General features: G+C 70.7%; 47 protein-coding genes and 1 pseudogene (1 of these 48 cut by a window edge). 25 read left to right on the forward strand and 23 right to left on the reverse strand.

The annotated features are described in order from the left end of the window. Nucleotides 1–129: 129 nt before the first annotated feature. The gene (locus OG714_RS48640) at nucleotides 130–759 is read right to left on the reverse strand and encodes an alpha-ketoglutarate-dependent dioxygenase AlkB (protein WP_406130904.1); all 630 of its coding nucleotides are present in this window, start codon (nucleotides 757–759) and stop codon (nucleotides 130–132) included. A 130-nt stretch (nucleotides 760–889) separates the two neighbouring features. Between OG714_RS48640 and OG714_RS48645 the strand changes: the two genes are divergently transcribed. Together OG714_RS48645 and OG714_RS48650 are read left to right on the forward strand one after the other, a co-directional pair. Further along, entirely contained in the window at nucleotides 890–1,516 is a 627-nt protein-coding gene (locus OG714_RS48645; protein WP_406130905.1) for a TetR/AcrR family transcriptional regulator, read from the forward strand. Nucleotides 1,517–1,562: 46 nt separating this feature from the next. Next, nucleotides 1,563–3,236, forward strand: coding sequence for an FAD-binding dehydrogenase (locus tag OG714_RS48650; RefSeq protein WP_406132199.1), 1,674 nt, complete (start codon nucleotides 1,563–1,565; stop codon nucleotides 3,234–3,236). A gap of 38 nt (nucleotides 3,237–3,274) precedes the next feature. Here OG714_RS48650 and OG714_RS48655 read toward each other — a convergent pair whose 3' ends face one another. The 4 genes from OG714_RS48655 to OG714_RS48670 all read right to left on the reverse strand — a co-directional run bounded on the left by OG714_RS48655 (nucleotide 3,275) and on the right by OG714_RS48670 (nucleotide 6,295). Beyond that, nucleotides 3,275–3,625, reverse strand: coding sequence for a DUF488 domain-containing protein (locus OG714_RS48655; RefSeq protein ID WP_406130906.1), 351 nt, complete (start codon nucleotides 3,623–3,625; stop codon nucleotides 3,275–3,277). A 170-nt stretch (nucleotides 3,626–3,795) separates the two neighbouring features. Further along, nucleotides 3,796–4,752, reverse strand: a complete 957-nt coding sequence (locus tag OG714_RS48660) for a serine protein kinase RIO (protein WP_406130907.1) — start codon at nucleotides 4,750–4,752, stop codon at nucleotides 3,796–3,798. Nucleotides 4,753–5,033: 281 nt separating this feature from the next. Continuing rightward, nucleotides 5,034–5,945, reverse strand: coding sequence for a hypothetical protein (locus OG714_RS48665; RefSeq protein WP_406130908.1), 912 nt, complete (start codon nucleotides 5,943–5,945; stop codon nucleotides 5,034–5,036). A gap of 5 nt (nucleotides 5,946–5,950) precedes the next feature. Continuing rightward, nucleotides 5,951–6,295 carry a hypothetical protein gene (locus OG714_RS48670; RefSeq protein ID WP_406130909.1) on the reverse strand — a complete coding sequence of 115 codons (345 nt, stop codon included), beginning with the start codon at nucleotides 6,293–6,295 and terminating at the stop codon, nucleotides 5,951–5,953. A gap of 43 nt (nucleotides 6,296–6,338) precedes the next feature. On the opposite strand from OG714_RS48670, the gene OG714_RS48675 reads away from it, so the two are divergent. From OG714_RS48675 to OG714_RS48685, 3 genes are all read left to right on the forward strand, one after another. After that, nucleotides 6,339–10,592, forward strand: coding sequence for a CHAT domain-containing tetratricopeptide repeat protein (locus OG714_RS48675; protein ID WP_406130910.1), 4,254 nt, complete (start codon nucleotides 6,339–6,341; stop codon nucleotides 10,590–10,592). Between the two features lie 215 nt (nucleotides 10,593–10,807). Then, nucleotides 10,808–11,461 carry a CatB-related O-acetyltransferase gene (locus OG714_RS48680; protein ID WP_406130911.1) on the forward strand — a complete coding sequence of 218 codons (654 nt, stop codon included), beginning with the start codon at nucleotides 10,808–10,810 and terminating at the stop codon, nucleotides 11,459–11,461. 200 nt (nucleotides 11,462–11,661) lie between these two features. Next, nucleotides 11,662–11,895, forward strand: a complete 234-nt coding sequence (locus OG714_RS48685; RefSeq protein WP_406130912.1) for a hypothetical protein — start codon at nucleotides 11,662–11,664, stop codon at nucleotides 11,893–11,895. On the opposite strand, the gene OG714_RS48690 is transcribed toward OG714_RS48685, so the two are convergent. Beyond that, nucleotides 11,876–12,568, reverse strand: a complete 693-nt coding sequence (locus OG714_RS48690; protein ID WP_406130913.1) for a TetR/AcrR family transcriptional regulator — start codon at nucleotides 12,566–12,568, stop codon at nucleotides 11,876–11,878. The two genes, OG714_RS48685 and OG714_RS48690, sit on opposite strands and share 20 nt — an antisense overlap. Nucleotides 12,569–12,621: 53 nt before the next feature. Here OG714_RS48690 and OG714_RS48695 point away from each other — a divergent pair, with 53 nt between their 5' ends. Continuing rightward, nucleotides 12,622–13,740, forward strand: a complete 1,119-nt coding sequence (locus OG714_RS48695; protein WP_406130914.1) for an FAD-dependent oxidoreductase — start codon at nucleotides 12,622–12,624, stop codon at nucleotides 13,738–13,740. Between the two features lie 168 nt (nucleotides 13,741–13,908). Further along, on the forward strand, nucleotides 13,909–15,879 hold the full coding sequence (locus tag OG714_RS48700) for a potassium transporter Kup (RefSeq protein ID WP_406130915.1): 1,971 nt from the start codon (nucleotides 13,909–13,911) through the stop codon (nucleotides 15,877–15,879). Between the two features lie 275 nt (nucleotides 15,880–16,154). Here OG714_RS48700 and OG714_RS48705 read toward each other — a convergent pair whose 3' ends face one another. Beyond that, the gene (locus tag OG714_RS48705; protein ID WP_406130916.1) at nucleotides 16,155–17,018 is read right to left on the reverse strand and encodes a LysR family transcriptional regulator; all 864 of its coding nucleotides are present in this window, start codon (nucleotides 17,016–17,018) and stop codon (nucleotides 16,155–16,157) included. Between the two features lie 96 nt (nucleotides 17,019–17,114). On the opposite strand from OG714_RS48705, the gene OG714_RS48710 reads away from it, so the two are divergent. After that, nucleotides 17,115–17,861 (forward strand): SDR family oxidoreductase, encoded by a 747-nt coding sequence (locus tag OG714_RS48710; protein ID WP_406130917.1) that lies wholly within the window; start codon nucleotides 17,115–17,117, stop codon nucleotides 17,859–17,861. A 402-nt stretch (nucleotides 17,862–18,263) separates the two neighbouring features. Next, nucleotides 18,264–19,841 (forward strand): annotated as a pseudogene (locus OG714_RS48715) (oleate hydratase). A 326-nt stretch (nucleotides 19,842–20,167) separates the two neighbouring features. On the opposite strand, the gene OG714_RS48720 reads toward OG714_RS48715, so the two are convergent. After that, nucleotides 20,168–21,067, reverse strand: a complete 900-nt coding sequence (locus tag OG714_RS48720; protein ID WP_406130918.1) for a hypothetical protein — start codon at nucleotides 21,065–21,067, stop codon at nucleotides 20,168–20,170. A gap of 169 nt (nucleotides 21,068–21,236) precedes the next feature. Between OG714_RS48720 and OG714_RS48725 the strand changes: the two genes are divergently transcribed. The 5 genes from OG714_RS48725 (at nucleotide 21,237) to OG714_RS48745 (ending at nucleotide 26,378) form a co-directional block, all read left to right on the forward strand. Further along, nucleotides 21,237–21,446, forward strand: coding sequence for a hypothetical protein (locus tag OG714_RS48725; protein WP_406130919.1), 210 nt, complete (start codon nucleotides 21,237–21,239; stop codon nucleotides 21,444–21,446). Nucleotides 21,447–21,622: 176 nt separating this feature from the next. Then, on the forward strand, nucleotides 21,623–23,047 hold the full coding sequence (locus tag OG714_RS48730; protein WP_406130920.1) for a M1 family metallopeptidase: 1,425 nt from the start codon (nucleotides 21,623–21,625) through the stop codon (nucleotides 23,045–23,047). Nucleotides 23,048–23,088: 41 nt separating this feature from the next. Further along, nucleotides 23,089–23,838: a L,D-transpeptidase family protein gene (locus tag OG714_RS48735; RefSeq protein ID WP_406130921.1), complete on the forward strand. Its 750-nt coding sequence runs from the start codon at nucleotides 23,089–23,091 to the stop codon at nucleotides 23,836–23,838. Between the two features lie 18 nt (nucleotides 23,839–23,856). Further along, a complete protein-coding gene (locus OG714_RS48740) occupies nucleotides 23,857–24,555 on the forward strand; it encodes a response regulator (protein ID WP_406130922.1) in 699 nt (232 codons plus the stop codon). Continuing rightward, nucleotides 24,552–26,378, forward strand: coding sequence for a sensor histidine kinase (locus OG714_RS48745; RefSeq protein WP_406130923.1), 1,827 nt, complete (start codon nucleotides 24,552–24,554; stop codon nucleotides 26,376–26,378). Before OG714_RS48740 ends, OG714_RS48745 begins: the two co-directional genes overlap by 4 nt. Nucleotides 26,379–26,420: 42 nt before the next feature. Here OG714_RS48745 and OG714_RS48750 read toward each other — a convergent pair whose 3' ends face one another. After that, a complete protein-coding gene (locus tag OG714_RS48750; protein ID WP_406130924.1) occupies nucleotides 26,421–27,641 on the reverse strand; it encodes a saccharopine dehydrogenase family protein in 1,221 nt (406 codons plus the stop codon). Nucleotides 27,642–27,762: 121 nt separating this feature from the next. Between OG714_RS48750 and OG714_RS48755 the strand changes: the two genes are divergently transcribed. Continuing rightward, nucleotides 27,763–28,470 (forward strand): TetR/AcrR family transcriptional regulator, encoded by a 708-nt coding sequence (locus tag OG714_RS48755; protein WP_406130925.1) that lies wholly within the window; start codon nucleotides 27,763–27,765, stop codon nucleotides 28,468–28,470. 145 nt (nucleotides 28,471–28,615) lie between these two features. Here OG714_RS48755 and OG714_RS48760 read toward each other — a convergent pair whose 3' ends face one another. Next, on the reverse strand, nucleotides 28,616–29,518 hold the full coding sequence (locus OG714_RS48760; RefSeq protein ID WP_406132200.1) for a LysR family transcriptional regulator ArgP: 903 nt from the start codon (nucleotides 29,516–29,518) through the stop codon (nucleotides 28,616–28,618). Nucleotides 29,519–29,586: 68 nt separating this feature from the next. Between OG714_RS48760 and OG714_RS48765 the strand changes: the two genes are divergently transcribed. Together OG714_RS48765 and OG714_RS48770 are read left to right on the forward strand one after the other, a co-directional pair. Further along, nucleotides 29,587–30,198: a LysE/ArgO family amino acid transporter gene (locus OG714_RS48765; RefSeq protein WP_406130926.1), complete on the forward strand. Its 612-nt coding sequence runs from the start codon at nucleotides 29,587–29,589 to the stop codon at nucleotides 30,196–30,198. A gap of 80 nt (nucleotides 30,199–30,278) precedes the next feature. Next, entirely contained in the window at nucleotides 30,279–31,589 is a 1,311-nt protein-coding gene (locus tag OG714_RS48770; protein WP_406130927.1) for an MFS transporter, read from the forward strand. Between the two features lie 2 nt (nucleotides 31,590–31,591). Here the strand turns inward: OG714_RS48770 and OG714_RS48775 are convergent, their stop codons facing one another. The 4 genes from OG714_RS48775 to OG714_RS48790 form a co-directional block, all read right to left on the reverse strand. Further along, complete coding sequence (locus OG714_RS48775) at nucleotides 31,592–32,041, reverse strand: cyclic nucleotide-binding domain-containing protein (RefSeq protein WP_406130928.1); 450 nt, start codon at nucleotides 32,039–32,041, stop codon at nucleotides 31,592–31,594. A 250-nt stretch (nucleotides 32,042–32,291) separates the two neighbouring features. Then, nucleotides 32,292–32,471 carry a hypothetical protein gene (locus OG714_RS48780; protein ID WP_406130929.1) on the reverse strand — a complete coding sequence of 60 codons (180 nt, stop codon included), beginning with the start codon at nucleotides 32,469–32,471 and terminating at the stop codon, nucleotides 32,292–32,294. A 28-nt stretch (nucleotides 32,472–32,499) separates the two neighbouring features. Then, on the reverse strand, nucleotides 32,500–34,749 hold the full coding sequence (locus OG714_RS48785; protein ID WP_406130930.1) for an FUSC family protein: 2,250 nt from the start codon (nucleotides 34,747–34,749) through the stop codon (nucleotides 32,500–32,502). Between the two features lie 47 nt (nucleotides 34,750–34,796). Beyond that, nucleotides 34,797–36,173 carry an NAD(P)/FAD-dependent oxidoreductase gene (locus OG714_RS48790; RefSeq protein ID WP_406130931.1) on the reverse strand — a complete coding sequence of 459 codons (1,377 nt, stop codon included), beginning with the start codon at nucleotides 36,171–36,173 and terminating at the stop codon, nucleotides 34,797–34,799. A 248-nt stretch (nucleotides 36,174–36,421) separates the two neighbouring features. Here OG714_RS48790 and OG714_RS48795 point away from each other — a divergent pair, with 248 nt between their 5' ends. Beyond that, nucleotides 36,422–37,246, forward strand: a complete 825-nt coding sequence (locus OG714_RS48795) for a methyltransferase domain-containing protein (protein ID WP_406130932.1) — start codon at nucleotides 36,422–36,424, stop codon at nucleotides 37,244–37,246. Nucleotides 37,247–37,277: 31 nt separating this feature from the next. Here the strand turns inward: OG714_RS48795 and OG714_RS48800 are convergent, their stop codons facing one another. Continuing rightward, nucleotides 37,278–39,182 (reverse strand): AMP-dependent synthetase/ligase, encoded by a 1,905-nt coding sequence (locus OG714_RS48800; protein ID WP_406130933.1) that lies wholly within the window; start codon nucleotides 39,180–39,182, stop codon nucleotides 37,278–37,280. Nucleotides 39,183–39,349: 167 nt separating this feature from the next. On the opposite strand from OG714_RS48800, the gene OG714_RS48805 reads away from it, so the two are divergent. Next, nucleotides 39,350–40,735, forward strand: a complete 1,386-nt coding sequence (locus OG714_RS48805; RefSeq protein ID WP_406130934.1) for an aminotransferase class V-fold PLP-dependent enzyme — start codon at nucleotides 39,350–39,352, stop codon at nucleotides 40,733–40,735. Nucleotides 40,736–40,758: 23 nt separating this feature from the next. Here the strand turns inward: OG714_RS48805 and OG714_RS48810 are convergent, their stop codons facing one another. The 6 genes from OG714_RS48810 to OG714_RS48835 all read right to left on the reverse strand — a co-directional run bounded on the left by OG714_RS48810 (nucleotide 40,759) and on the right by OG714_RS48835 (nucleotide 50,117). Continuing rightward, nucleotides 40,759–42,432 carry an ATP-binding cassette domain-containing protein gene (locus tag OG714_RS48810; protein WP_406130935.1) on the reverse strand — a complete coding sequence of 558 codons (1,674 nt, stop codon included), beginning with the start codon at nucleotides 42,430–42,432 and terminating at the stop codon, nucleotides 40,759–40,761. 12 nt (nucleotides 42,433–42,444) lie between these two features. Further along, a complete protein-coding gene (gene glgB, locus OG714_RS48815) occupies nucleotides 42,445–44,640 on the reverse strand; it encodes a 1,4-alpha-glucan branching enzyme (RefSeq protein ID WP_406130936.1) in 2,196 nt (731 codons plus the stop codon). Nucleotides 44,641–44,645: 5 nt separating this feature from the next. After that, nucleotides 44,646–46,007: a maltokinase N-terminal cap-like domain-containing protein gene (locus OG714_RS48820; protein WP_406130937.1), complete on the reverse strand. Its 1,362-nt coding sequence runs from the start codon at nucleotides 46,005–46,007 to the stop codon at nucleotides 44,646–44,648. Nucleotides 46,008–46,035: 28 nt separating this feature from the next. Continuing rightward, nucleotides 46,036–47,754, reverse strand: coding sequence for a maltose alpha-D-glucosyltransferase (treS, locus tag OG714_RS48825; RefSeq protein ID WP_406130938.1), 1,719 nt, complete (start codon nucleotides 47,752–47,754; stop codon nucleotides 46,036–46,038). Further along, nucleotides 47,751–49,742 carry an alpha-1,4-glucan--maltose-1-phosphate maltosyltransferase gene (locus OG714_RS48830; RefSeq protein ID WP_406130939.1) on the reverse strand — a complete coding sequence of 664 codons (1,992 nt, stop codon included), beginning with the start codon at nucleotides 49,740–49,742 and terminating at the stop codon, nucleotides 47,751–47,753. Before OG714_RS48830 ends, treS begins: the two co-directional genes overlap by 4 nt. 72 nt (nucleotides 49,743–49,814) lie before the next feature. After that, nucleotides 49,815–50,117 carry a DUF5133 domain-containing protein gene (locus OG714_RS48835; protein ID WP_406130940.1) on the reverse strand — a complete coding sequence of 101 codons (303 nt, stop codon included), beginning with the start codon at nucleotides 50,115–50,117 and terminating at the stop codon, nucleotides 49,815–49,817. Between the two features lie 298 nt (nucleotides 50,118–50,415). Between OG714_RS48835 and OG714_RS48840 the strand changes: the two genes are divergently transcribed. Then, a complete protein-coding gene (locus OG714_RS48840) occupies nucleotides 50,416–50,919 on the forward strand; it encodes a pep a2 (protein WP_406130941.1) in 504 nt (167 codons plus the stop codon). Continuing rightward, nucleotides 50,916–53,081, forward strand: a complete 2,166-nt coding sequence (gene glgX / locus OG714_RS48845; RefSeq protein WP_406130942.1) for a glycogen debranching protein GlgX — start codon at nucleotides 50,916–50,918, stop codon at nucleotides 53,079–53,081. The genes OG714_RS48840 and glgX overlap by 4 nt, the downstream gene beginning before the upstream one ends. Here glgX and OG714_RS48850 read toward each other — a convergent pair. Further along, entirely contained in the window at nucleotides 53,059–53,862 is an 804-nt protein-coding gene (locus OG714_RS48850; protein WP_406130943.1) for a VOC family protein, read from the reverse strand. The genes glgX and OG714_RS48850 overlap by 23 nt on opposite strands. A gap of 143 nt (nucleotides 53,863–54,005) precedes the next feature. Between OG714_RS48850 and OG714_RS48855 the strand changes: the two genes are divergently transcribed. The 4 genes from OG714_RS48855 (at nucleotide 54,006) to OG714_RS48870 (ending at nucleotide 56,873) form a co-directional block, all read left to right on the forward strand. Then, nucleotides 54,006–54,461 (forward strand): MarR family winged helix-turn-helix transcriptional regulator, encoded by a 456-nt coding sequence (locus OG714_RS48855; protein ID WP_406130944.1) that lies wholly within the window; start codon nucleotides 54,006–54,008, stop codon nucleotides 54,459–54,461. After that, a complete protein-coding gene (locus OG714_RS48860; RefSeq protein ID WP_406130945.1) occupies nucleotides 54,458–55,348 on the forward strand; it encodes an ABC transporter ATP-binding protein in 891 nt (296 codons plus the stop codon). Before OG714_RS48855 ends, OG714_RS48860 begins: the two co-directional genes overlap by 4 nt. Then, on the forward strand, nucleotides 55,308–56,168 hold the full coding sequence (locus OG714_RS48865) for an ABC transporter permease (protein WP_406130946.1): 861 nt from the start codon (nucleotides 55,308–55,310) through the stop codon (nucleotides 56,166–56,168). The genes OG714_RS48860 and OG714_RS48865 overlap by 41 nt, the downstream gene beginning before the upstream one ends. 189 nt (nucleotides 56,169–56,357) lie before the next feature. Further along, the gene (locus OG714_RS48870) at nucleotides 56,358–56,873 is read left to right on the forward strand and encodes a hypothetical protein (RefSeq protein ID WP_406130947.1); all 516 of its coding nucleotides are present in this window, start codon (nucleotides 56,358–56,360) and stop codon (nucleotides 56,871–56,873) included. 45 nt (nucleotides 56,874–56,918) lie between these two features. On the opposite strand, the gene hemC is transcribed toward OG714_RS48870, so the two are convergent. Beyond that, nucleotides 56,919–57,671: the 3' portion of a hydroxymethylbilane synthase gene (gene hemC / locus OG714_RS48875; protein WP_406130948.1), read on the reverse strand. It continues 183 nt past the right edge of the window; only the last 753 of its 936 coding nucleotides appear in the window; its start codon lies off the right edge, out of view; its stop codon occupies nucleotides 56,919–56,921.

The following is a 57,671-nucleotide window of genomic DNA, read 5'->3' on the forward strand; positions in this document are numbered from 1 at the left end:
TGAGGTGGTGCCCCGTACGGGAACAGCCAACCAGACGCGTGTGACCTCGGCTCGCGCGGGGGAAGCCGCCTCCGGCGCCGTCCGCCGGGGGCAGCCCCCGCGTGCGTCCGAAGCGGCCGCCTCTCCGCCTCAGCGCACGCCGTGCGGGCGGAACTGCACGCTGATGCGTGGTCCCGCGGCCCGGGTGGTCTTGGGGACGCAGTGCTCCCAGGTCCGCTGACAGGAGCCGCCCATGACGATCAGGTCGCCGTGCCCGAGCGGGCGCCGCACCGACTCGCCGCCGCGCACGGGACGCAGCAGCAGATCGCGGGGCGCGCCCACGGAGAGGATCGCCACCATCGTGTCCTCACGGGCGCCCCGCCCGATCCGGTCGCCGTGCCAGGCGACACTGTCCCGGCCGTCGCGGTAGTAGCAGAGCCCGGACGTGGTGAAGGGCTCGCCCAACTCCCTTGCGTAGTAAGCCGAGAGCGCGTCCCGGGCCTCGGTCAGCACCGGGTGGGGGAGCGCGTCGTCCGCGTCGTAGTAGGCGAGCAGTCGCGGTACGGCGACGACCTGGTCGTACATCTGACGGCGCTCGGCGCGCCACGGCACCTCGGCGGCCAGCTCCTGGAACAGGGCGTCGGCGCCGCCGAGCCACCCGGGCAGCACGTCGATCCAGGCGCCGAGCCCCAGTGTTGTACGGCGGATCCCGTGGAGGGGGCCGAGGCGGAGCTGGTCGGTCTGGTCGAAGAGGGAGCCCTGGAGGTGGTGCGCGGTCATGGAACCAGCGTACTCCTGATTCGAATATCTGTTCCCATCCAGGGGTGGCTCTCTTTGAATCCAGCCCCTTTAGATACATCTGCGTATCGGATACATTCACGTATCGAACCGAGGACACGGAGGTCCGGGCATGGTGGCGGAGGCGACGGCCAAGCGTGTGACCAGGCGCCGGGTCCGTACGCGCGCCAATCTGCTGGACGCCGCGTTCGCCGTCTTCGCGGCGAAGGGGTTCGGGCGGGTCTCCATCGAGGAGGTCTGCGAGGCCGCCGGCTACAGCCGGGGCGCCTTCTACTCGAACTTCGGCAGTCTGGACGAGCTGTTCTTCGCGCTCTACCGGGACCGGGCCGAGCTGATCGCCGACCAGGTGGCCGGCGCGTTCGCGCTCGACGGACCCGACCTCGACGTGCCGGCCGCCGTGGACCGGGTCACCGACGTGCTGCTCCTCGACCTGGACTGGCTGCTGGTCAAGACGGACTTCCTGGTGCACGCGGCCCGGGACCCGGCCGTCGCCCAGACCCTCCTCGACCACCGGGCACGGCTGCGCGGCGCGATCGCCGACCGGCTCACCCGGGCGCGCGGACACACCCAACTGCCCGCCGTACTGGGCGACATCGACGGTGCAGCCCGCGCCGTGATCGCCGCGTACGACGGAGTCACCACCCAACTGCTGCTCGACAAGGACGCCGAGCGGGCGCGCTCCTGGCTCAAGCAGTTGCTCACCGCGCTGCTGACCGACGGCAGCGACACCCCTGCATGACAACCCACTTGTGAATGACCACCCACTTGAGAAGGGCAACGTCGCCATGGATGCGGACGTCATCGTCGTCGGAGCCGGTCTGGCCGGTCTGGTCGCGGCCCATGAACTGACCAGCCGGGGACGCCGGGTCGCGCTCGTCGACCAGGAGAACGCCAACAACCTTGGCGGGCAGGCCTTCTGGTCCTTCGGCGGACTGTTCCTCGTCGACTCGCCGGAACAGCGCCGCCTCGGCATCAAGGACTCCTTCGACCTGGCCTGGAACGACTGGCAGGGCAGCGCCGGCTTCGACCGCGTCGACGACGAGGACTCGTGGGCGGTGCGCTGGGCGCGCGCCTACGTCGAGTTCGCGGCCGGCGAGAAGCGGACCTGGCTGGACGGGCACGGCATCAAACTGCTGCCCACGGTCGGCTGGGCGGAACGCGGCGACCTGCGCGCCCACGGACACGGCAACTCCGTCCCGCGCTTCCACGTCACCTGGGGCACCGGCACCGGAGTCGTCGAACCCTTCGTGAACTACGCCAGGCAGGCCGCCCGCGACGGACTGCTCACCTTCTACTACCGCCACCAGGTCGACGAGTTGGTGGTGGAGGAGGGCGAGGCCCGCGGCGTCCGCGGCACGGTCCTCGCCGAGGACAACGCGGCCCGCGGTGTGTCCTCCAGCCGCGAGGCGATCGGCGAGTTCGAACTCACCGCGCAGGCCGTCGTCGTCACCACCGGGGGCATCGGCGCCAACCACGACATCGTCCGCCAGTACTGGCCCGAGCGCCTCGGCACCCCGCCCGCCGAGATGATCACCGGCGTACCGGCCTACGTCGACGGCCGGATGCTCGACATCAGCGCCGAGGCGGGCGTGCGACTGGTCAACCGCGACCGCATGTGGCACTACACCGAGGGCCTGCAGAACTGGAACCCGGTCTGGCCCGGCCACGGCATCCGCATCCTGCCCGGCCCGTCGTCCCTCTGGTTCGACGCCCTCGGCCGCCGCCTGCCCGACCCGTGCCTGCCGGGCTACGACACCCTCAGCACCCTCAAGTACCTGCGCACCACCGAGGACTTGGCGGACCACGACCACTCCTGGTTCATCCTCACCCGGAAGATCATCGAGAAGGAGTTCGCGCTGTCGGGCTCCGAGCAGAACCCCGACATCACCGCCAAGGACAAGAAGGCGGTCCTGCGCGACCGGCTGCTCGGCAAGGGCGCCCCGGGCCCGGTGGACGCCTTCCTGCGCAAGGGCGCGGACTTCGTGACCGCCGGGAACCTGGAGCAACTGGTCGAGAAGATGAACCAGTTGACCGACAAACCGCTCCTGGACGCGGCCGTGGTGCGCCGTCAGATCGAGGCCCGCGACCTCCAGATGGCCAACCCGTACAGCAAGGACTCCCAGATCCAGGGCATCCGCAACGCCCGCCGCTACATCGGCGACCGCCTGGGCCGCGTCGCCACGCCACACCGCATCCTCGACCCGGCGGCAGGACCCCTGATCGGCGTCAAGCTGCACGTCCTGACCCGCAAGACCCTCGGCGGCATCCAGACCGACCTCGACTCACGGGCGCTGGCCGCCGACGGGAAGCCGATCGGTGGACTGTACGCGGCGGGCGAGGTCGCGGGGTTCGGCGGCGGGGGAGTGCACGGCTACAACGCCCTCGAAGGCACGTTCCTCGGTGGCTGCCTCTTCTCGGGACGCGCGGCGGGCCGCGCTGCGGCGAAGCAGACGGCCTGACCGAGCGGTACTTCTCACGGGCGCTGCGGCCCGTCTCCTCACCCCTTCAGGAGGCGGGCCAGCACCGAGGCGTGACTCTGCTCCGGTGACCTGACCGCCGTCACCAGCGTCACCGGTCCCATACGGACCAAGTTCCGCAAGGTGTGCAGGAGTTGAGCCGCCTCGGGTTCGGCGAGCTCGGCCTCGTAACGGCTGCTGAACTCGTCGAAGGAACCCTCACCCGCGTGGTACCAGCGGCGCAGTTCGGTCGACGGGGTGAGTCCCTTGGGCCACTCGTCGACCCGGGCCGCCTCCTTGGACAGGCCGCGCGGCCACAGCCGGTCGACCATGACACGCACGCCGTCCTCCGGCTCGGGCGGTTCGTAGACACGGCGCACACGAACGGTCACGGGCGGGGCTCCCTCGGCTTGGGTCGGTGCGGTGAGCCTACGTCCGGGTGCGGAGTGCGGCCCGTCCGCCGCTGGATCGTCGGGCGGAACCGCCATGTCGACGACCGGCGCCCATGCGCCGTCGTCGACATGACGGTCGTTGCCCTGTGCGGCGGCACCGGCCGCCCGGTTCAGAAGGCGTGCGCCATCAGTTCCGCGAACAGCGCGTGCTCGTCGACGTCGAGGCCCCGCGAGCGGAACCAGCCGCAGATGTTGGCGCAGTCGCGCTCGAGGAAGCTCATCCCGTTGAGGTTGCCGACCAGGTCGACGATCTGTGGCAGGTCGATGACGACCAGCCGCTCGCCCGCCGCCAGGATGTTGTACGCCGAGAGGTCGCCGTGCACGAGGCCGTTCTGCACCATCGTCGCGAGCGCGTCGGTGAGCTGCTGAAAGTACGACGCCAGCAGCTCGGGGGAGGGCCGGGTCTGGGCGAGCCGGGGCGCGGTCTGGACGGTGCCGTCCTCGTCGACGACGGTGATCCACTCCATCAGGATCTCCGTGCCGTCGATCTGGACCGGGTAGGGCACCGGCAGCCCGAGGTCCCAGAGCCGCACCAGCGCGGCCCATTCGGACACCGCCCACTCACCGGCCGCGACCTGTCGGCCGAAGGTGCTCTTCCGTTTGAGGGCCCGCTCGTCGCGCGAGCGCTTCATCGAGCGGCCCTCGGTGTAGGACGCGGCGCGGTGGAAGCTCCGGTGCTCGGAGGAGCGGTACCGCTTGGCCGCCATGACCACCCCGGCGTCGGGGTCGAGCGGGTCGGCGCGCTCGACGAGGTGGACGTCGGCCTCCTTGCCGGTCTTGAGGACGCCGAGCTCGGTGTCGATCGCGCCCTGCGAGGTCACCACCCAGTCCGGGAGCGGCTCGGGGCCGCGGCTGAGGGGTTCGACGCTGAGCCAGGTCGACCAGCGCTGGCCGTCGGCGAGGTCGTCGTCGTAGGCATGGAAGTCGAACACGAAACGGTCGTCGATGTCGCCCGGTACCGCGTCGCCCGGCGGCGGGACGCTGCGGTAGGGCTCGGTGATGAAGTCGTCAGGAAATGACGGGAGTCGAGAGTGCTGATGGTGTTGCGGAAGGTCGTCGCGAGACATCGCTGGGGGTGCTCCATGAGGTGAGAGGGAAGCGGTCGGCGGGCAGGCCGATGACAGTCGTGTTCACGGTCGCGCCTCCTCTCGTGGAGCACCGGGCAGCTCCCGGTTGCCCGCCCATGGTGAGGGGCGGGTACGGGGAGCGGCAACCGAATTAACTCGGCCCGCGTCGAGCGGCCTCAGCGGTGCCGCGGATTTCCGGCGTGACCCTCTGTCCAAGGCCTCCGACACGCTCCACACGAGTCCGGACCGGAAAGCCTGGCCTAGGGCCTGACGGAGTCCTGCTAGCGGCCCTTGCGCACGAGGTCGGTGATGCGCTCACCCTCGCCGATCCTGAGCGGGCCGGTCCCCTCCGCGGGGTCGCCGACGCCCAGCGCGACCGCCAGCGTCCGGCCGTGCAGGTCGAGGGTGGCCTCGGTGAGGGTGGTGAAATCGGCTACGGCGGAGCGGGCGCGGGCCCACCCGGTCAGGCCGATGCCCGCGGCGATCAGCACGGCCGGCCACCACACCACGGTGAGCAGGAGGTAGGGCAAGGCCCAGGTTCCGGTGGCGACCGCGGCGGCGAACGCCGAGTGCGCGGCGGTGAGTTCGGTACGCACGGGGTCGGGGAGGACCAGCCAGAGCCGGGACCAGCCGTAGGTCAGGTCGAGCCCGTAGCGGTGGTACGCGATCGACTCCACGGCGTGGATCCGGTCGCCCATCCAGGTGGGCCTGCCCGGTTCCGCCATGGCCAGCCGGGTGACACGGTCGGCGACGACGTCGATCCGGTCCTGCTGCTCGCGGGTGCGTGTGCCCGGGCTCGCGGCTTCGAGCGCCCGGCGTTTCTCCAGGAGGAGGTGCCACCGCGCACGCCGACGCGCCGTCCGCGCCGCCGCGACCGCGGCGAACGGGCGGGGCCACTGCCCCAGCCAGACGCGCCGGGTGACTCCGGCCAGCGCCTGCACGACGAAGCCCACACCGGAGGCGGCCGCCAGTACGGCCACGACGAGCAGTGCCTGCGCCCCGCTCGGCAGGTCCCTGACCGTGTCGGCGGTGTGCTCGACCCGTCGGGTCGACAACGCGACGTTCCACGCGTCGGCATGGCCGAGGGTGACGGACAGCCACACCGCGGCGAGGAAGAACGCACCGGGCAGTACGAGCAGACTGAGCCACCGGTCGGCGAGCGTCTTGGCCAACTGCTGGAAGAAACCGCCCACTTGGACTACCCCCGTTCCAGGGGCCGACCCATGACGGCGCAGCGCGGGATCGCGCCCGCCGGGGGCGGTACCGCCGCTCGGTCGCAGGCGCCGTCCGGGCAGCGGAAGGTCTCCTGACGGGCTTTGCCCGGCCCGGCTCCCGGCAGTCCTGACGCGAGGGTGCGCAGGGTCGTCTCACGGTCGGTGTGCAGCAACTGGCCCAGCAGGGCGAGCACCGGACGCCGGGCCCGCGCCTCGGCCACGATCCGTTCCAGCAGCTCCTGACGTTCCGTGGAGTGGAGCCCGGTCTCGCCGATCAGCGCCTCGAACTCCTGGCACAGCGTGGTCAGTGCCGATCGTTCGGCGTCCACCAGGGCTCCTCCTTCCGTCAGTCGGCCGATAGTCTCATGGGCGATGTCCTCCTACCACCAGCCCGATCCGGAGCTGCTGAACCAGCAGGCGGTCGACCTGTTGAACCGGGCCACCAGGGCCGGTGACACGGCACAACTGGGCGCCTGCGTCGCGTTGTTCCAGGGCATCGTCGATCTGACACCGCACCACCATCCACGCCGCGCCACCCGCCTGTACAACCTCGCCGAAACCCATCGGGCCCTGTACGCGCTGACGGGACAGGAGGACGACGCCGCCCGGTCGATCGGCATCGGGCACCAGGCCGTCACCGCCCTCCACTACGGCGACCCCAACTCCGCGCTGATCCTGGGCAACCTCAGCTGCACCCATCTCCTGCGGTTCCAACGGGTCGGGCACCCGGACGACTTGGACGGGGTCGTCGAGTTCGGGGAACGGGCCGTTGGCGTGCCCGGCGCCAACCCGAACATCGCGTTCCACCTGACGACCCTCGGCACGGGCTACTTGCTGCGCTTCCAGAGAACGGGACATCTCTCGGACCTGGACCGTTCCATCGACCGTGATGAGCGGGTGATGGCTGTCGCCCCCGCCGATTCGCCTCACCGGACGACAGCCTTGTCCGATCTCGCCGCGGGCTACCTGCTGCGCTTCGAGCGGACCGGGCACCTCTCGGACCTGGACCGTTCCATCGACGGCGGTGAGCGGTTGATCGTTGTCGCCCCCGCCGGTTTTCCCCACCGGCCGACAACCTTGTCCAATCTCGCCACGGGCTACCTGCTGCGCTTCCAGAGAACCGGGCGCACCTCGGATCTGGACCGTTCCATCGACAGGGGCGAGCAGGTCATGGCCGTCGCCTCCGCCGATTTCCCGCACCGGCCGACCACCCTGACCAACCTCGGCAGCAGCTACCTGCTGCGGTTCGAGCAGACAGGGCACCTCTCGGACCTGGACCGGTCCATCGGCAACGGTGAGCGGGCGCTGGCTGCCACTCCCGCCGACTCCCCGTACCGGCCGACGATCCTGACCAACCTCGCCATGGGCCACCTGCGGCGGTTCCAGGGAACCGGGCACGTCTCGGATCTGGACCGTTCCATTGACTTCGGTGAGCGGGCGATGGCTGTCACCGCCGTCGACTCCCCGCACCGGGCGACCACCCTGACCAACCTCGCCACCTCCTACTGGGCGCGGTTCGGACGGGCGGGCCGTCCGGCGGACGTGGACCGCGCCATCGGCTTCGGCGAACAGGTCGTCGCCGACCCGGGCAACCCGCACCGGGCGACTGCTTTGTCCAACCTCGCCGCCGCCTACGCCGACCGCTTCGAGCGGACGGGGAGCCTCGCCGACCTGGACCGGGCGATCGGCCACTACGAACAGGCGGTGGCCGCCGCCTCGGACAACGCTCCCGACGGTGCCACCTACGTGTCCAACCTCGGCATGGCGTACCACGCGCGGTTCGAACGGCTGGGGGAGCAGGCCGACTTGGACCGGGCGATCGGCCACCTCGATCGTGCCGCCGCCGCGGCGCCCCGGGGGCACCGCGAGTTCGCGACGATCCTGTCCAACCTCGGCATCGTGTACCGGGCGCGGTTCGACCGGCGGGGGGACGTGGCCGACCTGGACCGGTCCGTCGTACATCACGAACAGGCCGTGGCCGCCACGCCCGACGACCACCCGGATCTTGCCCACCGTCTGTCGAACCTGGGCACGGCGTGCGGCGCGCGGTCCGACCGGAAGGGGGATCCCGCCGATCTGCACCGGGCTGTCGAGAGTCTGGAGCGCGCCGTCGCCGCCACACCGCCCGATCACCCCTTCCGGGCGATGGCCCTGTCCAACCTGGCGGCGACCGTGCGCGGGCGGTTCGACCGGCTGGGGGACGTGGCCGACCTGGACCGTGCCATCGCGTTTCACGAAGAGGCCGTGGCCGCCACGCCCGACGACCACCCGAACCTGGCGATGCGCCTGTCCAACCTCAGCGTCGCCCACTGGTCCCGGCTCACCCGTACCGGAGACGTGTCCGACCTGGACGCGGCCATCGACGCCGCGAGACGCGCGGTGGCCGCCACGCCGGACGACCACCCGGACCGTGCGATGCGCCTGAACAACCTCGGCAACGCCCTCAAGCAACGGTTCGAGCACAGCGGCAGCCTTCACGACCTGGAGCGTGCCGTCGCGCATCACGAACAGGCCGTGGCCGCCACGCCCGACGACCATCCGAGCCGGGCCACATGGCTGTCCAACCTTGGAACGGTCTACCAGGCGCGGTTCCTCCGGAGAGGCGGCGCCGACGGCGACAAAGCCATCGACCGCACGCTCCAGGCGCTCGCGGCCACACCCGCCGACCACCCCGACCGACTGCTGCGCCTCTACAACCTCGGGCGGTCCTATCAGGCGCGGTACGAGCGCTCGGGTGATCCGGCCGACCTGGACCGCGCGGTCGACCTGGCGCGGGAGACAGCCGACGCCGTCCCCGCGGGTGATCCGGGACGCGCGCAGCATCTGTTCAACCTCGGCAACACCCACCGGCTGCGGTTCCAGCGGACCGGCGACCCGTCCGACCTCGACCGTGCTGTCGACGCCGCGGAACGGACCGTCGTGGCCACTCCCACCGACCATCCTCGGCGGGCCTCACGCATCTACCTCCTCGCGATCTGTCACACCAGGAGGTGGGACACCGGCAGCACCGTCGACCGGCCGCGGATCGCCCGGCTCGCGGAGGAGGCGCTCGCGGCCACGACGTCGCCCCCGTTGGACCGGCTCCGCGCCTGCTGGGCGGTCGGCCGCCTCGCCTACGTACTGGACGAACCGCACACCGCCCGGCTGCTGTTGGACACGGCGGTGGAGTTGCTGCCGTTGGTCGCGGCACGGGAGACCTCGTCGTCCGACCACGAGTACCGCCTCGGCGCGAACAGCGGACTGGTCGGCGAGACGATCGCCGTACACTGCGCCCTCGACGATCCGGGCGGCGCGGTCCAGGCCGCCGAGCTGGGCCGGTCGATCCTGCTGACGTCCCGGCTGGCGCTGCGGACACCCCTCGGCGATCTCGAAGCCGAGCACCCGGTACTGGCCGGCCGGCTGAGCCGGGTCCGCGATGCCCTCAACGCGCCGGATCCCCCGGCCATGGCCACGCCCGACGGCCAGGACGTCGACCACGTCGACCGGCGGAAACGGCTGTGGGCCGAGCACGACGCCGTACTGGCCGAGATCCGCAGCCTGCCGGGCCTGGACCGGTTCCTGCTCCCGCTGAGGTGGACCCGGCTGCGGCCGACCGCCACCGGTGAGGCGGTCGTCCTGCTCAACGCCGGCCGGCAGCGGTGCGACGCCATCGTCGTCACCGCCGAAGGGCCCCTGCTGCCGGTGCCGCTGCCCGACCTACGGCTGTCCGACGTCGAGGCGTGGGCCGCAGAGCTGATGGACGTCACGCACGACGCCGGTTCGTTCACCGGCGAACTGCGCTGTCAACGCGTGCTGACGAAGCTGCTCGGCCGACTGTGGGACACGACGGTCGAACCGGTCCTCGACGCGATCGACGACCGGCTCCGCCCGGCCGACGGAGTACTGCCCCGCGTGTGGTGGATGCCGACCGGGCCGCTCGCGCTGCTGCCGCTGCACGCGGCCGGACATCCCGGTGGCGCCGGGGCGCTCGACCGGGTGATCTCGTCGTACACGCCCACCCTGCGCACCCTGGCCCGTGCCCAGGGACGCCCGGCCGCGACGGCCCTGCGTCGGCTCACCGTCACCCTCGACCGGACCCCGGGTCTGCCGGACTTGCCGGCCACCGCCGCCGAGGCGGCGATCCTGCACGCCGCCCATCCCGACATGCCGCTGCTCACCAACGAGCGGGCAACGGCCGGTCAGGTGACCGGGGCGCTCCCCAGGGCGAGTTGGGCCCACTTCGCCTGCCACGCGGGCACCGACCCCGACGCGCCGTCCGAGGGCGGGCTGCACCTCCACGACGGTGTGCTCTCCATCGCCGAGATCGGTCGCCTCGACCTCCACGAGGCCGAACTGGCATACCTGTCCGCGTGCTCCACCGGACACGTCGGCAGGCGGCACGCGGACGAGTCCATCCACCTCGCCTCCGCGTTCCAACTGGCCGGCTTCCGCCACGTCGTAGCGAGCCTCTGGCCACTGGCCGACCACGTCGCGGCCGCCGCGGCCGACCACTTCTACCGGCTGATGCCGGACACGGCGTCCGCCGACGACGCGGCGACAGTGCTCCACCGCGTCATACGGCAGCTGCGCACCGAGCACTCCGGCCGACCCCACCTGTGGGCGTCCCTGATCCACAGCGGGCCGTAACCCGAACCGACCCCGAACTCGGCGTCCGCTACGGGGGATTCACCACAGCGCCGGTGAACACCGGGCCGTACGGCGGCTCGTGGGCGACCGGCACATCGCCTGGGCCCTGCCCGTCGACGAGCCCCCCCGACGACACCGTGCCGGCACTGCGCCAGGCGCTCACCCGCTGGTGCGACGCCTGACGTCCCACCACCTCCGAAAGGAAGCGATCACAGATGCCGCCCGTTCCCGCCGACCCGACCCTGCTGCACCCGATGCCGGACCAGCCTCGGGTCGTACTCCTCAAGCCACTGGTGACCTCACCGCTCATCGAGGTCGCGGAGTTCACCTACTACGACGATCCCGACGACCCGACGGCCTTCGAGACCCGCAACGTCCTCTACCACTACGGGCCCGAGAAGCTCGTCATCGGGAAGTTCTGCGCGCTGGGCGAGGGCGTGCGGTTCATCATGAACGGCGCCAACCACCGGATGGACGGCCCCTCGACGTTCCCCTTCCCGATCATGGGCGGTTCCTGGGCCGACCACTTCGACCTCATCACCGGTCTGCCCGGACGGGGCGACACCACGGTGGGCAACGACGTCTGGTTCGGCTACCGGACCATGGTGATGCCCGGCGTCCGCATCGGCCACGGAGCGATCATCGCCTCCGGCTCCGTCGTCGTCGACGACGTCCCCGACTACGGCATCGTCGGCGGCAACCCCGCGCGGCTGCTGCGCCGCCGCTACGACGACGCCGACATCGAGCGCCTCCTCGAACTGGCCTGGTGGGACTGGCCCTTGCCACACCTCACCGAACATCTGCGCACGGTCATGTCCGGCAGCGTCGACGACCTGGAGGCCGTAGCGCCTGATCCCTCCCCGCACTGAGGATCGAGCTGTCCGCATGCCCCGCTCGTCCCCCCCGGCACCTCGCTCATCCACCTCGACGCTGAGGCGCCGCTCGACGGCGACCTGGATCCACTGCGCGGCATCATCGGAGACGCCCGCGTCGTCGCGATCGGCGAACACCCGCATTTCATCGACGAGTTCGCGCTTCTGGGCCGCCGTATCCTGCGGTTCCTCGTCGAATGCTGCTGCCGGCGTTGGCTCCGGTCGCCGACTACCTGCGCCGCGTCGACCCCGAGACCGCGCCGATGGTCGAGAGGGCGATGCGGATCGGCGCATCGTTCGCCGGGGGCTCCGCAGCCGTGACCGCTTCCGCCCAGGCACTCCTGCCCACCGCCGAACAGGACGCCCCCGTCCCCGTCCCCGCCCTCGCTCACCCTCGGCGAGAACTGAGCGTCATGTCGGCGGCCGGGTGAGTTTGGCGGCGACGGCGTCGAGGACCCAGTCCAGGCCGGTCGCGAAGGATGTCTCGGCGTTCACGTCCGTGCCGTCGTGGACGGCCCTGGCCAGCGCCGGGAAGCGGCCCGTGGCCAACATCCTTGTCACGTGCGGGCCGTGGGCGCGCTGCCAGTCGCGCTTGGACAGGCCCGTGGCGCGCTCGGCCCGGAGGTTCGCGATCTCGCGCCTGATCGCGCCGGTGGAGTAGGCACTGACGGTCTCCACGGCACGCATGACGGTGTCGATGTCGGCGAGGCCGTCGAGGGCGGCCAGCGTGGCCTCGGTCACGGCGAGGCCGTTCGGGCCCAGGGTCGGGCGGCCGCCGAGGAGGTCGGCCAGCCACTCGTGACGGAGAACGGCCTGCCTGGTGCGGTGGGCGAGGACGCGCAGCGCCTCCCGCCAGCCACCGGCCTGTTCCTCGGGGAGGATCTCGGCCTGGACCTCGTCCACCATGAGGTCGAACAGCTCCTCCTTGGTGGCGATGTAGCTGTACAGCCGCATCGGGCCGGCGTTCAGCCGGGCCGCGACCTTGCGCAACGACACCGCCTCCAGCCCGCCTTCGTCGGCCAGCGCGACGGCAGCGGCGACGATCCGCTCCCGGTCGAGCGGAACGGGGCGATTCGGCGGCTCCGGCCGGTCCCACACAGTCATGATCACACCGTACCGTTGCGAGGCGGCGTATTGAACCAATACAGTGTATCGACATGAGACATCGCATCGCTGTGGTCGGGGGCGGCCCGGCCGGCCTCACCTTCGCCCGTGTCCTGCACCGCCATGGCCACTCCGTCGCCGTCCTCGAACGCGATCCCGGCCCCGAGGCCCGCCCTCCAGGGGGCACGCTGGACCTGCACGAAGGGCTGGGCCAGCGCGCGCTGGACAAGGCGGGGCTGCTGGCGGAGTTCGGGGCGCTGTCCCGTCCCGAGGGGCAGGCCATGCGCATCCTGGACACGGACGGGACCGTCCTGCGCGACTGGCGACCCCGTCCCGATGAGCGGGCCAATCCCGAGATCGACCGTGGGCAACTCCGTGACCTGCTGCTCGGGCCTCTCGACGTGCGGTGGGGTCGGGGAGTGACGCAGGTGGTGCCGGGGACCCGGGACGGCGCACTGGTCCACTTCGCGGACGGGCGGCAGGAGACGTTCGACCTCGTGATCGGCGCGGACGGAGCCTGGTCCCGGGTCCGCCCGGCGGTCTCGTCGGCGACGCCCCACTACACCGGCGTCACCTCGGTCGAGACCTCCCTCGACGACGTCGACACCCGCCACCCCGATCTCGCCCGGTTGATCGGCGACGGTTCCGTGGCCGTGTACGGCGTGAACCGCTCCCTCGTCGCCCAGCGCAACAGCGGCGGCCACGTCAAGGTGTACGCCAAGTTCCGCGCGCCGCTGGACTGGCACACGAACCGGGATCCCGCCGACGACGAGGCCGTGCGATCGCGCCTGCTGGCCCTGTTCGACGGCTGGGCCGCTCCCGTCCTCGACCTCCTCCGCCACGGCACCGCGTTCGTCCACCGCCCCCTCTACGTCCTGCCCGTGTCCCACACCTGGACCCACGTCCCCGGGGTGACGCTGCTGGGCGACGCCGCCCATCTGATGCCCCCGTTGGGGGCGGGCGCGAACCTCGCAATGCTGGAGGGCGCCGAACTCGCCGAGTCCATCGCCTCCGGCCCCGAAGATCTGGACGAGGCGGTCCGTGCCTTCGAGGTGGAGATGTGGGCACGGGCCGGCAAGTGGGCGCAGATCACGACGGCCGGTCTGGAACGCCTCGTGAGCACGGACCCCGCCGAAGCCCTCGCCCTCTTCGACCAGGTGCAGCCGTCCTGACCGCCGAGCGCGAGCGCACCACCGGCACGAACAGCTCGCGATGCGGTCCGGCGACACGGTTGGAGGCGAAGTGGCGGGCGCCTGCGGGCGATCGCGCCGGTGCATGGGTAGTGTCCGCCCCGACGCACCGGGCCTGCGGTACCGCGGTCCGCCAGAGGGAGGATCAGCATGGCCGATCGCGGGCACGGGGCCGTAGCGGACGAGGGGTCCGCGCCAGGGCCGCCGGAGGCCCGTCGCGGGAGCGTGCGGGAGGCAGTGCGGCTCGCGGTGGTGATCGGTGCTCTCGGCGTCGTCTTCGGTGACATCGGGACCAGCCCGATCTACACCCTTCAGACGGTGTTCAGCCCGAGCGACCCCCACCCTGTCCCGGTCAGCACGCAGAACGTGTACGGGGTGGTGTCGCTGGTCTTCTGGTCGGTGATGGTCATCGTCACGGTCACCTATGTGCTGCTGGCGATGCGTGCCGACAACGAGGGTGAGGGCGGCATCATGGCCCTCATCACGCTGGTGCGGCAATGGAGTTCACAACGGGGTCGGCGAACCGCCGTCGTACTGACCGGACTTGGCATCTTCGGCGCGTCGCTGTTCTTCGGCGACAGCATGATCACCCCGGCGATCTCGGTGCTGTCCGCGGTCGAGGGGCTCAAGGTCGTGGAGCCGTCGCTGGACGACGCGGTCGTACCCATCACCGCGGTGATCATCGTGGTGCTGTTCCTGGTGCAGCGGCGCGGAACCGCCGCGGTGGGCCGGGTGTTCGGGCCGGTCATGATCCTCTGGTTCACGGCCATCGGCGCGTGCGGAGTCGTAGGCATCGCCGATCACCCGGCCATCCTCCGGGCGCTGTGGCCGAGTTACGCGCTGGGCTTCCTCTTCGGTCATTTCGGCACCGCCTTCTTCGCGCTCGCCGCGGTCGTGCTGGCGGTCACCGGCGCGGAGGCGCTCTACGCGGACATGGGGCACTTCGGCCGCCGGGCCATCACGCGCGGCTGGCTGTTCCTCGTCTTCCCCGCCTGCGTCCTGAGCTACTTCGGCCAGGGCGCGCTGATCCTCGACGACCCGGACAACATCAGCAGCCCGTTCTTCCTGCTCGTGCCCCACTGGGGACGCTGGCCGATGGTCCTGCTGGCCACGGCGGCGACGGTGATCGCCTCGCAGGCGGTGATCACCGGCGCGTACTCGGTCGCCTCCCAGGCGGCCCAGCTCGGCTACCTGCCGAGGCTGCGCATCGCGCACACCTCCGAGTCCACCATCGGCCAGATCTACGTCCCCTGGATCAACTGGCTGCTCATGGTCTCGGTCCTCACCCTGGTCTTCGCCTTCCGCAGCTCCGCCGCGCTGGCCTTCGCGTTCGGCATGGCGGTCACCGGCACCATCACCATCACCACCCTGCTGTTCTTCTACGTCGCCCGCGCGAAGTGGGGCACGCCCGTGTGGCTGATCGCCACCGGCGCGACCCTGCTGCTCTCCGTCGACCTGCTGTTCGTGGCGGCCAACCTGACCAAGCTCGTCCACGGCGCGTGGCTGCCGCTGCTGATCGGGCTCACCGCGTTCACCGTCATGACGACCTGGCAGCGCGGCCGCGAAGTCGTCACCGCGGAACGAGCGGACCACGAGGGTTCCCTGCGCGAGTTCGTCGACCAACTCCGCAGCGGGGAAAGGCCGGTGCTCCAGGTCCCCGGCACAGCAGTGTTCCTGAACCGGGGCAAACAGACGGCACCCCTGGCCATGCGGGCCAACGTGGAACACAACCACGTACGGCACGAGCAGGTCGTGATCCTGTCCATCGAGACCCAACCCGTGCCCCGCGTCCCGGCCGACCGGCGGATCGTCGTCGACGGCCTCGGCTACGCCGACGACGGGATCATCCACGTCACCGCCCGGTTCGGCTACATGGAGACACCGGACGTGCCCGCGACACTGGCGATGCTCGAACCGGCCGACACCGAGGGGCCGTTGCTGCTCGACCAGGCGTCCTACTTCCTGTCGACGATCGAGCTCCGGCGCGGCCCGGCACCGACGATGGCCCCCTGGCGCAAACGGCTGTTCATCGCCACCTCCCACATCACGGCCGACGCCGCCGAGCACTTCGGCCTGCCCCGCGACCGGACGATCATCATGGGCTGGCACATCGAGGTGTAGACGCGCCCATCTCCTACGGCCCCTCGATGCGGACGGCGGTCGGTCCTGGTGGATGGTGACCGTCGTCCAGAGGCCTGGCCCTCGTTGATGAGGGACCTAGCTGGTGAAGTCGGTTTGCTGGCGCGGACGTTGGCCGTCCAGGTCGGCGTGCTCGTCGGAACTTCCGCATCGGCAGACGACCGCAGGGACACCTTGCCGCTGCCCTCGCCACCCTGCACCACCAGGTCGCCGGCCTCTCCTTGCGCGAGGTCGCCGGTACGACACCTCGAAGAAGGTCATAGCTGTACGGCCGTGCGGATCAGCCCGGCGAGGGCGAGCGAGCGACTGTGCGCGGGCCAGGCGATGTGGGTGACGACGGGGGGTGCGTCGGTCAGGGGGACGGCGGCGTGCCCGGCCCACAGCCAGGAACGGGCGGAGTCGGGAAATACGGCCATGGTGCGCCCGAGGGCGATCAGTTGGGCCAGTTGCGTCTGGTCGTGGATCTCGGGGCCGAGGCCCGGCGGGTACGTGCCGTCGCGGGGCCAGCGGGCGCGCGGAAGATCGGGGACGTCGTCGACGTCGGCCAGGGACAACGTCTCGCGTGCGGCGAGTGGGTGACCGGCGGGCAGGACGGCGATCTGCCCCTCCGACATCAGCGCCTCGCTGTCGAACCCGGCGAGGGAGTTGTACGGCGCGTGCATGAGCGCCACATCGGCGCGGCCGTCGCGCAGCAGCTCCGGCTGCTCACACATGCCGCACGGCAGCACCTCGATCTCGGCGGCGCGGGGTTCGGCCGCGTAGGCGTCGAGAAGCTTCCGCAGCAGCTCGTGGGAGGCGGCGGCCTTCACCGCCAGCACCAGGCGGTCGCGGGGACCGTCCGGACGGTCGGCGCCACCGGCGCGACGGGTCCGGCGAGCGGCGGCGGTACTCGCGTCGAGGGCCGCACGGCCCTCGTGCAGCAGCACCTCTCCGGCACCGGTCAGGGCGACACCGCGCCGGTTGCGTTCCAACAGACAGACGCCGAGGCGCCGTTCGAGCTGCTGGATCGCCCGGGACAGCGGCGGTTGGGCCATGCCGAGGCGCTCGGCGGCGCGGCCGAAGTGCAGTTCCTCGGCCACGGCCAGGAAGTACCTCAACTCGCGGGTCTCCAAGGCGTCCATGGCCACAGCGTAGCTTCCGGGTGATACCCACCGGGTATGACAGAGCACCGAATCGGTGTTGGCCGCACCGCTCGCCCGCGAGTGACGATCAATGGCATGAGCGAAACGAAGACCGCGAAGACCGCGCTGGTGACCGGCGCGAACAAGGGAATCGGGTACGAGATCGCGGCCGGGCTGGGTGCCCTCGGGTACCGCGTGGGCGTGGGAGCCCGTGAGGAGGTCCGGCGCGAGAGTGCCGTGGAGAAGCTGCGTGCCGCCGGGGTGGACGCGTTCGGGGTGCCGCTGGAGGTGACCGGCGACCGAAGCGTCGCCGATGCCGCGGAACTGGTCGAACGACGGGCCGGGCGCCTGGACGTCCTGGTCAACAACGCCGGTATCTCAGGGGACATGGGGCCGGATTGGGTCCAGGACCCGACCACACTCGACCTCGACCTCGTCCGCACGGTCGTGGAGACCAACGTCATCGGCGTCATCCGGGTGACCAACGCGATGCTGCCGCTCCTGCGGCGCTCGGCCTCGCCCCGCATCGTCAACGTCTCCAGTGCCGTCGCCTCCCTGACCCGGCAGGCGGACCCGGACATCGAGATCGGCCCCGTCATGGCGGCCTACTCGCCCTCGAAGTCGTTCCTCAACGCCGTCACCGTGCAGTACGCCCGGCAGTTGGCCGACACGAACATCCTGATCAACGCCGCCTGTCCGGGCCTGGTCGCGACCGACTTCACCGGCTTCCACGGACCCCGCACCCCCGAGCAGGGCGCGGCCACAGCGATCCGGCTCGCCACACTGCCCGACGGCGGCCCCACCGGCTCGTTCTTCGAGGACGGCGGAGTCATTCCCTGGTAGCCCGCGGTCTGTTGTGATCACGGTGGGGGGTGCGTACCTCCACGGGGCCGTCCATCACCATGCGCAGCACACGGCCACGCCGTCGACACCTCAACCACCCACCTGCGCACACCAGTCGACGTCACGACGAGGTGAGGGTCTGGTCGCCCTGAAGCCTCTCGCATCGGTTGTCAGCGCTTGACCCGGCCACGGAGCGCAAGTGCTGCGAGGGCGAGCAGTGCGGGTTCGAGGTGCCGCGGCGGTCGAGATCCCTTCCGGACTCACAGCTCACTCGTTCGGCCCCGCCCTGCTGCGAGCGCACAGCCCGCGCCCGACGCTGGGGAAGCCGACCGCACGCCGGTGAAGTGCCCGTGCCTCCGCCCGGGCCGCCCGTGGTCGTGGCTTGAAGGAGGGACGGCGTTCATGGCGAAGGCTTACCTGGTGGGCAGCGGTATCGCGGCCTTGTCGGCGGCGGCGTTCCTGATCCGTGAGGGTGGGTTCGTGGGGTCGGACATCCTGCTCCTGGAGGAGCAGGACCGGAAGGGCGGCAGCCTGGACGCGGCCGGTTCGCCCGAGACCGGGTACACGATGCGTGGTGGCCGGATGTTCTAGGTCCACTTCGACTGCACGTACGACCTGTTGGGCTCGATCCCGTCGCTGGACGACCCGTCGAAGTCGGTGACCGAGGACACCTTCGCCTTCCACGAGGACTTCGCCTGGGACGACCACGCCCGGCTCGTCGACGCGGCGGGCAAGGTGGTCGACACACACTCCATGGGCTTCTCCGAGCGTGACCGGCTGGAGCTGGTGAAGTGCGTGGGCACCCCGGAGCGGCTGCTGGACGGCAAGCGCATCACGGACTGCTTCAGCGAGGGCTTCTTCCGCACGAACTTCTGGTGGATGTGGTGCACCACGTTCGCCTTCGAACCGTGGCACAGCGCGATCGAGTTCCGCCGCTATCTCAACCGCTTCGTCCATCTCTTCAAGACCTTCGACTCCATGTCGGGGATCTACCGGACCCGCTTCAACCAGTACGACTCCATCGTGCGCCCCCTGTCGAAGTGGCTGACCGAGCAGGGTGTGACCGTCCAACTCGGCACGCGGGTCACCGACTTGCGGCTGGCCGAAGGGGACGCGCTCACCGTCGAGGCCCTCACCTGGACGCGGGAGGGGCGCACTGAGGAGACGGTGCTCGGGCCCGGTGACCTGGTGCTGGTCACCAACGGCTCGATGACGGCCGACTCGACGCTCGGCTCCACCGACACCGCGCCCGTGCTGGACACGTCCGGCGACGCGGGGTCCTGGCGGCTGTGGGAGATCCTCGCGGCGAAGCAGCCCGGTCGGCCGGGCCGACTGGGGGACCCGTCGGTCTTCAACTCCTCCATCACGGACTCCACTTGGGCGTCCTTCACGGTGACGACGAAGGATCCGACCTTCTTCGAGCTGATGGAGAAGTTCAGCGGCAGCGAGGCCGGCAAGGGCGGCCTGATCACGTTCAAGGACTCCAACTGGCTGCTGACCATCGTCCTCAACCACCAGCCGCACTTCCGCGAGCAGCCGGAGGACACCTTCGTGTGGTGGGGCTACGGCCTCTTCCCGGACAGGGAGGGCGACTTCGTCCGCAAGCCGATGGGTCAGTGCACGGGCCGGGAGATCCTGGACGAGGTCCTGCACCATCTCCGTTTCGAGGAGAGTCCGCAGATCCTCGATCACTCGATCGTGATCCCGGCGCTGATGCCATACATCACCAGTCAGTTCCTGGTCCGCGGCGCGGGAGACCGGCCGCAGGTCGTCCCGGAGGGCTCCACCAACCTGGCCTTCATCGGCCAGTACGCCGAGGTCCCCGACGACGTCGTCTTCACCGTCGAGTACTCGGTACGCACCGCCTGGACCGCCGTAGCCCAACTCCTGGGCCTGGAACGGCAACCACCGCCGGTGTACAAGGGCGGGCACGACCCGAAGGTACTGGTCGAGGCACTCCAGACGATGCACCGGCGCTGAGCCTCTGGGGCTTCACCACCTTCAACTACACCTCCACAGTGGCCAGACGCGCCGTCCCCAGGCTTCCGAGGGATCCGGCCAGCGAACCGGGGCCAACCAGGCCCCGGCAGGCGGAAGTTCGAGCTGGCTGGCCGCATGCAGCCGGGTCAGGGGCCTCCCATGGCCACCCAACTGGGTGGTGGAACCGTCCACGTGAGAGGGCGTTGTCGCCCGAGGTCACGCGGAAGGGTGCCCGGCTGGGAGGAAACCCGCCGGGCACCCTTCCGCGATCACCGTCCCGGTGTTTCGGACCACCGGGCGGACCAACTGGCGGGGTGCCTACCGCCTCATCGCGACGTCAGGCCGGTTATCCGCCACAGGCCGTCGCCGCCGCTGCCGGTGGTGTACGCGTCCCCGGATGCCGCCAGCGAGAAGCTGAAGGCGTTGATCCCGAGGAGGTTGGTGACGTGGGACTGCACCCCGGTGACGGCGTTCACCCGCTTCACCTCGTCGCCGACGAAGAAGTAGACCAGGCCGTCGCCGCCGACGGAGATCGACGTGGGTTCGTAGGTCTCGCCGGCCAGCACACGTGTCGCACCCGTGGCCACGTTCGTCTGCAGAATGCGGCCTTGGCCCATGTCCGCGGTGTAGGCGAGTCCCGCCTTGTCGAAGGCGAGGCCGTAGGAGAAGCCGAGCCCCGTGGCCACCACACGCGCTGTCCCGCCGTCCGGGACGGCGACGATCTCTCCGTTGCCGTCGGTGACATAGGTGGTGGTACCGAAGCGGGCCACGCCGAAGAGCGAGGGCAGGCCGGCGGCCAGGGTACGGCGGCTGCCCGTGGCGAGGGAGACCTGTTGAAGCGTGCCGCCGAAGCTGGTGATGTACGCGTTGCCGTCGGCGACGGCCACTCCCCGGAGGTTGCCCAGCCCGGTGGTGACCGTGTCGAGCGCTCCGGTGGCCAGGTCGAGCTTGAGCAGATCGCCTCCCGAGTACGCCAGATAGACCGCGCCGGCGTTGTCGGGGGCGATGGCGACCGGGGAGCCGGCCGCCGGCGCGATCCGCACGCAGTCCGTGGACGGGCACTTGACGTCCCCCGTCGCGGCAACTGCCGGAGCGGCGAGGGTCATTGACGCGCCCGACGCCAGCAACGCGCCGAGTGCCAGCGCCACGCCCAGCGCGCGCCCGCGTCGGGTGAGCGAGCGGGCGGGACGATCGAGCGGGAGTCGCGTCGCGGTTCCAGATCTCATCATTGAGTCCATCCGTTCCTGTCCGTCGACGATGGGTGCGCCCACGGGATCGCCGCGGGCGCCGCACTGGCTACGTACGGGGGTACGGAGAGGTTCACCGCGGAGGGCCCGGACTTTCTCCGGGCACGCTGGAGCAGATCTACCGCTCGTCCATCGGCGACAAGCCGCTGTGGGCCCCCGGCCGGAGGGGCCCCGGGAGTGCCTGGTCACGAACCACTCCGCCGAGTACCTCCTCAGGCTCACCGACGAGACCGAGACGGCCGTCCTGCGCGCATTGGCGGGCCGCACCCTCGCCGAGGGCCTGGACGAGTTGCGCGCCGTCGACCGGGCCGCCGCTGCTCCCGCTCCGGAACCTCCGCTCCTCGCGCCCAGCCACTAGGCGCTGAACAAATTGCCGGCCAGTAGCTGCACAACACGTTGCCGTCCACTGACTGCTCAACACCTTTCCGGCCACTGGCCGCTCAACAAGTTTGCTGTAACAAGAGGGAATCCGAGGGAGTCGGCGGCCTAGGCTCTGAGGCGGATGATCAACCCCCCTCACCCGTAGGAGCGCATGTGACGCCACCCAGGCAGCAGTCCACAAGACGCACCGCTGTCCTCCGCCGCAGCGCAGTCGTGGCCACCGTCCCCGTCGCCCTCGCGGCCCTGCTCGCGGCCGCCGCGCCCGCGGGCGCGGCGACGATCGGTTCGGCCGGCGCGGGAGACCCGTACTTCCCGCTCTCCGGCAACGGCGGCTACCACGTCGCCCACTACGACCTGACGCTCCGGTACGACCCGACGAGTCGCCACCTGGAGGGCAAGGCGGTCCTCACCGCCCGCGCCACCGAGAAGCTCACCCGCTTCGACCTCGACTTCAAGGGCCTCAAGGTCACCGGTCTCACCGTCGACCGCGCCAAGGCGGACTTCCGCCGCGACGGACAGGAACTCGTCGTCACCCCGCGCCGGGCCGTGCGCAAGGGGCAGCGGTTCCAGGTCGCCGTCACCTACAACGGCATCCCCCAGCAGGTCACCGACCCGGACGGCTCGGCCGACGGCTGGATCGCCACCGACGACGGTGCCTTCGTGGCCGGTGAGCCGCAGGGCGCGATGACGTGGTTCCCGGCGAACAGCCACCCCAAGGACAAGTCGTCGTACGACTTCACGATCACGGTTCCGCAGGGGCGCACCGCGGTCGCCAACGGTGTTCTCCTCGGGCAGAAGACCTCGCACGGGAAGACCACGTTCCGCTGGCACGCGCCGGAGCCGATGGCCGCCTATCTCGCCACGGCGACGGTCGGGAAGTTCAAGGTCGAGCAGTACACCACCCGCGACGGCGTCAAGGTGTACAACGCCGTCGACCCGCGTGAAGCCACCGCCGCCGCGCCCGTGTTGAAGAAGCTGCCCTCCGTCCTGGAGTGGGAGAGCAAGCTGTTCGGGCCGTATCCGTTCCGCTCGGCCGGGTCGATCGTCGACCACGCGCCGGACGTCGGGTACGCGCTGGAGACGCAGGGGCGGCCGATCTACGACTCGGCGCCGGACCTGAGCACCCTGGTGCACGAGAACGCCCACCAGTGGTTCGGGGACTCCGTGTCGCTGACCTCCTGGAAGGACATCTGGCTCAACGAGGGCTTCGCCACCTACGCGGAGTGGCTCTACAGCGAGCAGCACGGCGGCAAGACCGCCCAGCAGAACTTCGACGCCCTGTACGCCCGCAAGGCGAGTGACGACCTGTGGGCGTTCCCGCCCGGAGACCCGGGCAGCGGCGCCAACATCTTCGGCACACCGGTCTACGCCCGCGGAGCCATGGCCCTGCACGAACTGCGCCTGGCCGTCGGCGACAAGACCTTCTTCACGATCCTGCGGGCCTGGGCGAGCGGACACCGCTACGGGCACGGAACCACAGCGCAGTTCATCAGCCTGGCGGAGCGGAAATCGGGCACAAGCCTGGATGTCCTCTTCCACACCTGGCTCTACACGAAAGGCAAGCCGACCCAGCCGTAGGAGCTGACGAGTTCCTCACATGTGTCGGTCATCGTCGACTCATGATCACTCGTATTCCCTCGGTCGCACTGGTCGCCGCATCCGTTCTCCTCACGGGATGCGGCGGCGGTGCGCTGGCGGCGACGGACCACGCGTCCACCCCCTCGCCCGCTGCCTCCTCGTCCGCGCCGTCGCCCTCGTCGGAGGTGTCCGCCGAGGCGGCTCCCCGCCAACTCCCGGGCGTGGGGCCGAAGATGCTGGCGCGAATACCGGCGAGCACCGAGCAGGTCGTCCTGGTGACCGGCCGGGGCGAGGACTCGCCCCGCTCCACCCTCGCCCTGTACGAGCGCACCGACGACGGCTGGGAGCAGACCGCGAGCTGGGCCGCGCACAACGCGCTCAAGGGCTGGTCCAATCACCACATGGCCGGTGACCTGCGCTCGCCGGTCGGTGTCTTTTCGCTCACCGACGCGGGCGGTCTGCTCAAGGACCCCGGCACCAAGCTGTCGTACGACCGAGGGAGGGGCTTCGTGTCGCCCGGCACCGGCTTCGAGGGCGAACCCCTCGCCGGGTCCTTCGACTACGTGATCGCCATCAACTACAACCGGCGGCCCGGCACTTCGCCCCTCGACTGGACCCGCCCCCTCGGCTCCTCGCGCGGCGGCGGCATCTGGATCCACGTCGACCACGGCGGCCCCACCCACGGCTGCGTCAGCATCGCCGAGGACCACATGAAGGAACTCCTGCGCACCCTGGATCCCGCCCGGCACCCCGTCGTCGTCATGGGCGCCGCCGCCGCCCTCGGCCGCTGACCGCCTAGGATCCGCCAGGTGTGCGCACATGTGCTGGTCGCCGAGGACGACGAGATGCAGGCCGAGCTGATACGACGCTCCCTGCTGACGGAAGGGCACACCGCGACCGTGGTCCACGACGGCGCCGCCGCCATCGCGGCGGCCCGCGAACTCAGACCCGACCTCGTGGTGCTCGACCTCATGCTGCCCGTGATCGACGGCTTCGGGGTGTGCCGGGTGCTGCGCGGCGAGGACGACATCCCCGTGCTGATGCTCACCGCCCGCTCCACCGAGGACGACGTCCTGCTCGGTCTCGAACTCGGCGCCGACGACTACATGACCAAGCCGTACAGCCCGCGCGAGCTGATGGCCCGCATCCGCACGGTCCTGCGGCGCAGTGGCCGGGCCAGCGCGGACCGGCAGGAGGACACCGTCGTACGGGCGGCGGGGCTGTCCGTCGACGCGGTACGCCACGAGGTGCGCTGCGACGGAGCGCCCGTCGACTGCACACCGGCGGAGTTCGAGATCCTCCTCGCGATGACCGCCGAGCCCGAACGGGTCTTCTCCCGGCGGCAGTTGCTCCAGTTCACCCGGGGCCTGGACCGGGCTTCCACGGAACGGGCCGTCGACGTGCACATCATGAACCTGCGCCGGAAGATAGAGGCCGACCCGCGCCGGCCGGTCCGGCTGCTGACCGTGTTCGGCGTCGGCTACAAGCTGCGCGGCGGTCGCGCGTGAGGCCCCGGATACCGCTGCGCAAGCGGTTGCTGGTCCGGTTGCTCGTCGCCACCGTGCTGATCGCGCTCTGCTCGGTCGGCGCGACGGCCTGGCTGGCGGTGCAGACCACCACCCGGGCCATCCGGGAGGAACAGGGCCAGGACCTCGCGGACGACATGCGCATCCTCGCGCAGCTCAGCGGATACGCCGCGACGCACCCCGAGTGGAAGGGCGTCGAACCCTCCGTCCGCGCACTGTCGAAGAAGATGGGCCGGCGCATCGCCCTCACGACCTCCGACCGCACCCTCATCGCGGACTCCGCACGGCACGGCACCTCCCTGCCGCCCCGCGCCGCCGCCAGCGTCGACCCCCTGCACACCGACACGTACACGGAACCCGGCGCGCAGCTCAGCGGTCTCGACCCCCGGGTCGTCGGACCGTACCGGCTGACCGCGAAGGAGCGGGTCCGGCTGGCGGGGCTGGCCAAGGAACGGCAGGCGTGCTTCGCCCAGAACGGCATCGACACGACCATCACGGTGACGCCGAGCGGCCGCCCCGTCCTCAACGACGCGGACGGCAACAACGCGAACGGCGACGTGCCCGAGATGTGCGCCGACGGGAAGCTCAACACCCCGACCGCCACCGAGAGCAAGGCGTTGAAGAGCCTGATCGTGAGCGCCCAGCCCTGCATGGCGCGGGACGGCCTGAGCTTCAAGGTCCCGTACTTCGGGGTCGACACCTCCGACAAGAGCCTCGGCTCCCGCTATGTCACGGGCGAGTACAACAAACTGGGTGACGCGGCCGACATACGCAAGGCGCAGGCCTGCACCGACAACGCCCGCCGCGCCCAACTCGCCCCCTACGTCGCGCCGGTGGCCGAACTCTTCCTGGGCGGCGGGGACACCACCGCACCCCGCTTCGACGTCTCCCCGGCGAACAAGGCCAAGGTCGTCGGCGCGGCGGCGGCCGTACTGGCGCTCACGGTCCTGGTGACGGCCGTCGTCGCCACGAGACTCGTACGCCCCCTGCGTGCCCTGACCGAAGCGGCCCAGCAGCCACCGGAGTTGCACGTCCGGGTGCCGGTGAGGACCAGGGACGAGACGGGCATCCTGGCCGAGGCGTTCAACGACCTCACCGAACGCCGGGAACGCATGGAGGCCCAGCGCAAGGCCATGGTCAGCGACATCGCGCACGAACTGCGCAGCCCCCTCACCAACATCCGCGGCTGGCTGGAGGTCACCCGGGACGGCTTCGTCGAGCCCGACCCGGCCCTGCTCGGCTCCCTGCACGAGGAGGCGATGGTCCTCCAGCGGGTCATCGACGACCTCCAGGACCTCGCCGCCGCCGACGCCGGCACTCTGCGCCTGCACCGCGAACCCGTGCGCGTCGAGGACCTCGTCGACCAGGTCGTCGCCGCGTACCGCGTCTCCGCCGACACGGCCGGGGTCGCCCTGACCGGCAAGACGGACAACTCCCTCTGGCTGGAGGCGGATCCGGTCCGCATGCGCCAGGTGCTCGGCAACCTCGTGTCGAACGCGCTGCGGCACACGCCCGCCGACGGCACCGTCACCGTGGCCGCGTGGCGCGACGGCGACGACATCGTCCTGACGGTCGCCGACACCGGCGCCGGCATCGCCCCCGAGGGCCTCCCGCACGTCTTCGAACGCTTCTGGCGCGCCGACCAGTCCCGCAGCCGCCGCACCGGAGGCAGCGGCCTGGGCCTGTCCATCGTCCGCGACCTGGTCGCCGCCCACGACGGCACGGTCGAGGCGGCGAGCGAACCCGGCGCCGGTTCCGTGTTCACGCTGCGGCTGCCCAACTCCGGTGCGCCGGAAGGAGATTGACGTTCACTCAACTCGGCTCGACCCCGGGGGAGTTGATGCCGGTCACTGCTCCCGCAGGCCCCAGGGAGACCCGTACTCCGTCAGCAGGTCCAGGAACGGACCGGCCGGGAACGCCTCCGGCCCCAGTACGCCCGCGCCCGTCCACGCCCCCGTGGCCAGCAACTCCAGCGCGATCACCGGGTTGATCGCGGTCTGCCAGACCACGGCCTGGGAACCGTACTCCGCCATCGACCACTGGTTGTCGACCACGTGGTAGAGATACACGTCGCGCGGCGCCCCGTCCTTCGTGCCGCGCACCCACGTGCCCGCACACGTCTTGCCGTGCATACGGTCGCCCAGCGTCGCGGGGTCGGGCAGGCAGGCGGCGACAACATCCCTCGGCGATACGGCGGTCGGGCCCGAGGCACTCGGCACCGTGACCGGCTCGGTGCGGTCAAGTCCCAGCAGATGCAGGGTCTTGAGGGTCTCGATGAACTCATTGCCGAGCCCGTACTTGAAGGTGACCCGGCGCGCGTCGACCCAGCGCGGCACGAGCAGCACCTCCTCGTGCTCCACGTTCACGCACTCGACCGGGCCGATGCCCTCGGGGAAGTCGAACACCTCGGGCTCGCTGAACGGTTCCGTGGTGAACCAGCCCCGGTCGGCCTCGTAGACCACCGGCGGGTTCAGGCACTCCTCGATCGTGGTCCAGATACTGAAGGAGGGCGCGAAGTCGTAGCCGTCGACGGTGAGGTTCGCCCCGTCGCGGATGCCGATCTCCTCGATCTCGTCGAAGAGTTCGTCGGCCGCGTACCGCGCGAACACGTCCGAGAGCCCCGGCTCCACACCCATCCCGACGAGCGCAAGCGCACCCGCCTTCTCCCACTCCTCCGCCTCCGCGAACTGCGCGTCGCCGAGCTTGACCCCGCACTCCTCGTACGGACGCTCGGGATGCGGCCGGGACAACGACATGGCCATGTCGAGGTAGTCGGCCCCGGCGGCCCGCGCCGCACGGAACAGGGGCAGGACGAAGCGCGGGTCGGTCGCGTTCAGCAGCACATCGCACTCGTGCGCACGCAGCGCCGCCGCGACGGCCGCCTCGTCGCTCGCGTCCAGCCGCTCGGCGCGGAACCGGGCGCCGTCCGCCCCGAGCGCCGCGACCGCGGCCTCCGCCCGGGACAGGTCGTAGTCGGCGACGACCATCGCGTCGAAGAACGGACGCCGGGCCGCGATCCGGGTGACCGCGGTACCCACACCACCGGCTCCCACGAGCAGTACACGCATGGCAAGAACTCCTTCACTGCCGAAATCTCACCGGCGATACAACGCCGGTCGCACGGATAAGGTCAATGGCGTTGGCATAAGAACGCGCATGGACGTACAGGGACACGTAGAGGAGGCCGCGATGCCGAAACCGGTGGTGTCCGAGGAGAAGCGCCGACGGCGCCGCCCCACCAAGAGCGGCACCGTCCTGTCCGAGCGGCTGATCGTCGACACGGCCCTGCGCATGCTGCGCGAACACGGCAGCGCGGGCCTGACCGCCCGCCGCCTGGGCTTGGCCCTGGACGCCGATCCGAGCACGCTCTACCGCTACTTCCGCGGCATGGACGAGCTGACCCTGGCCATCGGTGACGCCCTCGTCGGGCAGGCGCTGCGGGGCTGGGAGCCGACGGGGGAGTGGCGGGCGGACCTGCGCGCGATCGGCCTGCGCATCCACGCCGCGTACGTCGCCCACCCGCAGGCCGCCCAGCTCACCGCGAGCCGGGTCACCGGCCGGGCCAACGAACTGGCCGCGGACGAGGCGGTGTTGGACGTGCTGCGCAGGGCCGGGTTCCCATTGCCGGACACCGTGCGGATCTACCACGCGTTCATCGACCAGACCCTGGCCTTCGCAGCCCTGGACGCCGCGTCCCTCGCCCTGCCGAGCGCGGCTCTCCGCGCCGACGAGGACATGTGGCGCTCGACCTACGCCCGCCTGCCCCGCACCACCCACCCCCGCATCGCCGAGGCGGCCCCGCTCCTGGCGGCCCGCATGGCCGACAGCGCGTATCCGACGGCCCTGGAGATGCTGCTGGACAGCGCGGCCGCCCGACTGAAGGCCACGCGTCCCTGACCCGCACGCACGAGGTCCACCGCGATGCGAAGCGCCCGATAGGGGCGCGGGGAACTGCGCGACCAGCCACGACGGCGCCGCACCGGAACAACGGCACGTAGCGCCCCCGCGGCGGAGCCGCACATCGACACGACCGATGGCACGCTCAGCCTCGCAACGCCTCGTCCGCCGCCTCCACGACCGCCCCCGCCACGGCCGCCAACGCCGGTGAGTCCAGCTTCCACTGCTGCCAGTACAGCGGCACGTCGACCGACCGTTCCGGCGCGAAGTTCACCAGCCGCCCGGCACTCAACAGCGGGGCGGCCTGCATCTCCGGCACCATGCCCCACCCCAACCCCGCTGCGACGGCCTCGACGAAGCCCTCCGAGGTCGGCACGAGATGCCGTACCGCACTCGCACCACCCTGCCCGCGCCGCAGCCGTCGTACGAAGGTGTCCTGGAAGTCGTCGAGCCGGTCGAAGGTGACCACCGGGGCCTCGGCCAGGGCGTCCCGCAGCGGACCGTCGCCCAGATACGTCTCTCTGAACTCCGGGTTCGCGACCGGGAGATAGCGCATCCGCCCCAGCGCCCGCACCGAGCAGCCCGGGACGGCGTCCGGTGACGAGGTCACCGCCGCCATGACCAGGCCCTCGCGGAGCAGGGCCGCCGTGTGGTCCTCGTCCTCGCGGCGGAGTTCGAAGCAGACCCGGAGTTCGCGCGGGACGCGGGTGAGGGCGCCCAGGAACCAGGTGGCCAGCGAGTCGGCGTTCACGGCGATCGACACCCGGATCGCTTCCCCGGCCCCGCTCATCCCCAGCTCGGCGCGCGCGTCCCGTTCCAGGCGGGCCAGTTGGCGGGCGAACCGCACGACCACCTCACCGGACTCGGTCGTCCGGACCGGCTTGGTGCGGAGCAGGAGGACCCGGCCGGTGCGCTGCTCCAGGGCCTTCACGCGCTGGCTGACCGCCGAGGGCGTCACATGCAGGGCGGAGGCCGCCGCGTCGAACGTGCCCTCGTCCACCACCGCGAGCAGCGTGCGTACCTGGTCGAGGGGAAGCTCCGAAACCATCACGAGCGCTAATGTTACGTAAGAATCTTTAGCTGTACTCCTGATGCCGACGTCCCTAGCGTCGAGGCGTGACCAACGCACTGTCCGCCGCCGCCGCGGGATTCGGCACCGGCCTCTCCCTCATCGTCGCCATCGGCGCCCAGAACGCCTTCGTCCTGCGCCAGGGCATCCGCCGCGACGCCGTCCTCGCCGTCGTCGGCATCTGCGCCCTCTCGGACGCGCTCCTCATCGCGCTGGGCGTTGGCGGGGTAGGCGCGGTCGTGGTCGCCTGGCCGGGCGTGCTGAAGGCGGTCGGGCTCGTCGGCGGCGCCTTCCTGCTCTGCTACGGCGTCCTCGCCGCCCGCCGGGTGTTCCGGCCCGCCGCCCTGCACGCCGGGGGCGAGACGGCCGGCTCGCGCCGCCGGGCCGTCCTCACCTGCCTGGCGATGACCTGGCTCAACCCGCACGTGTACCTGGACACCGTGTTCCTGCTCGGCTCCATCGCCGCCGCCCACGGCCCGCTGCGCTGGACCTTCGGACTCGGCGCCGTCTGCGCCAGCCTGTGCTGGTTCACCGCGCTCGGCTTCGGCGCCCGCCTGCTCAGCCGCTTCCTCGCCAAGCCCTCCGCCTGGCGGGTGCTGGACGGCCTGGTCGCCGCGACGATGATCGGCCTCGGCGCAACGCTGGTGGCCGGAGCGTGAGATGGCGGATTCGGCAGCCACAGCAGGTGCTGCGATAGTGAACCCTGGTCGATTAGATGTAGCGAGCAACCAGGAAGCCAGTGGACACGAGCGAGAGCACCGACAGCGGCACGGAACCCGAGTCGCAGAAGGACCGGGAACCGGCGACGGGCCCCCGGCACGGCTGGCGCCGCTGGGCGATGGACACCCGCCCGCTGCGCATCCCCGCCTACCGCCGGCTGTGGTCCTCGACCATCGTCACGGCCGTCGGCAGCCAGCTCACCGCCGTCGCCGTACCCAAGCAGATCTACGACATCACCGGCTCCTCCGCCTGGGTCGGCGCCGCCAGCATGGCCGGCCTGCTGCCGCTCATCGTGTTCGCGCTGTGGGGCGGCTCGCTCGCCGACAGCATGGACCGCCGCAAACTGCTGCTGATCACCAACAGCGGCATCGCCGTGACCTCGGTGCTGTTCTGGGTCCAGGCCGCCACCGGGCTCGAGTCCGTGGGCGCGCTGATGGTGCTGCTCGCCGTGCAGCAGGCCTTCTGGGGTCTCAACGCGCCCGCCCGCAACGCCTCCATCGCCCGCCTGGTCCCCGCCGGGCAGCTGCCCGCCGCCAACGCCCTCGGCTCGACCGTCATGCAGACCGGCCAGGTCGTCGGACCGCTCCTCGCGGGCGCCCTCATCCCGGTCATCGGCCTGCCCGAGCTGTACCTCATCGACGCGCTGGCCCTGTGCGTCACGCTCTGGGCGGTCGTCAAGCTGCCCTCGCTGCCGCCCCTGGACTCCGCGACACCGCGGCGCGCGGGCTGGCGCGAGGTCGCCGCCGGCTTCCGCTACATCTCCCTGCACAAGGTCCTGCTGCTGTCCTTCCTCGCCGACATCATCGCGATGGTCTTCGGCATGCCCCGAGCCCTGTTCCCGCAACTCGCCGCCCAGACCTACGCGCCCTACGGCGAGGGCCTCGCGCTCGGCATGCTGTTCGCGGCGATCCCGATCGGGGCGGTGGTCGGCGGACTGTTCTCCGGCACGTTCTCGCGGGCCCGGCGGCACGGCTGGATGGTGATCGGCGCGGTCGTCGCCTGGGGCGCCGCCATCACCGGGTTCGGGCTGAGCAGCAACCTGTGGATCGGCGTGGTGTTCCTGGCCGCAGCCGGGGTCGCCGACATGGTCTCCATGGTGTTCCGCGGGGCCATCCTGCTGTCCGCCGCCACCGACGAGATGCGCGGCCGTATGCAGGGCGTCTTCACCGTCGTGGTGGCGGGCGGGCCGCGCCTCGCCGACGTGCTGCACGGCACGGCCGGTTCGGCCCTCGGGCCGCGTACGGCGGTCGCCGGCGGCGGCATCCTGGTCATCGTCATCATGCTGACCCTGGCCGCCACGGTCCCGGCGCTGCGCCGCTACCGCATCTGACCTCAGACCGGCCGATGGATCGCGTAGTGCTCCATCAGCTTGCTCCGGGTCAGCTCCAGCCGGTGCGCGAGGATCTCCGCGACGATCCGGACCAGGGAGAGCCCGAGCAGCGGGTCCTCCACGCACAGGGCGAGGACGGCCGCCGCGTCGAACTCGTAGGCCCGCACGGCACTGAACGCCTCCGCGCCGAAGTCCCACTTGTACGGCGGGAACAGCCACGACCAGCCGAGCAGGTCGCCCGCGCCGAGCGTGGCCACGGTGACCCGCTGCTGCGCGGTGACCCGCTGGTCGAGCGAGACGGCGCCGGAGCGGACGACCCAGAAGCGGTCGGCCGTGCCGTCCGCCTCGAAGATCCTGGAGTCCTCGGCGAAGGAGACCTCTTGCGCGAGCTCCATCAGCCGTTCGCGCTGGGTCTGGGGCAGGGCGGTCAGCAGTTTTATCGCTTGGGTCATGGCACAGGGCTCCTCGCCGGCAGCGGATCCGGAATTCTCCCTACGCCCATTTCAGCCTCTGCCGACGTCCCGGGCACCTCGGGGGACGGAATCGGGGCATGAAAAAGCCCTGGCTGGACGGGGGAGACCAGCCAGGGCCGTAAGCGGTGGCGGCGGAGGACCGTACGGTCGACTCCGTGACCACGTATGCATGAACCGTAAACCATCCGCGGGCATTTCGTACCCAACTCAACCGGGCGCGTGACCGGTTTCACTTCGCGGCATGCCGTCCGGGGGCCACGATCTCGTCCAGCACGCGCACAACGACCTCGTAGGCCACTTCCCTCACGGCGTCGCCCTGTTCCGACCACGACTCCACCTCCTGGGCGGCGAAGGCCCGGGCCCGCTGGATGCGCCGCAACAGTTCGTCCGAGTCCACGACATCTGTCATGCCTGTCGCCTACCCAGACGCACCGAGTTCACTGCGCCGGCGCCGCGATCGGTACGTCGAGCGGCCGGGCCAGGCCCACCACGGCCTCGTCGAGGCGCTGGAGATGCCGCAGCACGCGGTCCGTGACCCGCCCGTAGCGCGGGGTCCCCGGCGTCCCGGGCCGCAGCAGGGACGCGATGCTCGGCCCGGTCTCGATCTGTCCGACGCCGTCCCCGTCGGCGACGTACGCGCCGATCACCCCGATGTTGTGCACGATCCGGCGACCCGCCTCACGCAGCCGGGGATCGGCCGCTATCGACGGATGCGTGGGCAGCAGCTCGGCGGTCGCCGCCAGATACCGCGCGTGATAGGCACAGGTCTCCAGCAGCGCGACGACGTACCGCGCCGTGTCCCGGCGCGCCCGCAACGGCGTGATCGGGTGGGTCAGCGGCTGGGTGGAAGCGCTCAGGTCGGCCAGCGCCTGGTCCAAGTCCCGCGCCTTGTCGAGCAGTTCGGCCGGCGCCCCGCCGCTGAGCTGGTCGACGGCGGCCTCGGTGACGTCCGTGAGCCGCGCCAGCACGGTGCCGAGCAGTTCGTTCGTACGGCGGTCCGTGTGCACCGGCAGCACCAGCGCCGCCGCGACCACCCCGCAGGCCGCGCCGAGCGCCGTCTCCTCGACGCGCAGCACCAGCACCGACGCGCTGTAGGTGTGCAGCAGCGTGTAGAGCAGGCCCAGCATCGCGGTGACGAAGAAGGACATCAGGGTGTACGACAGCGGTGCCGTGTAGAACATCGCGAAGATGAACAGCAGCACCAGCGCGAACGCCGTCCACGTGTGATGCCCGACCAGGCCCGCCAGACCGATACCGGCGACCACACCCAGGACCGTGCCCAGCAGGCGCCGGTAGCCCTTGACGAGGATCTCGCCCGTGGACGAGGTGTTGAGGAACACGATCCAGCAGGTCAGCACCGCCCAGTACCAGCGCTGGCTGGACAGGAACTCGCCGCCGACGATGGCCAGCGAGGACCCCACGGCGACCTGCACGGCCGCCCGCGTGGTCGGCCGCCGCAGTCCCGTTCGCTCCGCGTCCTCCCCCTCGGCCTCCTCGCTGCCCGCGATGGCGACGTCCTCCGCGTCCAGCTCCTCGCGCGAGCGGGTCGTCGCGGGCGTGTCCTCCGACTCGTCCTGCGGCCCGTCCACGGCGATCCGCAGGCCCAGCACCGCACGGCCTGCCTCGCCGATGCCCCGGAACACGTCCTGGACGGCGTCCGAGGCGGGCGGCAGGTTCTCCTCCTCGCGATAGCCCAGCAGCCGGTTGCGCACATGGGCGAGGGCGGTGCCCGAGTCGGTGCCCGCCGGCCGCAGGACGAGCAGGCGCAGTGCCTCCAGGTCGCGGCGCAGCGTGTCGGTCGTCTCGTCCCGCTTGGGCAGCCGGTCGCCGGCGGGGACGGGCGCGCCCGGCAGATGCAGGGTCAGCGTGTGGCCGCGCTCGGCGCTGCGCGCGGTCAGCAGCAGGAGCCCGAGCCGCTCGGCGGCGACCTCGGCGTCCGCGATACGGCGCTGCACGAGCCGCGCCACCGTCTCGTCGGAGGTCCCGTCCTCCAGCCGGCCCTGGATCAGCAGCGCCGTCTCGTGCAGCCGCGCGGTGCCCTCCCGTACGTCGACGAGGGCCTTCTCCATGTCGTCGGGACCGGCGTCGAGCAACGCGAGCTGCGCGGTGACGAGCTGGGCGAACCGCGCCCGGAACGCCCGCCGCAGCCGGTCCAGCGTCCCCGTGGGCGTCTCCGGCACCAGCGCGAACCGCACCAGCGCGCTGCACACGAAGGCGACGCCGATCACGCCGTACAGCCGCGGCAGCGCGGAGACGGTCGCGCCGACGAACAGGGACAGGAAGTAGATCTGGAAGCCGATCAGCCCGAGCGCCGTGCCGCGGTCGCCGAACCGGCGGCTGTAGACGGCGCCGAAGATCAGCAGGACGAAGAAGACGTCACCGGCGACCACTCGCGAGTTCAGCAGGGCGCTCAGCGACACCGAGGCGAGGGCGACGGGCAGCCCGAGCGCGAGCGTCACCGCCTGTTGCGCGCGCTGCTTCTCGCGGATGGCGAACGTGGAGACCATCGCCGACATCGCCCCGGCCACCAGATGCGGCACCGAGGCCCGCAGCAGGGAGAGCACGGCCAGCGTGAGCGCGATCGCGGCCACCGTCCGCAGCCCCGCCGTCAGCCGCAGCAGCCCGGGATCGGACGCCGCGACGCGATCCCACACCCGTGCCCACGCCGCCCGTCCCGCTGCCCTCACGCCGCCGTACTCTCCCCAGGTTCACATCAAGATCCGTGCCACCGATGCTACGGCTCCTGGGGCCCGGACCCTTCGACGCGGTCCCGTACCTGCTCCGGCGACAGATACGAGTCGGTGTACTCGAAGTCCTTCAGCGTGGCCGGTTTGCGGGCCTGGAAGCCGGTGCGCACGAAGTCGTCGCCGGCCAGCGCGTTGAGCGTCCAGTTCGTCGCGACGCGGACCTTGGCGACGTTCGTGCGCAGCGCCGACCAGTGATAGCCGCGGGCCACGACCTGGGCGGGAAAACCGCGCAGTTCGATGCCCAGCGGCTTGGACACCGCGTCCTTGCCGCCGAGGTCCACGACGAGTCCGAGGTCCTTGTGGACGTACGGCTTCAGGGGCTGGTTGCGCAGCGTCGCGATCACGTTCTCGGCGACCACCCTGCCCTGCCGCATGGCGTGCTGCGCGGTCGGCGGGCAGATCGCGCCGTCCCCGCCCTTGGCCTCGTCCGGCACCGCGCCCGCGTCACCGAGCGCGAACACCCCGTCGTGACCGGGCAGGTTCATGTCGGAGGTGACCGCGAGCCGCCCCCGCACCGTCTCCGCGCCGAGCGTGGCGATCAGCGGGCTGGCGACCACACCGGCCGTCCAGATCAGCGTGCGGGTCGGCACCACCCGGCCGTCGGTGAAGGTGACCTCCTCCGGGCCCGCCTTGGCGATCGAGACGCCCAGGGAGATGTCGATACCGCGCCGGGTCAGGATCTCCTGCGCGCTCTTGCCGAGCTTGTCGCCCAGCTCGGGCATCAGCTTCGGCGCGATGTCGATGAGGTGCCACTTGATCAGACCCGGGTCGATCCGCGGGTAGCGCTTGACCGCGGCGTGCGTCAGCTTCTGCAGACAGGCGGCCGTCTCGGTGCCGGCGTAACCACCGCCCACCACCACGAACTGGAGCCGCGAGGCCTTCTCCGCCGGGTCGTCGCTCGCGTCCGCGAGGTCGAGCTGCGTGATGACGTGGTCGCGGATGTAGGCGGCCTCCGCGAGGGTCTTCATCCCGAAGGCGTGATCGGTCAGCCCAGGGATGTCGAAGGTGCGGGTGATGCTGCCGGGGGAGAGGACGATGTAGTCGTAGGGCTCGTTCACGATCTCGTCGTTGATCGTGCGGATCACACAGACCTTGGACTTGATGTCCACGCCGATCGCGCCGCCCGGGATGATCCGGGTGCGGTACTTCTTGCTGCGGCGCAGCGAGACGGCGATCGACTGCGGGGTCAGGACGCCGGAGGCGACCTGGGGCAGCAGGGGCAGATACAGCTGGTAGGAGAACGGCGTCACCAGCGTGACGTCGGCCTCCTCCGGGGTCAGTTTCCTCTCCAGGCGGCGAACGCACTCCACTCCTGCGAAGCCTGCGCCAACCACCAGGATCCTCGGTCGTGTCACGGTGTTCATCCCTTCTGCGGCTCCAGGCGGTCTGCCTCGACGCCGTACGCCTGCCCTGGATCGCTGCCTCGCACCACATCGATCCCACCGTGCCGGAAGCCGTTCCGCCAGCTGAGCGCGGCAGGCAGACGTACGCGTGGAGCACCAGCATGCCCCGCCGACGCCCTCCGTACGCCGCGGACGTGTGAACAAATGGCGTACCTGAATGACCTTTGACCGATCCCTCGACGATCGCCGCTGACCGTAGAGTGCACGCCATGTCGCACACTCAGCCCGAGCCGGGGTCAGGCTTCCGCACCCAGAACATCGACGCCGGCAACGTGACGCGGCTGGTGGCCGCGCTCGACATCCAGGAAGCCAATCCGGGCGTGCGACGACTGCGCGCATGGGCGCACGAGGCACTCGCCCCGGGCAGCGGTGAACGCGCCCTCGACATCGGGGCCGGGACCGGTTCCACGACCCGTGAACTGGCCGCGGCGGTCGGCGCGAACGGTTCGGCGCTCGGCGTGGAACCCAACCCGGGGCTGCGCGCGGTCGCCGAGGAACGCGCCGCGTCGGCCGGGAACCCGGCCCGCTTCACGGACGGCGACGCGCTGTCCCTGCCCGTGCCCGACGCCTCCGTGGACGTCGTCTGGTGCGAACGGGTGCTCCAGCACCTCGCGGAACCGGACAAGGCCGTCGCCGAGATGGCCCGTGTGCTGCGCCCCGGCGGGCGCGTGGCGTTGCTCGACACCGACTGGGCGACCACGATCCTGCACCCCGGGGACCCCGAGGTCACGGCCGCGTTCACCTCCGGCGCCCTCACCGGCGCGGCCAACCCCTACTCGGGACGCCGGCTCGTCGGCCAGCTGAGCGCCGCCGGACTCGTCGTCGACGACCGCGGCTCGCAGGCGCTGCTCCAGGACCACCGGTCGGTGGCCTGGCCGCTGATCCGCATGCTCGGCGAGTCCGCGGTGCGCCGCGGCGCACTGACCGAGGCCCAGCGCGACCGCGCCTACGCCGACCTCACCGAGGCCGCCGAGCGGGGCGCGCTGCACATGTCCGTGACGATGTTCGCGGTCGTCGCCCACCGCCCGGAGTGATCGTCGGCCGGAGCGACCTCCGCCCGGTGCCCTAGCGGAACACGTTGTCCGCGTCGTCCCAGCCCGCGAGCTGTTCCTCCGCCGACTGCTGCGGGGCACGCGCGCGTGCCTGGTACATCGCGTCGATCTCGAACGCGTAGTGCCGCACGATCGCGTCCCTGCGCAGCTTCATCGACGGCGTCAGCAGCCCGCCCTTGACGTCGAACGGCTGCGGGAGCACCCGGAACACCCGGATCGACTCGGCGCGTCCCACAGGGCTGTTGGCGGCCGCCACGGCCCGCGTGATCTCCTCCCGCAGCGCGTTCTCCTCCCGCGCCTCCCGGCCCCGCGCGTCGCTCTGCAGCGCGAGCCCGGCTCGCCAGTGCGCCACGAACTCCGGGTCCAGGGTCAGCAGCGCCCCCACACAGGGACGGTCGTCGCCCACGACCACCGCCTGATGGATCAGGGGATGCATCCGCAGCCGGTTCTCCAGCGCGGCCGGCGCGACGCTCTTGCCGCTGCTGGTGATGATGATGTCCTTCTTGCGGCCGGTGATCGTCAGATACCCCTCGGTGTCCAGCCGCCCGATGTCACCGGTGGCCAGCCAGCCCGCGTGCATCGCGGTCCGGGTCGCCCGCTCGTCGTTGATGTAGCCCTGGAACACCGAGGGCCCGTGCACCAGGATCTCGCCGTCCTCCGCGACCCGGATCTCCGTGCCCGGCAGCGCCTGCCCCACCGTGCCGATCTTCTCGCGGCCCAGCGGCTGCATCGTGATCCCGCCCGAGGTCTCCGTCAGCCCGTAGCCGTCGTGCACGAAGATGCCGATACCCGAGTAGAACAAGGACAGTTCACGGTTCAAGGGCGAGCCGCCCGACGTGGCACGGACCACCCGGCCGCCCAGCCCGGCGCGCAGTTTGCGGTACACGGTCCGCTCGAACAGGGCGTGTTGGAGCCGCAGGTCGAAGCTGGGGCCCGAACCCCGGCCGAGTCTCTGGCGCTCCTCGGCCGCGGCGAACTCCCGCGCGGTCGCGGCGGCACGCTCGAACAGGGCGCCCCGGCCGATCTGTTGGGCCGTACGGAGAAAGTTCTTGTAGATCTTCTCGAAGATGGACGGCACCGCGTACAGGTACGTGGGCCGGAAGGTGCGCAGCGCCGACACCAGCGCCGCCTCCGTCATCTCCGGTTCGTGCGCCATCAGCCAGCCGCCGCGCATGCACAGGCCCTGGATCATCAGCCCGTACACGTGCGAGAACGGCAGGAAGGCCAGCACGGCCGGCTGTTCCCCGGGCGCCGCCGCCGTGTGCGACCAGCCCGCGAGCAGCGTGTCGCAGGGGCTGGCGAGACTGCGGTGGCTCAGCGCGCAGCCCATGGGACGGCCCGACGTGCCCGAGGTGTAGGCGATGACCGCGGTCGAGTCCGGCATCACGATCCGGCGCAGCGAGTCCACCGTGGTCTGGGGTATGTACGTGCCCCGCTCCACGATCTGGGCCATCGCCCCGGAGTCCAGCTGCCAGACGTGCCGCAGCAGCGGCAGCGCGGCACACACCGTGCCGACGGTCATGATGCCCTGCTCGTCCTCCACCACCACGGCCACACAGTTGGCGTCCCGCAGGATCCACTCGACCTGCTCCCGCGAGGACGTCGGATGCACCGGCACGACCTCGGCGCCGACCGCCCACAGGGCGTGGCTGAGCACGGTCCACTCGTACCGGGTACGGGCCATGATCGCGACCCGGCTGCCGGGCGAAATCCCGGAGGCGATCAACCCCTTGGCCAGATCGACGACTTCGTCCCGCAGCTCCACGGCCGTCACTTCCTCCCACACCGTGGAGGACGGATCCGGCTTGCGTGCGATCAGCGGAAGGGTGGGATTGAGGACCGCGGTCTCGAAGATGCTGTCGGCGAGGCCGCCGTTGAGGGTGGAGGTGGGGGGTGGAGCGACGGCGAAGTCGCGCATGCGCTGCTCCTGGGTTGTACGGGGCGTGACGCTGCCGATCATTGCTGTTATCGACGGTGCTCGAATGTAGCCCAGGTGTGAGCGTTTGGTGAGGGGAACCGTGAAGTGCCTGGGCGGAGTTTGATGGTTGAGTGGGACCGATCTGGCAAAGCGGGGGGTACGAGTACATGAGCGCGGTGGATCTGGGCGAGTTGAGAGCCCACGACTTCGGCTATCTGGACGCCGAAGGACACACGTATCTCGACTACACGGGCGCCGGGCTCGCCCCGGCCTCCCTGGTCCGGGCCAGCGCCGAGCGCATCACCGGAAGTGTCTTCGGCAACCCGCACTCGGAGAGCCCCGCCTCCCGCGCCTCGGGCGACCTGCTCGCCCACGCCCGTGCCGCGGTGCTCCGGCACTTCCACGCGGATCCGGCCGAGTACACGGTGGTGTTCACCGCGAACGCGACGGCCGCGCTGCATCTGGTCGGCGAGTCCTACCCGTTCGTCCCCGGCAGCCGGCTCGTGATGCTCCTCGACAACCACAACTCCGTGAACGGACTGCGGGAGTACGCGCGAGCGGGCGGCGCGAAGACCGAGTATGTCCCGGTCCACGGCCAGGAGTTGGCGATCGACGAGGAGCGCCTGCGCACCGCGCTCACGGCCCGCCGGCGCCGACGCGGACTCCTCGCCTATCCGGCACAGAGCAACTTCACCGGCGTACGGCACTCCCTGGACTGGATCGCCACGGCCCACGAACACGGCTACGACGTCCTGCTCGACGCCGCCGCGTTCGTGCCGACCAACCCCCTCGACCTGTCCCGGTACCACCCGGACTTCACCGTGGTCAGCTGGTACAAGGTGTTCGGCTACCCCACCGGCATAGGCAGTCTCGTCGTCCGCCGCGACGCCCTCGCCCGGCTGCGCCGGCCCTGGTTCTCCGGCGGCACCATCTACGCCGCGAGCGCCCAGGCGCAGTGGCACGTCCTGGCCGACGGCGAGGCCGCCTTCGAGGACGGCACCGTCAACTTCCTCTCCATACCCGACATCACGGCCGGCCTGGAGTGGATCGACACGATCGGCATGGACCGGATCCACGACCACGTGACCCGCCTGACCGGCCAACTCCTCACGGGCATCGCCGAGTTACGCCACACCGACGGCTCCCCGATGACCCGGGTCTACGGCCCCACCGGCCCCGGCCCCGCACGCGGCGGCACCGTCGCCCTCAACCTCCTCGGCGCGGACGGCCGGGTGATCGACGAACGCGTCGTCTCCCAGGACAGCGCCGAGCACCGCATCTCCCTCCGCTACGGCTGCTTCTGCAACCCGGGCGCCGGGGAAGCCGCCTTCGCGCTGCCCTTGCGCAGCCTGCGCTCGGCGGCCCGCAAACCACTGGGCTCCCTGGAGGACTACCTGGACGTGCTCGGGCTTCCGTCGGCCGGCGCGGTCCGGGTCTCGGTGGGCGTCTCCTCACAACCCAGGGACGTGGAAAGGTTTCTGGAGTTCGTCGCGGACACGTACCGGGACCGGGTGCCGACGGTGGCGGGCCTCGCGGACCGGGCGGGCTGTTGAGTGATCACTGAGGGCGGGGCGCCTCACCGACCCGAGCGCGCCGCGGTCACCCCCTGACGGCACTTGCGCACCAGCACCGCCCAGGTCGCCGCCAGGAACAGCACGGCGAACCCCGCGAGGATCAGCCAGCCGCGTTCCGCCGGGTGCGCGAACGAGTCGCCGTAGGAGCGCAACAGGGGTGGTCCGGCGGGGGAGTTGCCGTCGCGCCACAGGCTTTCCAGGCCGATCGCGCTGCCGAGTGCCTCGAAGGCCCAGCGGTTGGTCATCGCCCAGCTGATCGCCTCTCCGGCGGACGCCATGCGCGGCACCGGCACGAACGCCCCCGAGAACAGCACCTGGGGGAAGCAGAGCAACGGCAGCATCAGGGTGGCCTGCCCCGGGTCCGTGACCGCCGCCGAGGTGAGCAGCCCGAGGGCGAGCGCGGCGGCCGAGGCCAGCACGCTGGTGAGGAACAGCGAGGCGTACGTGTCCCAACCGGCCGCCGGTAGCCGGTCCAGCGCGCGCAGCACCGCCAGCAGCAGCGCGTCCGCCGCCGCCAGCACCGGCAGGACGGTGGTCAGCTTCGAGGCGACATACGGTCCGATCCGGACCCCGGCCAGCCACTCACGGCGCAGCACCGCCAACTCCGTGCAGATCTGCAGCAGTCCGTACGTCAGCCCGAAGAAGAACGCCCCGAACGCGATCCAGAACATGATCATCGCCGTGGACCCCGGATCGGGCGCCGCCGGATCGAACGCGCCCGCCCGGAACAACACCGCGAACATCGCCACGATCATCACCGGCGACCCCGCGAACACGGCGACCGACAGCCGGTTGTGCACCAACAACGCCGTCGTACGACGGGTCAGCAGCGCCCACTGGCGTACGGCGCCGACGCGCGGCGGACGGTGCGCGACAGGCGCCGGTGCCCGCTCCGCACGCGGCACCGGGGCGGCACGCTCGGCGCGTCTCCCTTCCGCCACCGCCGCGTACACGTCCTCCGCCGTCTTTGCACCGAACGCCCCGAGCAGTGCGTCCGGCGCCCCCACGAACGCGACCGCCCCGCCCGGCGACAGGAACACGACCTGATCGCAGCGCGGCAGATCGGCCAGCACGTGGGTGGTGAGGACGACGGTGGTCCCGGAGTCGGCCAGACCGCGCAAGGTCGCCAACAGCGCGGCCCCGGTGACCGGATCGAGCCCGGACGTGGGCTCGTCGAGGAACAGCACCCGGGGCCGGGTCAGCAACTCGGCGGCGATACAGGCCCGTTTGCGCTCCCCGCCGCTCAGCGCCCGCACCGGCGTGTCGGCACGCCGGGCAAGACCGAGGACGTCGAGCACCTCCGTCACCCGCGCCGACACCGTCTCGCCCGGCATCCGCAGCCGTCCCGCGTACTCCAGCGTGCGCCGCAACGGCAGCTCACGGTGGATGACGTCCTCCTGCGGCACGAACCCGAACTCCGGCCCGGGCGCCCCCGGTCGGGCCCCGTCGTGCAGTACGTCCCCCGAGGCCGGGCTCTGGAGTCCCGCGAGGGTCTGCAACAGCACGGTCTTGCCCGCGCCGCTGCTGCCCGCGATGACCGTCAGCCGGCCGGCCCCGACCTCGAAGGACACGTCGTCCAACACCCGCCCGGCGCCCCGCACTTCCTGCGTGACGTCACGCAACTCCAGGTGCAGGCCGGTTGTTCGGGTGGTGTCGGAGTGGATCGGCGTCGGCATGGGAGCAGGATGTCACCCCGGTGTCAGCCACACCGTCGCCAGGGGCGGGAGGGTGAGCCGGACCTGGCCGCCCTCCGGTTTGACCGGGTCGGGGTTCCTGACATCGCTGCCGCCGTAGCGGGCGGTGTCCGTGTTGAGGGTCTCGCGCCAGGCAGCGACATCGTCGGGGACACCGAGACGGTAGTCATGGCGCACGACGGGGGAGAAGTTGCTGACCGCGAGGAGCGGCGAGCCCTCCGCGTCGAACCTCAGGAACGCGAAGACGTTGTCCTCGGCCGCGTCACCCACCACCCATCGGAAGCCGCCGGGGTCGGTGTCGCGCTGCCAGAGGGCGGGGGTCGCGCGGTAGGCGGTGTTGAGGTCGCGGACGAGGTCCTGGATGCCCCGGTGGTCGGGTGCGGCGTCGTAGGCGGGGTCCAGGAGCCACCAGTCGGGGCCGTGGGACTCGGACCATTCGGTGCCCTGGGCGAACTCCTGGCCCATGAAGAGGAGTTGCTTGCCGGGGTGGGCCCACATGAAGGCGAGGTAGGCGCGGTGGTTGGCGCGTTGCTGCCACCAGTCGCCCGGCATCTTCGACACCAACGACCCTTTCCCGTGGACGACTTCGTCGTGGGAGATGGGGAGGACGTAGTTCTCGCTGTAGGCGTAGACCATGGAGAAAGTCATCTCGTGGTGGTGGTGCTTGCGGTGGACGGGCTCGTGCGACATGTAGTCGAGCGAGTCGTGCATCCAGCCCATGTTCCACTTGAACCCGAAGCCAAGACCGCCGGTGTCGGTCGGCCGCGTCACCCCGTCCCAGGCGGTGGACTCCTCGGCGATCGTCACGACACCGGGCACCCTGCGGTACACGGTCGCGTTCATCTCCTGGAGGAAGGCCATCGCGTCCAGGTCCTCGCGCCCGCCATGGACGTTCGGGGTCCACTGGCCCGAGTCGCGCGAATAGTCGAGGTAGAGCATCGAGGCGACCGCGTCCACGCGCAGGCCGTCGATGTGGAACTCCTGGCACCAGTAGACGGCGTTCGCCACAAGGAAGTTGCGCACCTCGGTGCGTCCGAGGTCGAACTCGTACGTCCCCCAGTCCGGATGCTCGGCCCGCCGCTCGTCCCCGGGTTCGTACAGCGGCTCCCCGTCGAACCGGGCCAACGCCCAGTCGTCCTTGGGGAAGTGCGCCGGAACCCAGTCCATGATCACGCCGATACCGGCCTGGTGGAACGCGTCGACGAGGAACTTGAAGTCGTCCGGGGTGCCCAGACGGGAGGTCGGCGCGTAGAAACCGGTGACCTGGTAACCCCACGAGCCACCGAAGGGGTGCTCCGCCACCGGCATGAACTCGACGTGCGTGAAGCCCAGTTCGTTCACGTACGCGGGGAGCTCGACGGCCAGCTGACGGTACGTCAAGCCGGGTCGCCAGGAGGCGAGATGAACCTCGTAGACCGAGAAGGGCGCCTCGTGGACCGGGGTTTCCGTCCGCCGTGCGAGCCAGTCCTCGTCGCCCCACTCGTAGTGCGAGGCCGTCACGATGGACGCCGTGGCGGGCGGCACCTCCGTACGGCGGGCCATCGGGTCTGCCTTGAGGAAGCGTTCGCCGCTCCGGGAGGTGATCTCGAACTTGTAGCGGGCGTCCTCGCCCACCCCGGGCAGGAACAGCTCCCACACGCCCGACGAGCCGAGCGACCGCATCGGGAAGGCCGTACCGTCCCAGGAACTGAAGTCCCCCGCGACGCGCACCCCTTGGGCGTTCGGTGCCCACACGGTGAAGCGGGTGCCGGCCACGTCTCCGTGCGTCATCGGCTCCGCGCCGAGCGCCTTCCACAACTCCTCGTGCCGCCCCTCCTTGATGAGGTGCAGGTCGAGTTCACCGAGGGCGGGCAGGAAGCCGTACGGATCGTGGACCTCGTGCTCGGCGCCCTCCGCGTACGACACCAGCAGCGTGTACGCCGGAAGCGTGTCGAGCGGGAGTACGGCGGAGAAGAGGCCGTCGCCCTCCGAGGTGAGCGGGGTGCGGAAACCGTCGATCACGACGCTCACGGCACGGGCGTACGGACGCAGCGCTCGGAAGACGGTCCCGCCCGGCACCGGATGCGCGCCGAGCAGCGCGTGCGGGTCGTGGTGGGCGCCCGCGAGCAGGCGCGCCCGGTCGGCCGGGTCCAGGGGAACGGTCGTGGACGGACCGCCCGCCTCCTGAGGTGAAGTGTCGCGCAGGGCCACGGAGTTCAGCCTCCTCGGACGGCGAGACGCTCGATCGCCGCCATGGGTACGGGAAGCCAGTCCGGACGGTGTCTGGCCTCGTACAGCACTTCATACACAGCGCGGTCCGTCTCGTACGCGCGCAGCAGGGCGTGCTTGGTGCGGGGGTCCCAGCCGGCCCTGGCCGCGTAGCCCGCGCAGAAGGCCTCCCGGCAGCGACGGGCCCACTCCGGACGCCAGGGGCGGCGCTGCCGGGCCGCGTAGTCGAAGGAGCGCAGCATCCCGGCGATGTCCCGCACCGGGGACTGCGCGCTGCGCCGCTCGGCCAGCGGCTTGGACGGCTCGCCCTCGAAGTCGATGACGAACCAGTCGCGTCCGGCCCGCAGCACCTGCCCGAGATGCAGATCGCCGTGGATGCGCTGGGCGGGCGGCCCGGCATCACGGCCGACCAGCGCGCCGAACGCGGTCCGCAGCCCCGGCACGAACGGCCGTAGCGCGGGTACGGAGTGCGCGGCGGCCTCCAGACGTTCGGTCATCACGGTCGCCGTGTGTTCGTTTCCGGTACCGCTCTCGGACGGAAAAGCCGCGGCCAGCGCGAGATGGACGTCGGCGGTGGCCTGCCCCAACTCATGGGCCTCGGTGGTGAATTCGTCACCGTCGGCGAGTGCGCGCAGTGCGAGCGCCCAGCCGTCGGAGGCGTCCGGCAGGAACGGCTGGAGCACACCGAGCGTCGCGGCCCGGGGCTCCGCCGTCCGGAACCACGCCACCGGCGCCGGGACCCGCTTGCACCCCTGCGCGGCCAGCGCCTCCGGCAGCTCCAGGTCCGGATTGACGCCGGACTGGATACGCCGGAACACCTTCAGAATGAACCGATCGCCATACACCAGCGAGGAGTTGGACTGCTCGGCACCCAGCAGCCGGGACGTGAGCCCGGCGGGCACGGACGCCGACGGGTCCGCCTCGAAGCGCAGGGGACCCGTCGTACCGGGATGCCGCAGCCGCTCCAGCAACAGCTCCGCCGACCGTGGATCCTGTAGCGCGTCGTAGACCGCGAGCCCGGCCAACGGACCTTCCTGCACACGGCCGATGTAGGCCCGGGCGAGCCGCGGCGAGACGTGTTCCCGTACGCCCAGCAGGAGTTGGTAGCAGTCGCCGGGCGGGGGAGTGCCACCCGGCGCGGGGACCCCGGTGTGGGAGGCGTGGACCAGCAGGTGAAGGCAGCCCGGGAAGAGTTCGGTCGTGGACAGCATGTCGAGGTCGGCCACCGGCCGGTCCTTGCCGGCGAACCAGCGCTGCCCGGGCAGCCATTCGCGCAACAGCCCGGCGAGCGTGGCCGGAGGCCTGTCGACGCCGGGACTGCTCAGTCGGAGGGGTGCGGTCTTCGGCATGGTGACGCGTCCTTTCTCCGGCACATCCTCAAAGTCGTCGGCCGATGCGGGAAGCGGCTCGCGGGAGCCTGAACCAGTAGAAGCCGTGCCCCGCGAGCGTCAGCAGATACGGCAGTTCACCGATGGCGGGGAACCGCACCCCGCCGATCAGCTCCACGGGATGTCGGCCGTCGAACTCCCGCAGATCGAGCATGGTGGGCTGCGCGAACCGCGAGAAGTTGTGCACACACAGGACGAGGTCGTCCTCGTACTCCCGCAGGAACGCGATCACCGCCGGGTTCGACGACTGGAGCTCCGTGTACGAGCCGAGACCGAACGCCGGGTTCTGCTTGCGGATCTCGATCATGCGGCGCGTCCAGTGCAGCAGCGAGGAGGGCGACGACATCGAGGCCTCGACGTTGGTGACTTGATAGCCGTAGACCGGGTCCATGATGGCCGGCAGGAAGAGACGGCCCGGGTCGCAGGAGGAGAAACCGGCGTTCCGGTCGGGGGTCCACTGCATGGGGGTGCGGACGGCGTCGCGGTCGCCGAGCCAGATGTTGTCGCCCATGCCGATCTCGTCGCCGTAGTAGAGGATCGGCGAGCCGGGCAGCGAGAGCAGCAGGGCCGTGAAGAGTTCGATCTGGTTGCGGTCGTTGTCCAGCAAGGTCGCGAGGCGCCTGCGGATGCCGATGTTGGCGCGCATGCGGGGGTCCTTCGCGTACTCGGCCCACATGTAGTCGCGTTCCTCGTCGGTGACCATCTCCAGGGTCAGCTCGTCGTGGTTGCGCAGGAAGATGCCCCACTGGCAACCCGAGGGAATCGCGGGGGTCTTGGCGAGAATCTCCGAGACGGGGTAGCGGGACTCGCGGCGCACGGCCATGAAGATGCGGGGCATCACGGGGAAGTGGAACGCCATGTGGCACTCGTCCCCGCCGCTCTGGTAGTCGCCGAAGTAGTCGACGACGTCCTCGGGCCACTGGTTCGCCTCCGCCAGCAGCACGGTGTCCGGATACATCGCGTCGATCTCCCGGCGGACGCGCTTCAGGAAGTCGTGACTGGCGGGCAGGTTCTCGCAGTTGGTGCCCTCGGCCGCATAGAGATAGGGGACGGCATCGAGGCGGAAGCCGTCGATGCCGAGGTCGAGCCAGAAGCGGAGGGCGGCCAGGATCTCTTCCTGCACGGCCGGGTTCTCGTAGTTGAGGTCCGGCTGGTGGGAGAAGAAGCGGTGCCAGAAGTACTGCTTGCGGACGGGGTCGAAGGTCCAGTTGGAGGCTTCGGTGTCGACGAAGATGATGCGGGCGTCGGGGTACTGCTTGTCGTCGTCGGCCCACATGTAGTAGTCGCCGTAGGGCCCGTCGGGGTCCTTGCGGGATTCCTGGAACCACGGGTGCTGGTCGCTGGTGTGGTTCATGACGAAGTCGATGATGACGCGCATGCCGCGTTGGTGGGCGGAGTCGACGAACTCGACGAAGTCGGCGAGGTCGCCGAACTCGGGGAGTACGGCGGTGTAGTCGGAGACGTCGTAACCGCCGTCCCGCAGGGGGGATTTGAAGAACGGGGGTAGCCAGAGGCAGTCGACGCCGAGCCACTGGAGGTAGTCGAGTTTGGCGGTGATGCCCTTGAGGTCACCGACGCCGTCGCCGTTGCTGTCCTGGAAGGAGCGGACCAGGACCTCGTAGAAGACGGCGCGTTTGAACCACTCGGGGTCCCGGTCCTTGGCGGGAGTGTCCTCGAAGGTGTCGTGGACCGGTTCGTTGACAGTCATGAAGCTCTTGACCCTCCGCTCTGAGTGGACCGCCGGACGTGGAGCACGTGCGCGGGAGCCCGGCCGGGTTCGAGACGCACATAGTTGGTCCTGCCCCACTGATAGGACTCACCCGTCAGTTCGTCGTACACCGACATGGATTCGTTTGATTCCAGGCCGAGTTGCGGCATGTCCAACGAGACCGTGGCCTCCTGGGTATGGTGCGGATCCAGGTTGACGACCACCAGAACCGTGTCCACACCCGTGCTCTTGCTGTACGCGATCAGCGCGTCGTTGTCCGTCCGGTGGAAGCGGAGATTCCTGAGCTGGTGCAGCGAGGGGTGACGGCGCCGGATGTCGTTGAGCTTGCCCAGCAATGGCGCGATGCTACGTCCTTCCCGCTCGGCGGACTCCCAGTCCCGCGGGCGGAGTTGGTACTTCTCGGAGTCGAGATACTCCTCGCTGCCCGGCCGGAGAGCGGCGTTCTCACATAGTTCGTAGCCGCTGTAGACACCCCAGGTCGGGGCGAGGGTGGCGGCCAGTACCGCGCGCAGTTCGAAGGCGGGGCGGCCGCCGTCCTGGAGGAACTCGTGCAGGATGTCCGGGGTGTTCACGAAGAAGTTCGGCCGCATGTAGGCAGCCGCCTCGCCCGACAACTCGCTGAGGTATTCGGTGAGTTCTTCCTTCGTGTTGCGCCAGGTGAAGTAGGTGTACGACTGCTGGAAGCCGATCTGCGCGAGGGTGGCCATCATCGCCGGACGCGTGAACGCCTCGGCCAGGAAGATGATGTCCGGGTCGGCGCCGTTGATCTCGGCGATCACCCGTTCCCAGAAGACGACCGGCTTGGTGTGCGGGTTGTCGACGCGGAAGATGCGTACCCCGTGGTCCATCCAGTGCCGCAGCACGCGGACGGTCTCGGTGATCAGGCCGTCCATGTCCCGGTCGAAGGCGATCGGGTAGATGTCCTGGTACTTCTTCGGCGGGTTCTCCGCGTACGCGATCGTGCCGTCCGGGCGGTGGTGGAACCACTCCGGGTGCTTCTCCACCCACGGGTGATCGGGGGAGCACTGGAGCGCGAAGTCGAGCGCGATCTCCATGCCCAGCTCGGCGGCCCGCGCGACGAACGCGTCGAAGTCCTCCAGCGTGCCCAGCTGCGGGTGGATCGCGTCGTGCCCGCCCTCCGGTGAGCCGATCGCCCAGGGGACGCCGACATCCTCACGCCCTGCGGACAGGGTGTTGTTGGGACCCTTGCGGAAGGTGCTCCCGATCGGATGGATCGGCGGCAGGTAGACGACGTCGAAGCCCATCGCCGCGATCCCGTCCAGCCGCTTCGCGGCCGTACGGAACGTGCCGTGGGGCTGGGCCGGAGTGCCCTCGGAACGCGGGAAGAACTCGTACCAGGCGCCGTAGAGAGCCCGCTCCCGCTCGACCACCAGAGAGCGGGGTGCGGAAACCGTCACCAACTCCCGCAGCGGATACCGCTCCAGCACCCCGTCCACCCCCGGCGTCAACGCGGCCACGAAGCGCGTCCCCACCGGCAGCGTGTCGTCGCGCAGCGTCTCCGCGGCGGCCAGCATCGTGGCGCGGGCCGGTCCCTCGGGCATCCCGGTGGCGGCTCGGGCGTACAGCTCCGCGCCCTCCTCCAGCATCAGGCCGACGTCGATGCCGGCCGGGATCTTGATGCGGGCGGCCCGGCGCCAGGTCGCGACGGGGTCGCCCCAGGCTTCCACGACGTAGGACCAACGGCCTGTCGCGGTCGGTGTGACCTCGGCGCCCCAGCGGTCGCTGCCGGGGGCGAGTTCCCGCATCGGGGTCCATGGGCCCGGGCGGCCGTCCGGGTCGTAGAGCACGGCGTTGGCGCCGATCGTGTCGTGGCCCTCGCGGAAGACGGTGGCGGTGACCTGGAACGTCTCGCCGACCACCGCCTTCGCCGGGCGCGCGCCGCTGTCCACGGACGGGCGTACGTCACGTACCGGAATGCGGCCGATGGCTGCCGGGGTCGCGTTCATGGGTCTCACCTCCGCCGTGGTCGAGGCCGGGCTGTTCGCCCGGCCGGGGTCCAAGCTGCGCCGGAAGGGGGACTACCTTCCCGCCGGGGAACGCCGGTCGACCGCGACGGGCGGCCCGCGGTGCACGACGGCCGCCGTACGAGGGCGGGCGTTCTGCTCCTGCTGGTACGTGCTCCGGCTGCCGCGCAGAAAGCGTTCGGCGGCTTCCGCGGCCTCGCGCGCGCAGCGTTTCCCCATCAGCACGCACAGGGTGTAGCCCGAGTCCTCGAAGGTGGCCCGTACCGTCCGGTCGCCCGGCGATGCGAGCATCACGCGTTCCCACGCCCGATAGCGCCGCAGTTGGCGGGCGACTTCGGCCTTGGCGGGTAGCAGCATGGCGCTGTTCACCTTTCGCCTCGGCGGACCGCGGTTCCCGACCGTCGGGTGGCGGCCGTGCACGGAGGGTCATGGCTCCGTCACGGCAGTCGAGGCTTTCACTCATGGTGCACAGGTGATGACCAAGCGTCTTGTTGGTTCTTCAACTACCTCACCCGTCGCTCGTGTTGCACGAATGGCCTAGCGCTCGCACTCTGGAGCTGACTCAGAAGCGATCATTGCTCACGCTTCGTGTTCGGGGCCCCGGCCCCGCAGGGCGAGGGGAAGCGCGAGCTTCGCCGGTAGGGAGCCAACGAAGATGAAGACCGCAGTGCCCTGCTACTACCACCTCGATGTGGACGTCACGCCGGAACGGGTCGGGCAGGTCAGGCGCATCCTGGCCGCCCATCTCCGCCTGTGGGACCTGGAGATCCTCGTGAATCCCGTCTGCCGCGGCGCCGAGCTGCTGCTGCGGGCCATCGACGAGCGCGCCACGGACAAGCACACGTCGATAGAGCTGTGGTGGAACGGCCAGCACCTGATCACCGCCATCGGCGACAACGACCGCGATCTGCGCCCGGACCAGGACCTGCGCGCCTGCCTCGCCCGGATCGCCGCGATGAGCGACGGCTGGGGCTGCTGCGCCACCGACACCGGAAGCAAGGTCATCTGGTTCTCGCAGCGTGCCCGCAGCGGCGAACGCGTGCCCCGGGTCCCGAGGACGCCCGCGCCGCGTCTGCGGGAGATGCTCCAGCTTCCCCGCGAGGTACCGGCCGCCCTGCCGGCCCGCCCGACGCACGGCGTCCTGGAGGACGCCAAGTGACCGCGCGCCCGTCCCGGAAAGGGGTGCCCGTCTGGAACGGGCACCCCTTTCCCTTGGGGGCCGCATACGACGGGACGGGCACCAACTTCGCCTTGTTCAGCGAGGTCGCCGAACGCGTCGACCTCGTCCTCGTCGGCGACGACGGCCGACATCACGACATCCCGCTCACCGAGGCCGACGGCTTCGTCTGGCACTGCTATCTGCCGGGCATCGGACCGGGTCAGCGCTACGGCTATCGGGTGCACGGTCCGTGGGCTCCGGCCGCCGGTCACCGCTGCAACCCGGCGAAACTGCTCCTCGACCCGTACGCCAGGGCGGTGGACGGACAGATCGACAACGACCCCTCGCTGTACGAGCGTTCGGCAGGACCGGCACCGGGTGACAGCGCCGGGCACGGCATGCTCGGCGTGGTCACCGACCCGGCCTTCGACTGGGGCGACGACCGGCCGCCCCGGCGCTCGTACGCCGACACGGTGATCTACGAGGCCCATGTGAAGGGCCTGACCCGCACCCACCCGGAGGTGCCCGAGGAACTCCGCGGGACGTACGCGGGGCTCGCGCACCCGGCCGTCGTCGAGCACCTCGTCCAACTCGGGGTGACCGCCGTCGAGTTGATGCCGGTGCACCAGTTCGTGCAGGACGGGGTGCTCCAGGACCGGGGCCTGTCCAACTACTGGGGCTACAACACCATCGGCTTCTTCGCGCCGCACAACGCCTACGCCGCGCATCGCGAACGCGGGCGCCAGGTCACCGAGTTCAAGTCCATGGTGAAGGCGCTGCACGCCGCCGGGCTCGAAGTCATCCTCGACGTGGTCTACAACCACACCGCCGAGGGCAACGAGAAGGGCCCCACCCTGTCCTTCCGGGGCATCGACAACGCCTCCTACTACCGTCTGGTGGACGGCGATTGGGGCCACTACTACGACACGACGGGCACCGGGAACAGCCTGCTGATGCGGCACCCGTACGTCCTTCAGCTGATCATGGACTCGCTGCGCTACTGGGTCACCGAGATGCACGTCGACGGCTTCCGCTTCGACCTCGCGGCCACGCTGGCCCGGCAGTTCCACGAGGTGGACCGGCTGTCGGCGTTCTTCGACCTGATCCAGCAGGACCCCGTGATCAGCCGCGTCAAGCTCATCGCCGAGCCGTGGGACGTGGGCGAGGGCGGCTACCAGGTGGGCAACTTCCCGCCGCTGTGGTCGGAGTGGAACGGCAAGTACCGGGACGCCGTACGGGACTTCTGGCGGGGCGGCGAGCACACGCTCGGCGAGTTCGCGTCCCGGCTCACCGGCTCCTCCGACCTGTACCAGCACAGCCGGCGCCGACCGCGCGCCAGCGTCAACTTCGTCACCGCGCACGACGGGTTCACCCTGCGCGACCTGGTCTCGTACAACGACAAGCACAACGAGGCCAACGGGGAGGGGAACCGGGACGGTGAGAGCACCAACCGGTCCTGGAACTGCGGGGCCGAGGGGGAGACGGACGACCCCGCCGTTCTTGAACTGCGCGGGCGTCAGCAGCGCAACTTCCTTGCCACACTGCTCCTTTCGCAGGGCATCCCGATGCTCGGCCACGGCGACGAACTGGGCCGCACCCAGGGCGGCAACAACAACGCCTACTGCCAGGACAACGAAGTCTCCTGGATCGACTGGGAGTTGACGGGTGAGCAGCGTGAACTCGCCGACTTCACGCGGTACGTCATCGGGCTGCGCGCCGCACATCCGGTGCTGCGTCGGCGCCGGTTCTTCCGGGGCGAGACCGCCGTGCACGCCGGACAGCCGCTGCCCGACCTGGTGTGGTTCCTGCCCGACGCGCGCGAGATGGCCGACCTCGACTGGCAGCGCTCCGACGCGCACTGCGTGGGCGTGTTCCTCAACGGAGACGCCATCGCCGAGCGCGACCCGCACGGCGGACCCGTCGTCGACGACTCGTTCCTGCTCCTGCTGAACAGCTACTGGGAGCCCGTCGATTTCCGTCTGCCCGACGTCACCTACGGCGAGCGCTGGACGACCCTGATCGACACCGCCGAACCGCAGGGCGCCCCGGACGAGACGGAACACAAGGCCGCCACCGAGATGGCCGTAGAGGCGCGCAGTCTGGTGCTGTTGTCGCGGCCCGCGCGGGAGGGCGGTGGGGTCAGGGGGCGTCGCGCGAAGTGACCGTGAAACGGGCGCCGTCGGGGTCGCGCAGGACGGCCTCGGTGCGGTTCTCCCGCAGGACACTCCCGCCGTACGCCTCCGTGACCCGGGCGCACGACCTGATGTCCGAGACCGCGAAGTGGACCTGCCAGTGCGGCCGGACGGTCGGGTCGGGGGCCGCCTCCAGGGCGCCCGACTCGATGCGGGCCACGACGTTCCCGCCGCTGCGCAGCACGACCTCGCCGCCCTCGTACTGCACGTCGCAGCTCGCCGGGTCCGCCGACGCCCAGTCGAGGACCTCGCCGTAGAAGATCGCCGCGTCGAAGGCGTCGCGGGTGCGCAGCCGGACGAAGGCCGGGGCCGAGCGGCGCCAGGTCTCCCAGCCGCGGATGAGGTCGCCCTCCCAGATGCCGAAGGTCGCGCCGTCCCGGTCGCCGAGCAGGGCCGCGCGGCCGGGCGGGAAGGACAGCGGCCCCACGGCGACCGTGCCGCCGCGCTCCCGGACCCGGGCCGCGGTCACATCCGCGTCGGGCACGGCGAAGTACGGCGTCCAGGCCACCGCGACCTGCCACATGGAGGCGACCGCGGCCAGACCGGCCACCGGAGTGTCGTTCGCCGTGGCGATCCGGAAGCGGTCGCCGAGGCTGGCCGGGCGCCACTTCCAGCCGAACACGGCCTCGTAGAAGGTCTCGGTCGTCTCCACGTCGCGGCTCGTGAGACTCACCCAGCAGGGGGCGCCGAACACCGAACGGGTCGAGACGGTGTCCGGCTCACCGGGGGACGGTTTCCTGTCGTGGTTCATGGCAGTCGCGTTCCGATCTCGTTGACCGGCGGCCACCGGTCTCCCCCCAGTGTCCAACCGGAAGTGGACCCGGTGCCTCCCGAGCACGGGTCTTGACCATCCTTTTGGGTTAGTTACCTCTGCTAAAGAGGTAATCTCCGAGTGTGGAGACGGAGAACTTCCCGGAAGAGCTGGCCGACGCGCTCGTCGGTGTCCAGCGGCTGATCCGCAGGCGACTGCGGAGCGAGATGGCCGTACCGCGGCTGCGCGGCGCCGAGGTCGAGCTGCTGCGCCTGGTCGAGGTCCGGCCGGGCATCGGCATCTCGGACGCGGCCAAGGAGCTGTTCCTCGCGAGCAACTCGGTGTCGACGCTCGTCAACCAGCTCGTCCGGGACGGCTTCATGATCCGCGAGACGGACCCCGCCGACCGGCGCGCCGCCCGCCTCCAGCTCACCGAGGCGGCCAGGACCCGGCTCAGCGACTGGCACGCGCGGCGCGCTGCCCTCGTACGCGGGCAGGTGGACCGTCTCGACCAGGCGGACCGGGACGCGCTGCGCGCCGCGCTCCCGGCCCTGCGCCAACTGGCCGTCAACCTGCACGAGGAGGCCGAGGAGTCATGACGCCGTCCATCGACGCTGCCACCGCCATCGACACCGACACTGCCGCCGGGCGGTCCGCGGCCGTCAGCTGCACCCGGCTCGCCTATTCCTTCGGCGAGACGACCGCGGTCGACGGGCTCGACCTGTCCGTGGGGGAGGGCGAGGTCTTCGGACTGCTCGGCCCCAACGGCGCCGGGAAGACCACGGCGATCCGCTGCATCACCACCCTCCTGCCGGTCCCGGCGGGCATGGTCCACGTCTTCGGCCACGACACGGCCAAAGAACAGATGTCGGTGCGCCGCATGCTCGGCTACGTCCCGCAGCAGCTGTCCGCCGACAGCGGGCTCACCGGCCGTGAGAACGTCGCTCTTTTCGCCCGCGTCTTCGACGTGCCGCGCAAGGAGCGCGCCGCCCGTGTCGCCCAGGCGCTGCGGGCGGTCGACCTCACCGACGCCGCCGACCGGCTCGCCAACACCTACTCCGGCGGCATGGTCCGCCGCCTCGAACTCGCGCAGGCCTTGGTCAGCGCGCCCCGCCTGCTCATCCTGGACGAGCCCACGATCGGCCTCGACCCGATCGCCCGTACCAGCGTGTGGGAGCACATCAACGCCGTGCGCGAGGCGACCGGCATGACCGTCCTGGTCACCACCCACTACATGGACGAGGCCGACCAGTACTGCGACCGCGTCGGCCTGATGCACCGCGGCCGCATCCGCGCCCTGGGCACCCCGGAGCAGCTCCGCGAAGGCCTCGGGGAACGCCGGCGCGCCGAGGGCGCCCCCGCCACCGATCCGCTGCCCACCCTTGAGGACGTCTTCCGGGACATAGCCGGCAGCGGTCTCGAAGACCAGTCAGGAGGTTTCCGCGATGTCCGAAGCACCCGCCGCACCGCGAACCGCGTCGGCTGACCCAGCCCCCGAGTACGACCTGAACCTCCTCCTGACCCCGCCCGAACCCCGGGCCGGCTGGCGCCTGTTGCCCGCCCGCGTCATCGCGATGTGCGCCGTCGAACTCCAGAAACTCCGCCACGACCGCACCGAGTTGTACACCCGCGCCGTCCAACCCGCCCTGTGGCTGCTGATCTTCGGCCAGACCTTCACCCGCATCAAGGCGATCCCCACCGGCGGCATCCCCTACATCGACTACCTCGCCCCGGGCATCATCGCCCAGTCCGCGATGTTCATCGCCATCTTCTACGGCATCCAGATCATCTGGGAACGCGACGCGGGCATCCTCAACAAGCTCCTCGTCACCCCCACCCCGCGCTCGGCACTGATCACCGGCAAGGCCTTCGCGGCCGGCGTGAAGTCCCTGATCCAGGCCGTCGTCGTGGTCGTCATCGCCGCGATCCTCGGAGTCGCGCTGACCTGGAACCCGCTGAAGCTGATCGGCGTCGGCGCGATCGTGATCCTCGGCTCGGCCTTCTTCTCCTGTCTGTCGATGACCATCGCCGGCATCGTGCTCAGCAGGGATCGCCTGATGGGCTTCGGGCAGGCGATCACCATGCCGCTGTTCTTCGGCTCCAACGCCCTCTACCCGGTGGCGATCATGCCCGGCTGGCTCCAGGCGGTGAGCAAGGTGAACCCGCTGAGCTACGAAGTGGACGCGTTGCGCGGGCTGCTGCTCGGCACCCCGTCCCATCTGGGCACCGACTTCGCGGTGTTGCTGGTGGCCGCCGCCCTGGGTATCGCCGCCGCTTCCTCCCTGCTCGGACGGCTCGCCCGCTGATCTTGGACGGGACGTGATGTGCGGCACGCTGCCGCCCAGGATTCGACGGCCGGAAAGCGGATTCTTCCTGCGCACGGCTTGATCAGTGATCAAGCGGGCGAAAACGCTGGCCACAGCGCATTCTGCTCATTTGACAGTGCGCTGAGCACACAGATAGGAAGCAGCTCTCTGAGGTCGAGAGGGTGCACCGTGTACGAGCCGAACGTGGTCGGGGACTGGCAGGAGTACGACGAACATGCCGGTCTGCGTGTCCGCGTCCACAGCCTGGCCGCCGCCGAGCCGCCACGCGGACGTGACGACGCGGCCGAAGGGCTGACCTACTTCACGCTCCGTGTCACCGTCGAGAACCGCGGCGCGCGGCACTACGGCATCCACCTGGAGGACGGCCAGATCGACGTCAGGCTCGGTCCGGACGGCGAGAGCGCCTTCATCGACTGGCGCAGCTCGCAGTTCATCGAGGGCTTCGACGTCCATCCGCTGCGCCGCGCCACCGCCGTCGTCTACGCGGCCGGCGCGGAGGCCTCCCTGAAGCAGGTGGACGTACAGGTCCAGCTGCGGGTGGAGGAGGAGTGGACCGAGCGGCGCCTGTGGGCGGGCGGCATCGGTCTGTGCGAGGCCGCCGTCGCCACCGGCGTGGGGCGGGACGGCCTGGCCCACCAGGTGAGCAACTTCCTCCGGGACCAGGCGGAACCCGGCACCCCCTGAGCCTCCGGGACCAGGTGTGGCCCGGCGCCGCCCGAGACTCCCGGGTCAGTGCGGGATGCCGTCGATGATCTCCCGGGCACCTTGCCGCAGCAGCGCCACGGCCACCGACGTGCCCAGCGTCGCCGGGTCCAGGCGGCCCGCCCACTCGTGGGCGTTGAGGCGGGTCTTGCCGTCCGGGGTGAACACACAGGCGCGCAGCGACAGTTCACCGCTCCGGTCCACCTGTGCGTAGCCGGAGATCGGGCTGTTGCAGTGCCCCTGGAGAACGTGCAGGAACATGCGCTCCGCGGTCGCCTCCCGGTGCGTCTCCGGGTGACCGAGCCCGCTGACCGTGTCGATGACGTCGGTGTCGCCCTCGCGGCACTGGAGGGCGAGGATGCCCGCGCCGATCGGCGGCATCATCACCTCGGGGGACAGCACCTCGCTGACCACGTCGAGCCGGTCGATGCGCTCCAGGCCGGACATCGCGACCAACAGCGCGTCGGCCTCACCGGCCGCGAGCTTCTCCAGCCGCCGGTTGACGTTGCCGCGGAACGGCACGCATTCCAACTCCGGGTGCGTGGCGGCGAGTTGCGCGACCCGCCGGACCGACGAGGTGCCGATGCGGGTCCCGGCCGGCAGCTCGTCGAGGGTCAGCCCGCCCGGGTGGACCAGGGCGTCACGGATGTCGTCCCGCTTCAGGAACGCGGCGAACGTCGTACCGGCCGGCAGCGGACGGTCGGCGGGCACGTCCTTCACACAGTGCACCGCGAGATCCGCCACACCGGCGAGGAGCGCGGCGTCCACCTCCTTGGTGAA

It is taken from the genome of Streptomyces sp. NBC_00989 (genome assembly GCF_045162655.1).
In the GTDB taxonomy this organism is placed as follows: domain Bacteria; phylum Actinomycetota; class Actinomycetes; order Streptomycetales; family Streptomycetaceae; genus Streptomyces.

Bases quoted from the DNA above. Each gene is read 5' to 3' on its own strand.
- OG714_RS48695 (WP_406130914.1), top strand. From the start codon at position 12,622: ATGAGACATCGCATCGCTGTGGTCGGGGGCGGCCCGGCCGGCCTCACC.
- OG714_RS48850 (WP_406130943.1), bottom strand. From the start codon at position 53,862: ATGAACCACGACAGGAAACCGTCCCCCGGTGAGCCGGACACCGTCTCG.
- OG714_RS48860 (WP_406130945.1), top strand. From the start codon at position 54,458: ATGACGCCGTCCATCGACGCTGCCACCGCCATCGACACCGACACTGCC.
- OG714_RS48840 (WP_406130941.1), top strand. From the start codon at position 50,416: ATGAAGACCGCAGTGCCCTGCTACTACCACCTCGATGTGGACGTCACG.
- OG714_RS48650 (WP_406132199.1), top strand. From the start codon at position 1,563: ATGGATGCGGACGTCATCGTCGTCGGAGCCGGTCTGGCCGGTCTGGTC.
- OG714_RS48690 (WP_406130913.1), bottom strand. From the start codon at position 12,568: ATGACTGTGTGGGACCGGCCGGAGCCGCCGAATCGCCCCGTTCCGCTC.
- OG714_RS48830 (WP_406130939.1), bottom strand. From the start codon at position 49,742: ATGAACGCGACCCCGGCAGCCATCGGCCGCATTCCGGTACGTGACGTA.
- OG714_RS48705 (WP_406130916.1), bottom strand. From the start codon at position 17,018: ATGGACGCCTTGGAGACCCGCGAGTTGAGGTACTTCCTGGCCGTGGCC.
- OG714_RS48680 (WP_406130911.1), top strand. From the start codon at position 10,808: ATGCCGCCCGTTCCCGCCGACCCGACCCTGCTGCACCCGATGCCGGAC.
- OG714_RS48735 (WP_406130921.1), top strand. From the start codon at position 23,089: ATGATCACTCGTATTCCCTCGGTCGCACTGGTCGCCGCATCCGTTCTC.
- OG714_RS48805 (WP_406130934.1), top strand. From the start codon at position 39,350: ATGAGCGCGGTGGATCTGGGCGAGTTGAGAGCCCACGACTTCGGCTAT.
- OG714_RS48865 (WP_406130946.1), top strand. From the start codon at position 55,308: ATGTCCGAAGCACCCGCCGCACCGCGAACCGCGTCGGCTGACCCAGCC.
- OG714_RS48710 (WP_406130917.1), top strand. From the start codon at position 17,115: ATGAGCGAAACGAAGACCGCGAAGACCGCGCTGGTGACCGGCGCGAAC.
- OG714_RS48720 (WP_406130918.1), bottom strand. From the start codon at position 21,067: ATGAGATCTGGAACCGCGACGCGACTCCCGCTCGATCGTCCCGCCCGC.
- OG714_RS48660 (WP_406130907.1), bottom strand. From the start codon at position 4,752: ATGTCTCGCGACGACCTTCCGCAACACCATCAGCACTCTCGACTCCCG.
- OG714_RS48835 (WP_406130940.1), bottom strand. From the start codon at position 50,117: ATGCTGCTACCCGCCAAGGCCGAAGTCGCCCGCCAACTGCGGCGCTAT.
- OG714_RS48790 (WP_406130931.1), bottom strand. From the start codon at position 36,173: ATGAACACCGTGACACGACCGAGGATCCTGGTGGTTGGCGCAGGCTTC.
- OG714_RS48810 (WP_406130935.1), bottom strand. From the start codon at position 42,432: ATGCCGACGCCGATCCACTCCGACACCACCCGAACAACCGGCCTGCAC.
- OG714_RS48760 (WP_406132200.1), bottom strand. From the start codon at position 29,518: ATGGTTTCGGAGCTTCCCCTCGACCAGGTACGCACGCTGCTCGCGGTG.
- OG714_RS48685 (WP_406130912.1), top strand. From the start codon at position 11,662: ATGCTGCTGCCGGCGTTGGCTCCGGTCGCCGACTACCTGCGCCGCGTC.
- OG714_RS48700 (WP_406130915.1), top strand. From the start codon at position 13,909: ATGGCCGATCGCGGGCACGGGGCCGTAGCGGACGAGGGGTCCGCGCCA.
- OG714_RS48645 (WP_406130905.1), top strand. From the start codon at position 890: ATGGTGGCGGAGGCGACGGCCAAGCGTGTGACCAGGCGCCGGGTCCGT.
- OG714_RS48800 (WP_406130933.1), bottom strand. From the start codon at position 39,182: ATGCGCGACTTCGCCGTCGCTCCACCCCCCACCTCCACCCTCAACGGC.
- OG714_RS48775 (WP_406130928.1), bottom strand. From the start codon at position 32,041: ATGACCCAAGCGATAAAACTGCTGACCGCCCTGCCCCAGACCCAGCGC.
- OG714_RS48780 (WP_406130929.1), bottom strand. From the start codon at position 32,471: ATGACAGATGTCGTGGACTCGGACGAACTGTTGCGGCGCATCCAGCGG.
- OG714_RS48750 (WP_406130924.1), bottom strand. From the start codon at position 27,641: ATGCGTGTACTGCTCGTGGGAGCCGGTGGTGTGGGTACCGCGGTCACC.
- OG714_RS48795 (WP_406130932.1), top strand. From the start codon at position 36,422: ATGTCGCACACTCAGCCCGAGCCGGGGTCAGGCTTCCGCACCCAGAAC.
- treS (WP_406130938.1), bottom strand. From the start codon at position 47,754: ATGACTGTCAACGAACCGGTCCACGACACCTTCGAGGACACTCCCGCC.
- OG714_RS48820 (WP_406130937.1), bottom strand. From the start codon at position 46,007: ATGCCGAAGACCGCACCCCTCCGACTGAGCAGTCCCGGCGTCGACAGG.
- OG714_RS48640 (WP_406130904.1), bottom strand. From the start codon at position 759: ATGACCGCGCACCACCTCCAGGGCTCCCTCTTCGACCAGACCGACCAG.
- OG714_RS48755 (WP_406130925.1), top strand. From the start codon at position 27,763: ATGCCGAAACCGGTGGTGTCCGAGGAGAAGCGCCGACGGCGCCGCCCC.
- OG714_RS48675 (WP_406130910.1), top strand. From the start codon at position 6,339: ATGTCCTCCTACCACCAGCCCGATCCGGAGCTGCTGAACCAGCAGGCG.